At 61.9% G+C, this 55,849-nt stretch carries 58 protein-coding genes and 1 tRNA gene (2 of these 59 cut by a window edge); 28 read left to right on the forward strand and 31 right to left on the reverse strand.

From position 1 onward, the window contains the following. Nucleotides 1–1,626, forward strand: partial view of a DNA translocase FtsK gene (locus tag PO860_RS21100; protein ID WP_273885396.1) — the 3' portion only. 714 nt of this gene lie to the left of the window's left edge; only the last 1,626 of its 2,340 coding nucleotides appear in the window; its start codon lies beyond the left edge, outside the window; its stop codon occupies nt 1,624–1,626. A gap of 31 nt (nt 1,627–1,657) precedes the next feature. On the opposite strand, the gene PO860_RS21105 is transcribed toward PO860_RS21100, so the two are convergent. The 15 genes from PO860_RS21105 to phnG all read right to left on the reverse strand — a co-directional run bounded on the left by PO860_RS21105 (nt 1,658) and on the right by phnG (nt 14,386). Continuing rightward, the gene (locus tag PO860_RS21105; protein ID WP_273885397.1) at nt 1,658–2,161 is read right to left on the reverse strand and encodes a GrpB family protein; all 504 of its coding nucleotides are present in this window, start codon (nt 2,159–2,161) and stop codon (nt 1,658–1,660) included. 20 nt (nt 2,162–2,181) lie between these two features. Beyond that, entirely contained in the window at nt 2,182–2,778 is a 597-nt protein-coding gene (gene phnN, locus PO860_RS21110) for a phosphonate metabolism protein/1,5-bisphosphokinase (PRPP-forming) PhnN (RefSeq protein ID WP_273885398.1), read from the reverse strand. Further along, nucleotides 2,775–3,914, reverse strand: a complete 1,140-nt coding sequence (locus tag PO860_RS21115; RefSeq protein ID WP_273885399.1) for an alpha-D-ribose 1-methylphosphonate 5-triphosphate diphosphatase — start codon at nt 3,912–3,914, stop codon at nt 2,775–2,777. Before PO860_RS21115 ends, phnN begins: the two co-directional genes overlap by 4 nt. A gap of 13 nt (nt 3,915–3,927) precedes the next feature. Then, complete coding sequence (locus PO860_RS21120) at nt 3,928–4,623, reverse strand: DUF1045 domain-containing protein (RefSeq protein ID WP_273885400.1); 696 nt, start codon at nt 4,621–4,623, stop codon at nt 3,928–3,930. A gap of 138 nt (nt 4,624–4,761) precedes the next feature. Next, entirely contained in the window at nt 4,762–6,105 is a 1,344-nt protein-coding gene (gene phnE / locus PO860_RS21125; RefSeq protein WP_275033316.1) for a phosphonate ABC transporter, permease protein PhnE, read from the reverse strand. Nucleotides 6,106–6,112: 7 nt separating this feature from the next. Continuing rightward, a complete protein-coding gene (phnE, locus tag PO860_RS21130; RefSeq protein ID WP_273885402.1) occupies nt 6,113–7,072 on the reverse strand; it encodes a phosphonate ABC transporter, permease protein PhnE in 960 nt (319 codons plus the stop codon). A 174-nt stretch (nt 7,073–7,246) separates the two neighbouring features. Next, nucleotides 7,247–8,152 (reverse strand): phosphonate ABC transporter substrate-binding protein, encoded by a 906-nt coding sequence (phnD, locus tag PO860_RS21135; protein ID WP_273885403.1) that lies wholly within the window; start codon nt 8,150–8,152, stop codon nt 7,247–7,249. A gap of 83 nt (nt 8,153–8,235) precedes the next feature. Then, nucleotides 8,236–9,081 (reverse strand): phosphonate ABC transporter ATP-binding protein, encoded by an 846-nt coding sequence (gene phnC / locus PO860_RS21140; protein WP_183609996.1) that lies wholly within the window; start codon nt 9,079–9,081, stop codon nt 8,236–8,238. 117 nt (nt 9,082–9,198) lie between these two features. After that, nucleotides 9,199–9,816: a DapH/DapD/GlmU-related protein gene (locus PO860_RS21145; protein ID WP_183609997.1), complete on the reverse strand. Its 618-nt coding sequence runs from the start codon at nt 9,814–9,816 to the stop codon at nt 9,199–9,201. Continuing rightward, nucleotides 9,813–10,520, reverse strand: coding sequence for a phosphonate C-P lyase system protein PhnL (phnL, locus tag PO860_RS21150; protein ID WP_273885405.1), 708 nt, complete (start codon nt 10,518–10,520; stop codon nt 9,813–9,815). Before phnL ends, PO860_RS21145 begins: the two co-directional genes overlap by 4 nt. 25 nt (nt 10,521–10,545) lie before the next feature. Next, nucleotides 10,546–11,322, reverse strand: a complete 777-nt coding sequence (phnK, locus tag PO860_RS21155) for a phosphonate C-P lyase system protein PhnK (RefSeq protein WP_272784663.1) — start codon at nt 11,320–11,322, stop codon at nt 10,546–10,548. Continuing rightward, nucleotides 11,319–12,194: an alpha-D-ribose 1-methylphosphonate 5-phosphate C-P-lyase PhnJ gene (locus PO860_RS21160; protein WP_183610000.1), complete on the reverse strand. Its 876-nt coding sequence runs from the start codon at nt 12,192–12,194 to the stop codon at nt 11,319–11,321. The genes phnK and PO860_RS21160 overlap by 4 nt, the downstream gene beginning before the upstream one ends. Beyond that, entirely contained in the window at nt 12,191–13,297 is a 1,107-nt protein-coding gene (locus PO860_RS21165; protein WP_273885406.1) for a carbon-phosphorus lyase complex subunit, read from the reverse strand. The genes PO860_RS21160 and PO860_RS21165 overlap by 4 nt, the downstream gene beginning before the upstream one ends. Before the next feature lie 4 nt (nt 13,298–13,301). After that, the gene (gene phnH, locus PO860_RS21170; protein ID WP_183610002.1) at nt 13,302–13,910 is read right to left on the reverse strand and encodes a phosphonate C-P lyase system protein PhnH; all 609 of its coding nucleotides are present in this window, start codon (nt 13,908–13,910) and stop codon (nt 13,302–13,304) included. Next, on the reverse strand, nt 13,910–14,386 hold the full coding sequence (gene phnG / locus PO860_RS21175) for a phosphonate C-P lyase system protein PhnG (RefSeq protein WP_272784665.1): 477 nt from the start codon (nt 14,384–14,386) through the stop codon (nt 13,910–13,912). The genes phnH and phnG overlap by 1 nt, the downstream gene beginning before the upstream one ends. A 117-nt stretch (nt 14,387–14,503) precedes the next feature. Between phnG and phnF the strand changes: the two genes are divergently transcribed. Further along, nucleotides 14,504–15,241 carry a phosphonate metabolism transcriptional regulator PhnF gene (gene phnF / locus PO860_RS21180; RefSeq protein ID WP_272784666.1) on the forward strand — a complete coding sequence of 246 codons (738 nt, stop codon included), beginning with the start codon at nt 14,504–14,506 and terminating at the stop codon, nt 15,239–15,241. A gap of 53 nt (nt 15,242–15,294) precedes the next feature. Here the strand turns inward: phnF and PO860_RS21185 are convergent, their stop codons facing one another. From PO860_RS21185 to mepA, 6 genes are all read right to left on the reverse strand, one after another. Beyond that, nucleotides 15,295–15,930, reverse strand: coding sequence for a 2,3-bisphosphoglycerate-dependent phosphoglycerate mutase (locus PO860_RS21185; RefSeq protein WP_097617197.1), 636 nt, complete (start codon nt 15,928–15,930; stop codon nt 15,295–15,297). Between the two features lie 21 nt (nt 15,931–15,951). Continuing rightward, nucleotides 15,952–16,776, reverse strand: a complete 825-nt coding sequence (dapB, locus tag PO860_RS21190; RefSeq protein WP_272784667.1) for a 4-hydroxy-tetrahydrodipicolinate reductase — start codon at nt 16,774–16,776, stop codon at nt 15,952–15,954. Nucleotides 16,777–16,791: 15 nt separating this feature from the next. Beyond that, the gene (locus PO860_RS21195) at nt 16,792–18,579 is read right to left on the reverse strand and encodes an ABC transporter ATP-binding protein (protein ID WP_097617195.1); all 1,788 of its coding nucleotides are present in this window, start codon (nt 18,577–18,579) and stop codon (nt 16,792–16,794) included. A 152-nt stretch (nt 18,580–18,731) separates the two neighbouring features. Continuing rightward, a complete protein-coding gene (locus PO860_RS21200) occupies nt 18,732–19,757 on the reverse strand; it encodes a glucokinase (RefSeq protein ID WP_183610006.1) in 1,026 nt (341 codons plus the stop codon). 17 nt (nt 19,758–19,774) lie between these two features. Next, a complete protein-coding gene (locus tag PO860_RS21205) occupies nt 19,775–20,155 on the reverse strand; it encodes a methylglyoxal synthase (RefSeq protein WP_097617193.1) in 381 nt (126 codons plus the stop codon). Nucleotides 20,156–20,240: 85 nt separating this feature from the next. After that, entirely contained in the window at nt 20,241–21,317 is a 1,077-nt protein-coding gene (mepA, locus tag PO860_RS21210; protein ID WP_183610007.1) for a penicillin-insensitive murein endopeptidase, read from the reverse strand. Between the two features lie 279 nt (nt 21,318–21,596). On the opposite strand from mepA, the gene PO860_RS21215 reads away from it, so the two are divergent. From PO860_RS21215 to pncB, 7 genes are all read left to right on the forward strand, one after another. After that, the gene (locus PO860_RS21215) at nt 21,597–23,429 is read left to right on the forward strand and encodes an extracellular solute-binding protein (RefSeq protein WP_273885407.1); all 1,833 of its coding nucleotides are present in this window, start codon (nt 21,597–21,599) and stop codon (nt 23,427–23,429) included. Between the two features lie 150 nt (nt 23,430–23,579). Further along, nucleotides 23,580–24,668, forward strand: a complete 1,089-nt coding sequence (locus PO860_RS21220; protein WP_097617190.1) for a microcin C ABC transporter permease YejB — start codon at nt 23,580–23,582, stop codon at nt 24,666–24,668. After that, complete coding sequence (locus PO860_RS21225; protein ID WP_273885408.1) at nt 24,668–25,816, forward strand: ABC transporter permease; 1,149 nt, start codon at nt 24,668–24,670, stop codon at nt 25,814–25,816. The genes PO860_RS21220 and PO860_RS21225 overlap by 1 nt, the downstream gene beginning before the upstream one ends. Continuing rightward, nucleotides 25,813–27,450, forward strand: coding sequence for an ABC transporter ATP-binding protein (locus PO860_RS21230; protein ID WP_273885410.1), 1,638 nt, complete (start codon nt 25,813–25,815; stop codon nt 27,448–27,450). Before PO860_RS21225 ends, PO860_RS21230 begins: the two co-directional genes overlap by 4 nt. Before the next feature lie 8 nt (nt 27,451–27,458). Beyond that, a complete protein-coding gene (locus tag PO860_RS21235) occupies nt 27,459–28,418 on the forward strand; it encodes a 2-hydroxyacid dehydrogenase (RefSeq protein WP_097617313.1) in 960 nt (319 codons plus the stop codon). 442 nt (nt 28,419–28,860) lie between these two features. Then, nucleotides 28,861–29,226, forward strand: coding sequence for a hypothetical protein (locus PO860_RS21240; protein WP_275037972.1), 366 nt, complete (start codon nt 28,861–28,863; stop codon nt 29,224–29,226). Between the two features lie 199 nt (nt 29,227–29,425). After that, complete coding sequence (pncB, locus tag PO860_RS21245) at nt 29,426–30,730, forward strand: nicotinate phosphoribosyltransferase (RefSeq protein ID WP_097617187.1); 1,305 nt, start codon at nt 29,426–29,428, stop codon at nt 30,728–30,730. Here pncB and PO860_RS21250 read toward each other — a convergent pair. Together PO860_RS21250 and PO860_RS21255 are read right to left on the reverse strand one after the other, a co-directional pair. Then, on the reverse strand, nt 30,712–30,951 hold the full coding sequence (locus PO860_RS21250) for a CrpP-related protein (RefSeq protein ID WP_097617186.1): 240 nt from the start codon (nt 30,949–30,951) through the stop codon (nt 30,712–30,714). The two genes, pncB and PO860_RS21250, sit on opposite strands and share 19 nt — an antisense overlap. Before the next feature lie 431 nt (nt 30,952–31,382). Further along, nucleotides 31,383–31,592, reverse strand: a complete 210-nt coding sequence (locus PO860_RS21255; RefSeq protein WP_097617185.1) for a KTSC domain-containing protein — start codon at nt 31,590–31,592, stop codon at nt 31,383–31,385. A gap of 217 nt (nt 31,593–31,809) precedes the next feature. On the opposite strand from PO860_RS21255, the gene PO860_RS21260 reads away from it, so the two are divergent. Continuing rightward, nucleotides 31,810–32,556 carry a hypothetical protein gene (locus tag PO860_RS21260; protein ID WP_183610015.1) on the forward strand — a complete coding sequence of 249 codons (747 nt, stop codon included), beginning with the start codon at nt 31,810–31,812 and terminating at the stop codon, nt 32,554–32,556. A 279-nt stretch (nt 32,557–32,835) separates the two neighbouring features. Here PO860_RS21260 and PO860_RS21265 read toward each other — a convergent pair. Continuing rightward, nucleotides 32,836–32,925: transfer RNA gene (locus PO860_RS21265), tRNA-Ser, on the reverse strand. 228 nt (nt 32,926–33,153) lie between these two features. Between PO860_RS21265 and PO860_RS21270 the strand changes: the two genes are divergently transcribed. From PO860_RS21270 to deoA, 9 genes are all read left to right on the forward strand, one after another. After that, nucleotides 33,154–33,471, forward strand: a complete 318-nt coding sequence (locus tag PO860_RS21270) for a hypothetical protein (protein WP_273882484.1) — start codon at nt 33,154–33,156, stop codon at nt 33,469–33,471. 336 nt (nt 33,472–33,807) lie between these two features. Continuing rightward, nucleotides 33,808–34,800 (forward strand): BMP family lipoprotein, encoded by a 993-nt coding sequence (locus tag PO860_RS21275; RefSeq protein ID WP_183610017.1) that lies wholly within the window; start codon nt 33,808–33,810, stop codon nt 34,798–34,800. Between the two features lie 88 nt (nt 34,801–34,888). Beyond that, nucleotides 34,889–36,400, forward strand: a complete 1,512-nt coding sequence (locus PO860_RS21280) for an ABC transporter ATP-binding protein (protein ID WP_273882486.1) — start codon at nt 34,889–34,891, stop codon at nt 36,398–36,400. Nucleotides 36,401–36,407: 7 nt separating this feature from the next. After that, nucleotides 36,408–37,511 (forward strand): ABC transporter permease, encoded by a 1,104-nt coding sequence (locus tag PO860_RS21285; protein WP_183610019.1) that lies wholly within the window; start codon nt 36,408–36,410, stop codon nt 37,509–37,511. A 10-nt stretch (nt 37,512–37,521) separates the two neighbouring features. Then, nucleotides 37,522–38,493, forward strand: coding sequence for an ABC transporter permease (locus tag PO860_RS21290; RefSeq protein WP_183610020.1), 972 nt, complete (start codon nt 37,522–37,524; stop codon nt 38,491–38,493). 3 nt (nt 38,494–38,496) lie between these two features. Beyond that, on the forward strand, nt 38,497–38,886 hold the full coding sequence (locus PO860_RS21295) for a cytidine deaminase (RefSeq protein ID WP_004673557.1): 390 nt from the start codon (nt 38,497–38,499) through the stop codon (nt 38,884–38,886). Continuing rightward, complete coding sequence (locus PO860_RS21300; protein ID WP_183610021.1) at nt 38,883–39,683, forward strand: purine-nucleoside phosphorylase; 801 nt, start codon at nt 38,883–38,885, stop codon at nt 39,681–39,683. The genes PO860_RS21295 and PO860_RS21300 overlap by 4 nt, the downstream gene beginning before the upstream one ends. Nucleotides 39,684–39,797: 114 nt before the next feature. After that, nucleotides 39,798–40,574: a deoxyribose-phosphate aldolase gene (gene deoC, locus PO860_RS21305; protein WP_272784673.1), complete on the forward strand. Its 777-nt coding sequence runs from the start codon at nt 39,798–39,800 to the stop codon at nt 40,572–40,574. A gap of 1 nt (nt 40,575) precedes the next feature. Further along, entirely contained in the window at nt 40,576–41,883 is a 1,308-nt protein-coding gene (gene deoA, locus PO860_RS21310) for a thymidine phosphorylase (RefSeq protein WP_273885414.1), read from the forward strand. Nucleotides 41,884–41,886: 3 nt separating this feature from the next. Here the strand turns inward: deoA and PO860_RS21315 are convergent, their stop codons facing one another. The 7 genes from PO860_RS21315 to PO860_RS21345 form a co-directional block, all read right to left on the reverse strand. Then, nucleotides 41,887–42,456, reverse strand: a complete 570-nt coding sequence (locus tag PO860_RS21315) for a TIGR02281 family clan AA aspartic protease (RefSeq protein ID WP_273885415.1) — start codon at nt 42,454–42,456, stop codon at nt 41,887–41,889. Nucleotides 42,457–42,583: 127 nt separating this feature from the next. After that, nucleotides 42,584–43,213, reverse strand: a complete 630-nt coding sequence (gene upp, locus PO860_RS21320) for a uracil phosphoribosyltransferase (RefSeq protein WP_012759721.1) — start codon at nt 43,211–43,213, stop codon at nt 42,584–42,586. Nucleotides 43,214–43,306: 93 nt separating this feature from the next. Next, nucleotides 43,307–44,275 (reverse strand): adenosine deaminase, encoded by a 969-nt coding sequence (locus PO860_RS21325; RefSeq protein ID WP_273885416.1) that lies wholly within the window; start codon nt 44,273–44,275, stop codon nt 43,307–43,309. Then, nucleotides 44,272–45,492 (reverse strand): phosphopentomutase, encoded by a 1,221-nt coding sequence (locus tag PO860_RS21330; RefSeq protein WP_183610026.1) that lies wholly within the window; start codon nt 45,490–45,492, stop codon nt 44,272–44,274. The genes PO860_RS21325 and PO860_RS21330 overlap by 4 nt, the downstream gene beginning before the upstream one ends. Before the next feature lie 103 nt (nt 45,493–45,595). Beyond that, nucleotides 45,596–46,177, reverse strand: a complete 582-nt coding sequence (locus PO860_RS21335) for a TadE/TadG family type IV pilus assembly protein (protein ID WP_273885422.1) — start codon at nt 46,175–46,177, stop codon at nt 45,596–45,598. Further along, nucleotides 46,177–46,812: a TadE/TadG family type IV pilus assembly protein gene (locus PO860_RS21340; protein WP_183610027.1), complete on the reverse strand. Its 636-nt coding sequence runs from the start codon at nt 46,810–46,812 to the stop codon at nt 46,177–46,179. The genes PO860_RS21335 and PO860_RS21340 overlap by 1 nt, the downstream gene beginning before the upstream one ends. Nucleotides 46,813–46,926: 114 nt before the next feature. Beyond that, a complete protein-coding gene (locus PO860_RS21345; protein ID WP_183610028.1) occupies nt 46,927–47,337 on the reverse strand; it encodes a pilus assembly protein N-terminal domain-containing protein in 411 nt (136 codons plus the stop codon). Between the two features lie 377 nt (nt 47,338–47,714). Between PO860_RS21345 and PO860_RS21350 the strand changes: the two genes are divergently transcribed. From PO860_RS21350 to PO860_RS21390, 9 genes are all read left to right on the forward strand, one after another. Beyond that, nucleotides 47,715–47,912, forward strand: a complete 198-nt coding sequence (locus tag PO860_RS21350) for a Flp family type IVb pilin (RefSeq protein ID WP_272784676.1) — start codon at nt 47,715–47,717, stop codon at nt 47,910–47,912. Between the two features lie 124 nt (nt 47,913–48,036). Further along, on the forward strand, nt 48,037–48,549 hold the full coding sequence (locus tag PO860_RS21355; RefSeq protein ID WP_272784677.1) for an A24 family peptidase: 513 nt from the start codon (nt 48,037–48,039) through the stop codon (nt 48,547–48,549). A gap of 110 nt (nt 48,550–48,659) precedes the next feature. Further along, nucleotides 48,660–49,475: a Flp pilus assembly protein CpaB gene (gene cpaB / locus PO860_RS21360; protein WP_272784678.1), complete on the forward strand. Its 816-nt coding sequence runs from the start codon at nt 48,660–48,662 to the stop codon at nt 49,473–49,475. A 12-nt stretch (nt 49,476–49,487) separates the two neighbouring features. After that, nucleotides 49,488–50,987 (forward strand): type II and III secretion system protein family protein, encoded by a 1,500-nt coding sequence (locus tag PO860_RS21365; RefSeq protein WP_272784679.1) that lies wholly within the window; start codon nt 49,488–49,490, stop codon nt 50,985–50,987. After that, nucleotides 50,984–51,742 carry a CpaD family pilus assembly protein gene (locus PO860_RS21370; RefSeq protein WP_183610033.1) on the forward strand — a complete coding sequence of 253 codons (759 nt, stop codon included), beginning with the start codon at nt 50,984–50,986 and terminating at the stop codon, nt 51,740–51,742. Before PO860_RS21365 ends, PO860_RS21370 begins: the two co-directional genes overlap by 4 nt. Nucleotides 51,743–51,756: 14 nt before the next feature. After that, nucleotides 51,757–53,034, forward strand: a complete 1,278-nt coding sequence (locus tag PO860_RS21375) for a CpaE/TadZ family protein (protein ID WP_272784680.1) — start codon at nt 51,757–51,759, stop codon at nt 53,032–53,034. Nucleotides 53,035–53,146: 112 nt separating this feature from the next. After that, on the forward strand, nt 53,147–54,622 hold the full coding sequence (locus tag PO860_RS21380) for a TadA family conjugal transfer-associated ATPase (protein ID WP_183610035.1): 1,476 nt from the start codon (nt 53,147–53,149) through the stop codon (nt 54,620–54,622). A gap of 5 nt (nt 54,623–54,627) precedes the next feature. Then, on the forward strand, nt 54,628–55,635 hold the full coding sequence (locus tag PO860_RS21385; RefSeq protein WP_272784681.1) for a type II secretion system F family protein: 1,008 nt from the start codon (nt 54,628–54,630) through the stop codon (nt 55,633–55,635). A 15-nt stretch (nt 55,636–55,650) separates the two neighbouring features. Then, on the forward strand, nt 55,651–55,849 hold the start of the coding sequence (locus PO860_RS21390; protein ID WP_272784682.1) for a type II secretion system F family protein. Its footprint extends 788 nt past the window's final position; the window shows 199 of its 987 coding nt (coding positions 1–199); the start codon lies at nt 55,651–55,653; the stop codon falls past the right edge of the window.

The raw sequence follows: 55,849 nt of genomic DNA on the forward strand, positions 1-55,849 counted from the left end.
TCGGCTCCCCAGGTCTCGCCGCCGCCGCAGCGCACGCCGCCTGTCGCTGCGGTTCTGCCATCGCCGCGCCTGGCTGCGCGGCCCGAAAGGGTTGACGCCTCAGGCTATGAATTCCCGCCGCGCGCCCTGTTGCAGGAGCCGCCGGAACGCCTCGGCGAGATCATGTCGCAGGAGACGCTGGAGCAGAATGCCGGGCTTCTGGAAAGCGTGCTTGAAGATTTCGGCATCAAGGGCGAGATCATCCATGTCCGCCCCGGCCCTGTCGTCACCCTCTATGAATTCGAGCCGGCGCCAGGCGTGAAGTCGTCGCGTGTCATCGGCCTTGCCGATGATATCGCCCGCTCCATGTCGGCGCTCTCGGCCCGTGTCGCCGTGGTCCCCGGCCGCAACGTCATCGGCATCGAATTGCCGAATGTCACCCGTGAAACCGTTTATTTCCGCGAGATGATCGAAAGCCAGGATTTTGAGAAGAGCGGCTACAAGCTGGCGCTCGGCCTCGGCAAGACCATCGGCGGCGAGCCCGTGATTGCCGAGCTCGCCAAGATGCCGCATCTACTCGTCGCCGGCACCACCGGCTCGGGCAAGTCGGTCGCCATCAACACGATGATCCTGTCGCTGCTCTACCGCATGACGCCGGAACAGTGCCGGCTGATCATGGTCGACCCGAAGATGCTCGAACTCTCCGTCTATGACGGCATCCCGCATCTCTTGACGCCCGTCGTCACCGATCCGAAGAAGGCGGTGATGGCGCTGAAATGGGCCGTGCGCGAGATGGAGGAGCGTTACCGCAAGATGTCGCGCCTCGGCGTGCGCAATATCGACGGTTACAACGACCGCGTGGCGCAGGCCCGCGACAAGGGCGAGACCATCCATGTCATGGTCCAGGTCGGCTTCGATAGGAGCACCGGCGCTCCGATCGAGGAAAACCAGGCGCTGGACCTGACGCCGATGCCCTATATCGTCGTCATCGTCGACGAGATGGCCGACCTGATGATGGTCGCCGGCAAGGAGATCGAAGGCGCGATCCAGCGTCTGGCGCAGATGGCCCGCGCCGCCGGCATTCATCTGATCATGGCGACACAGCGCCCGTCGGTCGATGTCATCACCGGCACGATCAAAGCGAACTTCCCGACCCGCATCTCCTTCCAGGTGACCTCGAAGATCGATAGCCGCACGATCCTCGGTGAACAGGGCGCCGAGCAGCTGCTCGGCCAAGGCGACATGCTGCACATGCAGGGCGGCGGGCGGATTTCCCGCGTCCACGGTCCCTTCGTTTCGGATCTCGAGGTTGAAAAGGTCGTTGCCCATCTGAAAACCCAGGGCCGCCCCGAATATCTCGACACCGTCACCGCCGATGAAGAGGAAGAGACGGAAGAGGAAGAAGCCGGCGCCGTCTTCGACAAGAGTGCCATGGCTTCCGAGGATGGCAACGAGCTCTACGAGCAGGCGGTCAAGGTCGTCATGCGCGACAAGAAATGCTCCACCTCCTACATCCAGCGCCGCCTCGGCATCGGTTATAATCGGGCCGCCTCATTAGTCGAACGCATGGAGAAGGAAGGCCTCGTCGGCCCAGCCAACCACGTCGGCAAGCGCGAGATCGTCTCGGGACGGGGTGACGGCGATTAATCGCGCGCGGAGTGCGGCTGCGCACTCCGATTCATGTTCTTAAAACCGCCAATCGCAGCGTCTCGCTGACGAACCCGGTCTTTCCGCCGGTGTAGAAATCCCAATCGCCGCCTGCTTCCACCGCCAGGCGGCGTTTCAGGTCGGCATAGGCCCGGGCTCTTTCCGGATGCTCGCGGAGATAGTCGCGAAACAGGATGCGCTCACGGTGCGCGCGGTTACCAGGGCCGCAAAGATAGAGCCTGAATCCATAACCTTGGTGATCCCGGGTGAAGGCCCAGCGTTTCTCGCCAATATCGCCGTGGAAGACGAAATCCGTAGCGCGCACCGCATCGATCGCCGTCGGCAGAACCTCGTCGGAGATCGTGACGACGTCGAGGTCGACCTTTGGCTTGGCCGCCAGGCCGGGCACCGATGTGCTGCCGATATGATCGATGGACAGCAGGAGGTCGCCGAGCAGGGTGGAGATCTCGGCGCGGATTTCGGCAAAGAGCACCGGCCAGGACGGGTCGTAGTCAACCACTTTGACGGCGCGCATGCCCTTCCCCATGATCTCGGTCAGTGCGTCTCGGCCAGCAACCCGTCGAGGATCTTGACCATCTTCTGCTCGGCCTCTTCGAGCGAACCGCTATTGTCGAGATCCGTCACGTCGTATTCGCCGCGCACCGTCAGCGGCCCGCGGGCGAGCCGGGCCATGATATCCTCATGCGTCTCGCGGCCGCGTGCCTCCAGCCGGCCGGCGAGCACTTCGGGACGGGCGGTGACGTTGATGACTTTCAGGCGGGGGAAAGCGGCCTGGAAGCGGTGCAGCGCCGAACGCGAGCCGTTGGCGACGACGACATGGCCGCGCGACAGCGCCACCGAGACCTCGGCCGGAATGCCGTATTTCAAACCGTGCGCTTCCCACCAGACGGCGAAGGAGCCTGACTGCTCCATGGCGGCAAACCCTTCGAGGGAGACGGAAAGATGGTCTTCGCCGCCGGCGTCACGGTGACGGGTGATCACGCGGCGGACGAAGTGCACGGTGTCGCGCCCGGCAAAACGCTTTGCCGCGAGGTTCATCAGCGTATCCTTGCCGGCGCCGCTCGGCCCGACGACGACGACCATGATGCCGCGTTCGGCTCCGGCTCCGGCATGGGGTTCGTGCGGCGTCATGCGACACGGCGTCCCTGGCGCCAGACGGAGCGTGTCACCGGCACGCCATGCGAGCGGTGAACGCGGACGAGATCGGCACGCAGCCCGGTGGCGATCCGGCCGCGATCATCGAGGCTGACGGTGCGGGCAGGCGTCGACGTCACCATGGCGATCGCCTTCGGCAGCGTAATGCTCTCGACTTCATCGGCGAGGATGAACGGGGCGTGCAGCAGGCTCAGCGGCACGTAATCGGAGGAAAGCACGTCGAGCACGCCCATTTCGGCAAGGTCCCGGGCGGCGATGTTGCCGGAATGGGATTTGCCGCGCACGATGTTCGGCGCGCCCATCAGCACGCTCATGCCGTGCTCGTGCGACGCCCGGGCGGCATCGAAGCTGGTCGGGAATTCGGCAAGCCGCACGCCGTTGTCGATCGCCTCGTCGACATGGGAAAGCGTCGCGTCGTCATGGCTTGCCACGGTGATGCCGCGCTCGGCGCAGACCTTGGCGATGGCGTTGCGGTGCGGCGTCGAATTGCGCGCCGATTCCGCCTGGCGCTTGGCGACGAAACGGGCAAAAACCTCGTCGCTCAGGCCGCGCTTCTTCTGGTAGTAGAAGATATATTGATCCATGGTCTGGAACTGCCGCTGGCCGGGCGCGTGATCCATCAGTGAGACCAGCCGCACATGCCGGTCGTCTTCGAAATCGCCGAAATGTTCAAGCACATTGTCGGCCGAGACCTCGCAGCGCAGGTGCAGCAGGTGCTCGGCGCGCAGCCGGCCTTCCTTCTCCGCCGACTGGATGGCATCGGCCATCTCGCGCATTTCGCCGTGTTCGAAGCCGCCGTCCTCGTCCGCACCCATGCGCAGGCAGTCGAACACCGTGGTAATGCCCGATGTGACGATCTGGGCGTCGTGCGCCTGGACCGCGGCGGTCTTGTTCCAGCGAATGCCGGGACGCGGCTGGTAATGGCCTTCGAGATGGTCGGTATGCAGCTCGACGAGGCCGGGAATGACGTAGTCGCCTTCGAAATCTTCGCCGGCTACCGAACTCCCCTCGGAAATATCGGCGATCTTGCCGTCGCGGATGAGAATCGAGCCTGCGAGGATGTTATCCTCGAGAACGATGCGGGCGTTGGAAAACACGGTCTCTTTGCTCATGTCGTCGGGTCTTTCAGCTTTTGGCGCCGGCAAGCGGCAGCCAGGAATGAACTTTGAACGGGGCGCCGCGCGTCTCCTCGACGAAGACGGCAAGGCCGGAAATCGAAAGCGGCCGGCCGGTGAAATCGGCAAAACGCTCGGTCAGAATCGCTTTCATCACCTCGGCGCGTGTCTCGGGCACTTGCCCGCTCAGCGTCATGTGGAAGCCGAAATCCTCCATGACGTAAGGATAACCCCAGCGCTGCAGATTGGCGCGCTGGCTGTCGCTGAGCTTCTCCGGGTTGCGCCGCGCGACATCGGCCGGAGAAAGCGCTGCGCGGAACGGCTCGAAGGACTTTACCACCTTCGCGGCGAAATCCTGAAGAGGTTGATGAAGAGAAGAGGGAACGAGGGCAAAAAAACGGCCGAGCTGGCCGAGCACCAGCTCGGGAAGCTCGAAGGCGGGGGTGCGCGCGGCAAACTCCTCGGCAACCGTCAGGAGATCCTTCTCGGTGACGGAGGCCGCGAGCGAAAATGGCGCCTTGATCGTCGCATGAAAGCCGTAGCGGCGCGGATCGGCGGTCAGCTCGAACTGCTCCGCCTGGCCGAGCCGCTCATGGTCCGGTGCGGCGTAGGTCTCACCGCTGAAGGCATCGCGGCCGAGCCAGAGCGAGGCCGCGCCGACGAGGGGATCATCCTTCGGCGGCGAGAAATAGAGAGCGTAGCGCAAGGCTTTTATCCTGGGGATCGTCGAAACGGGGAGCGCAATGTGCAGTGATTTGGCGGCGAACCGCAAGCAGGTTCCGGCTAAAAGATTTCCGTGACAGAATGATGATGACGACGCCGCCATCGCCTTTTGTCCGGCGGATCAGTGCGCTTTCGTGCCCATCAGCCGATGACGCAGCGCGTTCGAGGCGGCGTCGAAAAGGAAGACGACGATGAGGATCAGAATGACCATGTAAGCGACGTTTTCCCAGTTGGCATTGGTGCGCATGGCCTCCCAGAGTTTGAGGCCGATGCCGCCCGCGCCGACGGCGCCGATGATGGTCGCGCCGCGCACGTTGGATTCCCATTGGTAGAGCGTCTGGCTGACGATGACGGGAACAATCTGCGGCATAATGCCGTAACGATGGACGAGCACGGTCTCAGCGCCGGTCGATTTGACGCCCTCCCGCGGCTTGTTGTCGATGTTTTCGAGCCCTTCGGCATAGAGCTTGCCGAGTGTGCCCGTTTCGGTGAGGAAGATCGCGCCGCTGCCGGCAAGCGGGCCGGGACCGAAGGCGCGCGTCAGGAACAGCGCCCAGATCAGCATGTCGACCGAGCGCAGGAAATCGAAGAAGCGCTTCAGCACCTGGTTCAGGAAGCGGTTCGGCGTGATGTTGCGCGCTGCCATGAAGGCGAGCGGGAAGGCGGCGAGCGAGCCGAGCAAAGTTCCGAGGAACGCCATGACGATCGTCTGGAAAAGCTTGGTCCAGACGTCGCCGTGCTGCCATTCGCTGTTGTTCCAGATGTCGTCGAAGGCGAGCGACAGGTTGGATTGGTCGGGCTTGATGCGCGGGCCGGAGACGATGAGGCTGATAACCTCGCCGACCGGCTTGTCGAAGAAGGACGATTGCGTATCGAAGATGAAATTCGCCCAGCCGATAAAACGCTTGCGGATTTTCACCCTGTCGACGGAAATGCTGACATTGCCGGCAAAGCCGAGATCGGCGAGCACGTTGTCGTCATAAACCGTCATCCAGCCGGGCACCGGCCCGACGACTTTCGGCGCGCCGCTCGAAACGTCGACGGGGACGCTGACGCCGTGCGCGGTGACGATCGTCTCGCTCTTCGAGACGGTGACGGTGCGGCTGGTGCCGCTGATAGAAACGGTGATGCTGCCGTCGGGGTTGTTGACCAGCCAGTCTGGATGCGGATTGTCGCCGAGCGGCGAGAAACGCGGATAGCGCACCTCGATCGAGCCGTCATCCCCAATGCGGAATTCCGGCTGAACGTCGTAACTCACCCATTGGCTGAGATAGATGCCGACACGCTCCCAATGGGCTTCGGCAAAGAGCTTGGGCAGATCGAAGAACCAGACGGCGTAGAAGCCGTAGAGCAGTGTGGCGATGACGACCATCAGCCCGCCGAAACGCTGGCGGAACGACCGGTGGAAATATTCCGGATAGCGGGCTTCGATCTCGTGCATGCGGTTTGCGTCGATCACAGTCATGGCGGCCTCAATGTTGCAGAAGGAAAGCCTGCTCGCCGACCAGGCGGCGGCGCAGCCATGCGGAGAACTGGTCGACGGCGACGATGGTCACGAACAGCAGCAGAACGAGCGCCATCGTCTTGGCGCCGAAGCCGCGCGAGATCGAAAGCTTCAGTTCCTCGCCGATACCGCCGCCGCCCACAGCGCCGATGATGGTCGAGGCGCGCACGTTGATCTCGAGGCGCAGCAGCGCGTAGGAGGTGAAATTCGGCAGCACCTGCGGCAGGGCGCCGAAGCGCACGCGTTCCCACCAGTTGGCGCCGACGGCTTTCATGCCCTCATCGGGCTTCATGTCGATATTCTCGGCCACTTCATAGAAGAGTTTACCGAGCGCCCCGATCGTGTGCAGGGTGATGGCAATGATGGCGGCGACCGGCCCGATCGAAAGGATCGCCGAAAACAGGCCGGCAATGACGATCTCGGGGAAGGCGCGCAGGAATTCCATCAGCCGCTTGGTGAAGATGCGCAGCGGCCATGAATTCGTCAGGTTGCGGGCGGCAAAGAAGCTCAAGGGAACGGCTAAGACGAAGGCGACGATCGTCGAGATCAGCGCCACGTTGATCGTGACGATCATCAGCTCGAAATATTCGGGAATGTAGAAGGCGCCCCAGACGTAGACGCGGCCCCTGTCGAAATTGAATTCCTCGCCGCCTCTGTCGTTCACGCTCGCTATGTCGAACAGCGCGCGCCAGACGTCGTTCCAATCCTTGGGGATGAGCCAGCTCAGGAAGTCGAAGAGATGCGGCAGGCGATCGAAGAAATGGCCGGCATTGCTCTCGTCGGCGAAGCGGACGGAGCTGACGAAAGCTGCAACGAGAATAACCAGGCCGAGAACCGTGTAGAAGCGGCGCTTGGCGACCATCCGGCCCCAGGCCGTAGCGATCTCCTGCGTACTCTGCATGTGCGGCTGTGTATCGGCAATAGTCATCAACGCCTCGCCTACTTCGTAATTCTATCCTCAAATCGAGATCGATTTGAGGATAGAATTATGCAGCAATTCAAAGTGCTACAGCGTCCTTTGCGCGTCTTACGAGACGCGCGGCGCTGTAGTCACTAAGAAAAGGGCGGCCGTTTCCGACCGCCCCGCATTCCGGAAAGCCGATCAGCCGCCGATAGCAGCTTTGCGAACTTCAACGACGGCGTTGTAGAAGTCGTGCTTGACCGGCGAATAGCCCTTGTAGTCGCCGCCTTCGACAGCTGCGAAGCACTTGTGATCCTTCTCCGGCAGAGCCGTGAAGAAGGCTGCAAGCTTCGTCTGCCATTCTTCGCCAAGAGCGTTGCGAACGACGAGCGGGCCGTTCGGGATCAGCGGCGAACGCCAAACTTCAACGAGCTTGTTCGGGTCGACGGCGCCCTTGTCCACTTCCTTGCGGAAGGTGCCGGAGGTGTAGCCATCCTTGAAATCGCCGAGGCCCGAGCTGTCGTCGACGGCGACGTCGACCTTGCCGTCATAAGCGGCAAGCAGGTTGTTCTCGTGACCGCCGTTGAACTGCGTCGAAGCGAAGAACTTGTCGTTCGGCATGCCCGTGTCCTTCGGGATCTGCGTCAGCGGAACGAGATAGCCGGAGGTGGAGTCCGGATCGGCGTAGCCGAGCTTCTTGCCCTTGGCGTCCTTGATGGACTTGATGCCGGATGATTTCAGCGCGAGGCCGATCGAGTAGTAGCCCGTCGAGCCGTCCTTCTGCTGCGTCGTCAGGATCGGCGTGACAGCCTTTGGATCCTTGATGTAGACGGCTGCGTAGCCGGAAGCGCCGAGTTCGGCGAAGTCGAGCGTGCCGCCGAGCAGGCCCTGGATGACGCCGTCATAATCGGCGGCCGGGAAGAGCGAAACCTTCTCGAAGCCGAATTCCTGCTTCAGGTGGTCGGCAAGGCAGGCGTAGTTGCGCAGGCGGTCGGTTTCATTTTCGCCGCCGAGGATGCCGATGCGGAATTCCTTGAGATCTGCAGCATGGCCGGCGCCGGCGAGCGCGAAGAGCGCCGTTGCCGCAAAGAGTGCTTTCTTCAACATGTTCTCTCCTATTGACCGGTGTCCCCGGCCTTCCCGTTACGAAGAAGTGTGCCCTTGACGCGGGCGCTCGATCGCGGCCGTCTCTAAAGACCGGCCAGCGCCAGCGGTTGGGTGCCGGCGGATTGATTGTCTGCCCGCTCGGGGGCGATATTGATCGATGTCGAGGTCACCGTTTCGTCGATGCCGGCGCCGTCCTTATCCGTCCCGTAGATTTCCTTCACCGCTTCGGCCGTCAATTCCGTGGGCTTGCCGTCGAAGACGACGCGGCCGCCGGCCATGCCGACGATGCGCTCACAATAATTGCGGGCGGTATCGAGCGTGTGGAGGTTGGTGATGACGGTGATGCCCTCGCGCTCGTTGATATCGCGCAGCGCATCCATGACGATCTTGGCGTTCAACGGGTCGAGTGAGGCGATCGGTTCGTCGGCGAGCACCATCTTCGGGTTCTGCATCAGCGCGCGGGCGATTGCTACGCGCTGCTGCTGGCCACCGGACAGCGTGCCGGCCGGCTGCAGCGCCGTCTGCTCGATGCCGAGGCGTTCCAGCGCCGCGATGGCATGCACGCGCTCCTCGCGGGTGAAGATGTTGAGCAGGCTCATCAGCGTCGAGCGGTGATTGAGGCGGCCGAGCATGACATTTGTGAGAACATCTAGGCGCGGCACCAGGTTGAACTGCTGGAAGATCATCGCGCAGTCGCGCTGCCAGTTGCGCAGCGCCCGGCCGCGAAGCCCAGAGACCTCGACGCCGGCGAAGTGAATGGAGCCGGAGCTCGGCTCCTGCAAGCGGTTGATCATGCGCAGCAGCGTCGACTTGCCGGCGCCGGAGCGGCCGATGATGCCGACCATCTGGCCCTGGGGAATGTCGAGCGTGACGGCATCGACGGCGAGCTTTTTTCCGAACCGACGTGTGACATTCTTCAGCTCGAACATCATGCTCTTCCCTTGCGATCCAGGCCTTGATCAGCATCGCATTAGTCCCGCTTGATGAACCTCGCATGTCATATTTGTGTAAGTCTTGTCACAATTCTCCGCCCCTATATCGAGGGTTTAGCCACTATAGCGGGACAGGAAATCTTCCGCGCTCAGGTTGCGGAAATCCTGCAGCGCCTGACGCAACCGCTCGTGCTCCCAGTCCCACCAGGCAAGCCTGTCCATCCGCTCGCCGATCTCTTTCGGAAAGCGCTCGCGGATGAGTTTGCCCGGCACGCCGCCGACGATCGTGTAGGATGCAACGTCCTTGGACACGACGGCGCCGGCCCCGATCACCGCGCCGTTGCCGACGCTGACGCCGGGCAAGATGGTCGCCCCATGGCCGATCCAGACGTCGTTGCCGATCGTCACGCGGTTTGCGCGCCGCCAGGCGAAGAAGTCCGTCTCCATGTCGCCGTCCGGCCAGTAGTCGGCGGCGCGATAGGTGAAATGATGCAGCGTCGCGCGCCAGGTCGGATGGTTGGTGGCATTGATGCGCACGGCGGCGGCGATATTGACGAATTTGCCGATCGTCGCACACCAGACGGAGCCGTCCTGCATGATGTAGGAATAATCGCCGAAGGCGGCCTCGCTGATGCGGCAGCGTTCCGAGACCTCCGTATAGCGTCCGAAGGTGGAGTCGCTGACGGAGGCCGTCTCATGAAAATAGGGCTCGATACCAAGCTTGCGGCTCATGCGGCAATCTTTCTCGGTGAGAATTGCTGGACGTCGAGGATGCGGTCGGCGACGGCTTCGCGCACCTCTTCGTCGTGGAAGATGCCGAGAAGGGCCACCCCTGCCGTTTTCTTTTCCGCGATCATGCCGACGACGACGGCACGGTTCCTGGCATCGAGCGAGGCTGTGGGTTCGTCGAGAAGCAGGATCGTGTGTTCGGTGATGAAGCCGCGGGCGATGTTGACGCGCTGCTGCTCGCCGCCGGAGAAGGTCGCGGGCGGAAGCTGCCAGAGCGCTTCCGGCAGATTGAGCCGGGCCAGCAGGGCGCCCGCTTTTTCTCGTGCCGTGGCGGCTTCTTCGCCGCGCGCCACCAGCGGTTCGGCGACCACGTCGATCGCCGCCACGCGCGGCACGGTGCGCAGGAACTGGCTGACATAGCCGAGCGTATGGCGCCGCACGTTGAGCACGGTGCGCGGATCGGCGGAGGCCAGATCGACGATGCGCTCGTCGTGGCGGATCAGGATCTGACCGGTGTCGACGGCATAATTGCCGTAGATCATCTTCAGCAGCGAGCTCTTGCCGATGCCCGAGGGGCCGCCGAGCACGACGCATTCGCCTGCTGCGACCGAAAAGGCGACATCGGAGACGACGGGCAGTTTGATGCCGTCGCGCAGATGCATGGTGAAGCTCTTCGAGACTTCGGAAACGACGAGGGGCGTTGGCATGATGTCTTCTTCCTTGTTTCGGGCCTCAAACCTGCAGGATCGAGGAGACGAGCAACTGCGTGTAAGGTTCTCTGGGATCGTCGAGCACCCGGTCGGTGAGGCCGTGCTCGATGACGTAGCCGTCCTTCATCACCATCATCCGGTGCGAGAGCAGGCGAGCGACGGCGAGATCGTGGGTGACGATGATGGCCGAGAGGCCGAGATCGTTGACGAGGCCGCGCACGAGATCGAGCAGGCGCGCCTGCACCGAGACGTCGAGGCCGCCTGTGGGTTCGTCCATGAAGACGAGGCGCGGGCCGGTGACGAGGTTGCGGGCGATCTGCAGGCGCTGGCGCATGCCGCCGGAAAAGGCGCGCGGCTGGTCGTCGATGCGGTCGGCGTCGATCTCGACGCGTTCCAGCCAGTCGATCGCCGAGGCGCGGATCTTGCCGTAGTGCCGGTCGCCGATCGCCATCAGCCGTTCACCGACATTGGCGCCGGCCGAGACCGCCATGCGCAGGCCGTCGGCCGGGTTCTGGTGCACGAAACCCCAGTCGGTGCGCATCAGGAAGCGCCGTTCGGCCTCGTTCATGCGGTAGAGATCACGGTAGCTGCCGTCGCGCATGTGGTATTCGACGCTGCCGGTCGTCGGCATCAGCCGGGTGGAGATGCAGTTGAGCAGCGTCGTCTTGCCCGAACCGGATTCGCCGACGATGGCCAGCACTTCACCGGGCCAGAGCTCGAAGGAGATGTTCCGGCAGCCAATGCGGTTGCCGTAGAATTTCGAAACGTCATGGACTTTGAGAAGCGGTGTGTCGGTCATTCTGCAGCCTCCCGGGCCAGCATTTCGCCGGCATGCCCCTGTGCGCGGCGGTCTTCGCAATGGTCGGTATCGGAGCAGACGAACATGCGCCCGCCCTTGTCGTCGAGAATGACCTCGTCGAGGTAGACCTCCTCTGCGCCACAAAGGGCGCAGGGTTTGCCGAAGCGCTGGATTTCGAAGGGATGGTCTTCAAAGTCCAGGCTGACGACATCGGTATAGGGCGGCACCGCGTAGATGCGCTTTTCGCGGCCGGCGCCGAAAAGCTGCAGCGCTTCCGACCTGTGCATCTTCGGATTGTCGAACTTCGGTGTCGGCGAGGGATCCATGACGTAGCGGCCATGCACCTTGACGGGATAGGCATAGGTCGTGGCGATGCGGCCGTTATGGGCGATGTCCTCGTAGAGCTTCACATGCATCAGGCCGTATTCCTCGAGCGCATGCATCTTGCGGGTCTCGGTCTCGCGCGGTTCGAGGAAGCGCAGCGGTTCCGGGATTGGCACCTGATAGACGAGCACCTGGCCGGCTCCGAGCTTTTCCTCGGGGATGCGGTGGCGCGTCTGGATGATCGTCGCCTCGCTGGTATGGGTGGTCACCGCGACATTGGCGACCTTCTGGAAGAAAGCGCGGATCGAAACGGCGTTGGTCGTATCGTCGGCACCCTGATCGATGACCTTCAGCACGTCGTCAGGCCCGATGATCGAGGCCGTCACCTGCACGCCGCCGGTGCCCCAGCCATAGGGCATCGGCATTTCGCGCGAGGCGAAGGGCACCTGGTAGCCCGGAATGGCGATCGCCTTCAGGATGGCGCGGCGGATCATCCGCTTGGTCTGTTCGTCGAGATAGGCGAAGTTGTAGCTGGCCAGATCGCTCATTCGGCGGCTTCCTTCATGTCTTCGCCGCCGTTGCGGGCGGCTTCGAATTCACGGCGCATGCGGCGGACGAGATCGAGTTCGGCCTGGAAGTCCACATAATGCGGCAGCTTCAGGTGCTCGACGAAGCCTGTCGCCTGGACGTTGTCGGAATGCGAGATGACGAATTCCTCGTCCTGGGCCGGCGCGGTGATATCCTCGCCGAGCTCTTCGGCGCGTAGCGCCCGATCGACGAGCGACATCGCCATCGCCTTGCGCTCGCTCTGGCCGAACACCAGGCCGTAGCCGCGGGTAAATTGCGGCGGTGCCTTGGCCGAACCCTTGAACTGGTTGACCATCTGGCACTCGGTGATCTGGATTGTGCCGAGCGAGACGGTGAAACCGAGTTCCGGCACGTCGAATTCCACCTCGACGTCACCGATGCGGATTTCGCCGGTGAAGGGGTGGTTGCGGCCATAGCCGCGCTGGGTGGAATAACCGAGCGCCAGCAGGAAACCTTCGTCGCCGCGGGCAAGCGCCTGCAGGCGCAGATCCCGGGTCATCGGAAATTCCATCGGCTCGCGGGTCAGATCGCCGATCTGGTGATCCTCCGGCATGTCGCCGTCGGCTTCGATCAGGCCTTCCTCGCCGAGGATCTCGGAGACGCGCATGACGCGGCCGGTCTCGGCCGGACGCTGGGCCGGCGTCTCGACCGCCTCGTCCTGAAGCAGCGAGGGATCGAGCAGGCGGTGGGTATAGTCGAAGGTAGGCCCGAGCAGCTGTCCGCCCGGCAGATCTTTGTAGGTCGCCGAGATGCGGCGTTCGATCGTCATATCAGCCGTGTCGAGCGGCTTGGAATAGCCGAAGCACGGCAGCGTCGTGCGGTAGGCGCGCAGCAGGAAGATGGCTTCGATCATATCGCCGCGCGATTGGCGCACGGCAAGCGCCGCGAGCGTGCGGTCGAAAAGCGAAGCCTCGGCCATCACGCGGTCGACGGCGAGCGCCAACTGCGCCACGATCTGGTCGATGCCGATCGCCGGCAGCGAACGGTCGCCGCGACGGCGGTCGGCGAGCAGCCGATGGGCATTGGCGATGGCGGCCTCGCCACCTTTGACGGCAACATACATGAGCTCAGATCTCCGTTGCTGTGATCTTGGTGGTGCGCGGCAGGCAGAGGAAATGTTTGCCCGCCGTCAGCACGATGTCGATGCCGCGCGGAAAGAGCGCGCGGTTCTCGGTCCAGAGCCTGAGGAAAGTTTCCGGCAGACCGACGGGGGCGATCTCCGTCACGCTCTGGATGCCCGGACCCATCAGCGCCAGCCTGCGGCCGCCCTCAAGATCGGCGAGTTCGATGACGACGGTCGTCGAGCGGTCGGGATATTCCTGCGTGCCGGACGCAAACAGACCGAAAGAGGAAAGGGCGGTGCCGGCCTCGGTGAAGGCAAAGCGCGCCTCGGCCTTTTCGGTGGTCAGCGGCGCACCGGTGTGGAAGCCGAGCCACTCCGGCACGGCCGATTTCGCCAGTCCCTGGGAAAGCCAGACTGATGTGTCGTGGTCGCAAAGCGTCAACGCGATCGCGCCGGCGGCGATGCCGAGCGGCGCCGGTGGCGCGGCATCGGGCTGAACGGTCTGGATCGTGCCGGGGCGGGCCATGCCGTCCATCAGCATCTTGAAGACGCTCTGGGCATGAAAGACCGGCTCGGCAAAGCCGCCGGTCAGCGCTTCTGTCTTCAGGCCCATCAGTTGTCTCCCCGCACCATGGTGAAGAAATCGACGCGGGTCGCCGCCGTCTCGTCGGCCTTGCGGCGTTCGGCATCGGCGATCCGCTCGGCGATCGGCAAAAGCAGCGCCTGTTCGACGAAATCCTTCGTCGCCTCCTCCTGCCAGAGCGCGTCGAAGACCGCCGCAAGCCGGGCCTTCTCGCGGTCGGTGCCGAGCGCCTGGGCATGGCCGACCGCGCCGGAATCAAGCCGGACGGTCGCCCGTGTCACCGTCACTTCGCCAAGATTGAAGGGCGCGCCGCCGCCGCCGATGCGCCCACGCACCATCACCAGCCCGGTCTCCGGCCCGCGCACCGGATGCGCCGCAGGCTTTTGCGGCAACGCATCCCAGACCGCCTGGAGTTCGCTGCGTTCCGCGCGCGCCAGCAGATCGGCGGCGCGTTTGCGCCCGGATGCCGTCTGTGACGCAGCGTCTTTCCTGTCCGCTGAGATCATCGCCGCTTCCTCTAAAATGTCTATTGATATAGACAACCATACAAGATACAACTACGCTTAAATCGATGTCGTGACAAGCGTGTGACGTCGCCGGTTTGAAATGGCAGGACAGGGCGAATGGCGGGATTGAAACAGGTGCAAAGGCAGACCGGCGTGGCGCTCTGGCGCCAGATCGCCGACCGGATTCGCGAGGCGATCAGCAGCGGCATCTATGACGAAACCGGCATGGTGCCGCCGGAAACGATCCTGGCGCAGCAATTCGGCGTCAACCGGCATACGGTGCGCAGCGCTTTGGCGGCGCTGGCGCAGGAGGGAATCGTGCGTGCGGTACAAGGTCGCGGCACGCTGATCGAGCGCAGGGAGCGGCTGAATTTCCCGATCACAAAGCGTACGCGCTTCAGCGCCGGCATCGGCGATCAGGCGCGTGAGATGCGCGGCCTTCTGCTCGATGAAGCGAAGGAGGAAGCGAGTGCTGAGATCGCCCGCTGGCTGGGCCTGAAGTCGGGAGAAGAGGTGATCCGTCTGGAAACCCTGCGCCATGCCGACAGGCGGCCGGTTTCAAAGGCGACGAGCTGGTTTCCCGCCATCCGCTTCGCCGGGATCGGTCAAGCCTACCGGAAGCATGAATCGATCACCAAGGCTTTCGCCGAACTCGGCCTGTCGGACTATATCAGAGCGACCACCGAGGTGACGGCCGCTCATGCGAGTGCCGCCGACATGGCCGACCTCGAACTCACCCCCGGCGCGATCCTGCTGATTACCAAGGCGATGAATACCGATCTTGACGGCGTGCCGGTACAATATTCGATCAGCCGCTTTGCGGCCGACCGGGTGCAGTTCACGATCGAGAACTGAGGCCCAGAATTGGAAGGCGTGCCAGCCGATTCCAGTGGCACGCCGTACCGAATTCAGTGCGCGCCCGACATGTCGCCGAGCACTTCCTTGGAGGCGACGGTGGAATCCGCCTTCAGCTTGTAGACCATCGGCACACCGGTCGCGAGGTTGAGGGCGAGCACGCCTTCTTTGCTCAGCTTGTCGAGCACCATGACAAGCGAGCGCAGCGAATTGCCGTGTGCGGCAACCAGCACCTTTTCGCCCCTGAGCACGCGCGGCAGGATTTCGGTGAGGTAATAGGGCCAGACGCGGGCGCCGGTGTCGCGCAGGCTTTCGCCGCCCGGAGGCGGCACGTCATAGGAGCGGCGCCAGACATGCACCTGTTCCTCGCCCCATTTGGCGCGCGCATCGTCCTTGTTGAGGCCGGAGAGATCGCCATAGTCGCGCTCGTTCAGCGCTTGGTCGCGGATCGTCTGGAGATCGGGCTGGCCGACCTTGTCGAGGACGAGCTTCAAGGTGTGCTGCGCGCGCACAAGCGCCGAGGTGTAAGCGACGTCGAATTTGATCCCGTATTCGGCCAGCGCCTCACCCCCGGCCTTGGCTTCCTGAATTCCGAGTTCGGTCAGATCGGGATCCTTCCAGCCGGTGAAGAGATTCTTCAGGTTCCAGTCACTCTGGCCGTGGCGGACGAGGACGAGGGTACCGCTCATGAATATGCCTCCGTAGTATCGTTATTGGGAAGAAAGCCCGAGCACGTCGAGCATGGAATAGAGACCCGGCTTCTTGTCGCGCGCCCAAAGGGCCGCCTTGATGGCGCCGCGCGCAAAGATCGAGCGGTCGGCCGCACTGTGCGACAGCGTGACGATTTCGCCTTCTCCCGCAAGAAGCACCGAATGCTCGCCGATGACGGAACCGCCGCGCAGCGTGGCAAAGCCGATCGTGCCCGCCTCGCGGGCGCCGGTATGGCCGTCGCGCACCCGCACCGATTTCGAGGCGAGTTCGATGCCGCGGCCCTTGGCCGCGGCCTCGCCGAAGAGAAGGGCGGTGCCGGAAGGCGCATCCACCTTGTGCTTGTGGTGCATTTCCAGGATCTCGATATCCCAGTCGGCAGGCTCGAGCGCACGTGCCGCCTGCTCGGCGAGCACGCTGAGCAGATTGACCCCGAGGCTCATATTGCCCGACTTGACGACGCGGGCGTGGCGGGCGGCGGCGGCGATCTTCGCGTTGTCCTCTGCCGAACAGCCGGTCGTGCCGATCACATGTACGATGCGCGCCTGCGCGGCGAGGCCTGAGAATTCCACGGTTGCGGCAGGCGAGGTGAAGTCGAGCACGCCTTCGGCATCGAGAAAGGCGTTGAGCGGATCGTCGCCGATAATGACGCCGGTCGGGCCGAGACCGGCAATCTCGCCGGCATCCTTGCCGATAAAGGGCGAGCCGGTGCGTTCGACCGCGGCATGTAGCCTCACGCCCTCGATCGAATGGATGAGCCGGATCAGCGTCTGGCCCATGCGCCCGGCTGCGCCAACCACCACCAGTTTCATCGCAGCATCGCTCATCTCAGTCTCACCAGGTCAATGTGAATCGGAGGCCGAAGGCCTCTGCAGATTGTTGAGGCGAGCGTAAAGACCGTCGCTGACCTTCGCAAGCGTCTCGTGATTGCCTTGCTCGACGACACGGCCCTGCTGCATGACGACGATCTTGTCGGCGCGCACCACGGTCGAAAGCCGGTGGGCGATGACGACGACGGTGCGCCCGGTCATCGCCTCGTCGAGCGCCTTTTGAACCGCCGCCTCGGATTCGGTGTCGAGGGCCGACGTCGCCTCGTCGAGAAGCAGGATCGGCGCATTGCGCACCAGCGCACGCGCAATCGACAGCCGCTGGCGCTGGCCGCCCGAAAGCGTCACGCCGTTTTCGCCGACGGCCGTCTCGTAACCCTGCGGCTGTGCCGAGATGAAGTCATGCGCATAGGCAAGCCGGGCCGCTTCTTCCACCTCGGCATCCGTCGCCTCCGGCCGGCCGTAGCGGATATTGTCGCGGATCGTGCCCTCGAACAGATAGGGCTGCTGCGAGACATAGGCGAGCTGCTGGCGCAGCGACTTCTTGGTGATGTGGGCGATATCCTGCCCGTCGATCAGGATTTCGCCTTCGCGCGGATCGTAGAAGCGCGGAATGAGGCTGATGACGGTGGATTTGCCGGCGCCCGAGGGACCGACCAGCGCCGTGGTGGCGCCGCCCTCGGCGATGAAGCTCACGCCGCTGAGCACGCTCTCATTGCCGTAGGCGAAGGACACATTGCGGAATTCGATCCTCGCCTGCGTCACCGCCAGCGGCTTTGCATCCGGCAGGTCGCGCTGGCGCGGTTCCATGTCGAGCAGTTCGTAGATCATCCGCGCATTGACGACGGCACGCTCCATCTGCACCTGCAGGCGGGCGAGCCGGCGGGCCGGGTCATAGGCCAGCAGCAGCGCGGTCACGAAGGAGAAGAAGGCGCCCGGCGGCACATTGTAGTAGATCGAGCGGTAGGCGGCATAGGCAAGCACGCTGGCAACGGCAAAGCCTGCGAAACTCTCCGTCAGCGGAGAGGTGCGTTCGGACAGCCGGGCTATCCGGTTCGCCCGGTTTTCGGCGCCCGTGATGAGTTTGTTGACCTTGCGCTCCAGCTCCTCTTCCATCGTAAAGGCTTTGACGATGGCGATGCCCTGGATGGTCTCCTGCATGGCGCCGAGCACATGGCTGTTCAAATGCACCGCCTCGCGGGTCGCCGAGCGTAGCCGCTTGGAAACATAGCGCAGCGCATAAAGCAGCGGCGGCGCCATGATGAACACGGCAAGGCTGAGCAGCGGATCCTGGAGGATCATCACGCCGAGCAGCGAGATGAAGGTCAAGAGGTCGCGCACGGTCGAAGTGATCGTCAGGTTGAGCACGTCGCGGATGCCGCTGACGTTCTGGCTCACCTGCGCGGCGATATGGGCAGAGCGCGCCTCGCTGAAGAAGCCGACCGAAAGGGTCATCAGATGCGAATACAGCCGGCGCTGGTAACGCGCGACGATATTGTTGCCGACCTTGGAAAGCGCCACCGCCTGGCCGTAGCTCGCAAAACCACGCAGCACGAAGGCGATGAAGATCGAAAGACAGATGATCCAGACGACGTCGGCGCGGCGGTTGGCGAAGGCCTCGTCGATGATCGCCCGCATGATCCAGGCGGTAAACGCCGTCGAGAGCGCCACCACGATGAGACAGACAATCGCAAAGACATAGCCCCAGAGATGGTCGCGGCCGTTTTCAGCGATGATGCGCTTCAGGATGCCGGTTACGGTATCGCTGCTGACGCTCTGCGTTCTGCTTTCCGCCGCTTCCAAAAATGAGGTTTCCTGTCTCGGACCAAGCGCTCCGCGAAGGCGAGGCGCACTTTTGCCGGGGTCTATAAAGAGTTGGGACCGGTTTGGCTAGAGCGCCCAGGCGTCCGGATAGGACGCACCGGGGACGCTCTCTTTGCCGTGCGCGCCCGAGCCTAACGCCGCCAGCGGCGGCCCTCCGTCGAGACGCCGAAATTGGCCGGCATCCGGGCATAGGAGGAAAGCCCGGCAAGCGCTGCCAAGGGATGCGTCACCACATAGGTCGGGATGGTGCGAAGCAGGGCGGTATGCGGCGCCTTATCCTCGAAGGCCAAACGGAATTCCGGTTTCTTCAGCGCCGGGAGGATCTTCTGCGAGATGCCGCCCGAGAGATAGACGCCGCCGCGCGCCATGAACACCATCGCCATGTCGCCCGCCACGCGGCCGAGATAGGTGGCAAACAGCGAGACGGTCTCGACGGCCGCCTTGTCGCTGCCGGCAAGCGCGTGCGAGGTGATGTCGGCGGGATCCTTCATCGTCGGCTTGAGGCCGTCGACCACGCAGATGGCGTTATAGAGGTTGACGAGACCGCGCCCGCAGAGAATCTGCTCGGCCGAAACACGCCCCTCGATCGTCTCGATATGCGGGAAGAGCTGATAGTCGCGCTTGCTGCGCGGCCCGAGATCGATATGACCACCTTCGCCGGGAACCGGGATCCAGCTGTGCTGGGCATGCACCAGCCCGCCGACGCCGAGGCCGGTGCCCGGTCCGAGCACGACGCGCGACGCGATCATGTCGCCGGTGGCGTCGCCGATGCGTTCGCGGTTCTCGTCCGAAAGGGCGGCGACGGCCAGCGCTTGCGCCTCGAAATCGTTGACGACGAGCACGTCCTCGATGCCGAGGCCTTCGATCATCGTCTTTGGCCGCACCACCCAGTCGCAATTGGTCAGCGGGATCTCGTCGTCGTTGATCGGGCCGGCGACGGCAAGGATCGCCGAGCGCGGCTGCACGGCTGTTTTGTCGAGCACGCCTTTCTGGATCGCTTCGTCGATGGTGGTGAAATCAGCCGTGCGCACGTTCGGAAACTGCTTCGGCTCGGCATAGGCATCGGTCAGGATGGAGAAGCGGGCATTGGTGCCGCCGATATCGCCGATCAGGATCGGGAAAGGCAGCGGAGCGGTGCTGTTGTTCGGTTTTGGCATGGCCGGTTCCGTGCTGATCAGGCTTCGAGTGTGGGAAGAAGTTTTATAGCGGTCGCGTGGTTGAGCGCCATCGGAATATCGTAAACGATGGCGAGCCGCATCAGCGCCTTAACGTCGACATCGTGTGGCATCGGCGTCAAGGGGTCGACGAAGAAGATCAGGGCGCCGACCTCGCCGGTCGAAATCAGCGCGCCGATCTGCTGGTCGCCGCCGAGCGGTCCGCTTTTTAGCCTCGTGACGTCGAGATCGGGGGCGGCGTCGAGCACCCGCCCGCCAGTCGTGCCGGTGGCGACGATCTTCCAGCGGGAGAGAATGTCCCGGTTGGCGCGGGCGAAGTCCGCCATGTCGTCCTTCTTCTGGTCATGCGCAATCAATGCAAGGCATTTACCGCCGGCCATCAACCCCTCCACCCAAGCAATTCAATCGATTTGACCGCTTCTATACCAAGAATTTGCGATTTGAAAGACAAGGCGCCGGTGCTCCTTATTGGATCGCCGGCTTGTCGTTCGGAACCGGGCCGACATCGGGCAGTTCTCCGTCGGCATCGGCAGCGGGCTCCGCGGCCGGAGCGGCGGTGAGGGCGCTTGCGGCCGAAGGCCCGCCATAGGTGGCGGCCTGCATCGAGGCGACGGAAGCGGCATCGAGCACGGCGGCGCAGGCCTTCGGCAGGTCGGAGACCATCATCTCGCGCGGCGGCTTCGGCGGCTTGGCGCCGGGCTTCGGCGGTTTCGGCGGCGCCCAGGGCGCCGGCGTGAACCACCAGGCGAGCGACTTGTCGCAGCCGTCGCCGGCGGCAACAGGGGGCTGCGGTGTGCATCCGGCCGCGCCGGCCGGGCATTTGATGCGGATGTGGAAATGCGAGTCATGGCCGTATTCCGGCCGGAGCTTGCCGAGATTGGTGCGGTCGCCCGTCCAAGTATCGCACATCTTCTTCTTGATCGCCGGATTGACGAAGATACGCTCCACCTCGGGATAGCTTGCCGCCAGCATCAACAGCCGCGCCCGCGATGGCGTCCACACCTTGGGGTCGACGGTCAGGAACTTGTCCTTCTGCAGCATCGAGGTGAAGGGCAGATCCTCGCGCTCCTGCGCCGTCATGCGGCGCGCCGGCATCGGCGTAAACCAGACATCGGCATCGAGGCCGATCTGATGCGAGGCGTGACCGTTCAACATCGGCCCGCCACGCGGCTGCGCGATGTCGCCGACGAGCAGGCCCGGCCAGCCGGCATATTTGGCGCCATCCTCAGAAAGACGCTCGAGCAATGCGATCATTGCCGGATTGCCCCAGCGGCGGTTGCGCGAAAGCCGCATTGCCTCCCAGGTCGGCCCGTCGGTCGGCAGCGCCACCGCACCCGTCATACAGCCTTTCGCGTAAAAGCCGATCGGCTGCGCCGGCCCCTGCGTCGGCAGGCCGACGGCGCCGAACTGCCCCTTGGCGCTGCCCGGGCTCGGGGTCTTCTGCTCCGCGCCGACGTCGCCGGCGGCAAGGCTTGCGCCGATTGCGCCGGCAAGCGTCAGTTTGCCGAATGTCCTGAAAGCCTGAGCGAAGCCGAAAGCCATACTATTCCCTTGAACCGCTGCCGAAGTGATTTGCGATCGAATCTATCGTGAAAAGCGATTTTGGTGAATCGATGATTTGGCTGGCGGGGATAGGAGGCGGCGGTGACGGATCGCCGCAGCGCGTGCGGCCGCATGTTGCGAAGGCGGCTCGAAGAGGCGACGCCTTCAAGCGAGCCGATGGTTCAAAATTTCGCGAGCCCGGCAAAAACCAAACTCTCTCCTGTTTTTCGCCCGTATTTTTCGTATTGTCGAACCGTCAATTATAAGGGGAAAGCGTGAATGGCGGGATTGTGGTCGAAGTTCGGTTTGGTTCTATCGCTTGCTGCTGCTCTGGCGCCATTGACGGCAATGGCGCAGGATCAGCCGTTTCAGATCGGAAGCTCGGTCGTCAGCGAGATGAAGTACAAGCCGGGCTTTGCGCATTTCGACTACGTCAATCCCGATGCCCCGAAAAGTGGAGATCTCCGTCTTTCCGCTAGCGGCGCCTTCGACACTTTCAATCCTCTGCTTGCGAAAGGCCAGACAGCGGTCGGTCTGTCGCTTGTTTACGACACGTTGCTGAAGCCGGCAGATGACGAACTTCTCGTCTCCTACGGCCTGCTTGCCGAAGGGCTCTCCGTTCCCGATGACGTATCGAGCGCGACCTTTCGGCTGCGGAAGGAAGCGAAATGGGCCGATGGTCAGCCGATAACCCCTGAAGATGTCATCTTCAGTCTGGACAAGACCAAGGAATTGAACCCGCTTGCCGGCAACTATTACACGCATGTCGTCAAAGCGGAAAAGACCGGCGAGCGCGACGTCACTTTCACCTTCGATGAGAAGAACAATCGCGAACTGCCGAACATTCTCGGCCAGTTGATGGTCGTCCCGAAACATTGGTGGGAAGCGCCGGGACCGGACGGCAAGCCGCGCGACATTACCAGGACGACGCTGGAGCCCGTGATGGGGTCCGGACCTTACAAGATCGCTTCCTTCTCGCCCGGCGCCACAATCCGTTATGAACTGCGTGACGACTATTGGGGCAAGGACCTCAATGTGAATGTCGGCCAGAACAATTTCCGCAACGTCATCTACACCTATTTCGGCGATCGGGACGTCGAGTTCGAAGCCTTTCGCGCCGGCAGTAGCGACTACTGGCAGGAAACTACCGCTGCCCGCTGGGCGACGGGATATGATTTTCCCGCGGTGAAGGAAGGACGGGTCAAGAAGGAGGAGGTGGCCAACCCGCTGCGTTCCACCGGCATCCTGCAAGCGCTCGTGCCCAACATGCGGCGTGACCTGTTCAAGGATATCAGGGTCCGCGAGGCCCTAAACTACGGGTTCGACTTCGAGGAACTGAACCGCACCGTTGCTTTCAACAGCTACAAACGCATCGACAGCTATTTCTGGAATACGGAACTTGCCTCTTCCGGCTTGCCGCAGGGGAGAGAACTGGAAATTCTGCAGGGCATGAAGGACAAGGTGCCGGCAGAAATTTTCACCACACCCTATACCAATCCGGTCGGCGGCGATCCGCAGAAGAGCCGTGACAACCTCCGCAAGGCGATCGCGCTGCTGAAAGACGCTGGCTGGGAGCTGAAGGGCAATCGCATGGTCAACAGCAAGACCGGCCAGCCGATGAGTTTCGAGATCCTGTTGTCGAGCCCGATGTTGGAGCGCTGGGCGGTGCCCTATGCCAGCAATCTCAAGAAAATCGGCATAGATGCGCGGGTTCGGACGGTCGATGCCTCGCAAGCTGTCAACCGCGAACGCAGCTTCGACTATGATATGATCTGGAATGTCTGGGCGGAGACCATGAATCCGGGCAACGAGCAAGCCGACTATTGGGGATCCGGCTCTGTCAATCAACAGGGCTCTCGCAATTACGCTGGCATTGCCAACCCGGCGGTCGATGAGCTCATTCGCATGATTATCTTCGCGCCGAACCGTGATGAACAGGTTGCAGCAATCAAAGCCATGGACCGCGTATTGCTAGCAAATCACTACGTCATCCCGCTGTTCTACCGTAATACCTATAACATCGCCTACTGGAACACGGTCACGCATCCGGCCGAGTTTCCGGCCTACAGCCTTGGCTTCCCCGATGCATGGTGGTCCACCTCGGCAAAATGAGCGGGCTTGCAATAGAGGGGCCCTCGGCTCCAAATGGCACAAGCGAATCACCACAAGCCGGCAGCGCCGGCAAGGAAAGGCTGGCGGATTGAGCGGCATTGGACTGGACGGCGGGCACACGAGAAAAACATTCCCGGAGGCTGAAGGCTGATGGGCGCTTATATCCTTCGCCGCCTGCTTTTGATGATCCCGACCATCGTCGGCATCATGGCGATTTCCTTCACTGTCATTCAGTTCGCCCCCGGCGGACCCGTCGAGCAGGTGATCGCCCAATTGACCGGCCAGGCCGACAGTGCCGACCAGCGCCTGTCCGGCGGTGGTGATCTTCTCGGCGGCGGCAGCAGCGACGAAGGCTCCAGATATCGCGGTGCCCAGGGGCTCGATCCGGAACTGATCGCCAAGCTCGAAAAGCAATTCGGCTTCGACAAGCCGCCACTGACCCGTTTTGGCGAGATGATGTGGAATTACATCCGCTTCGATTTCGGCGAGAGCTTCTTCCGCAACACCTCCGTGCTCGAACTCGTCAAAGAGAAGCTGCCGGTGTCGATCTCGCTCGGCATCTGGATCCTGATCTTCTCCTATGCCATCTCCATCCCGCTCGGCATCCGCAAGGCGGTCAAGGATGGATCGACCTTCGATGTCTGGACCTCGGGCGTCATCGTCGTCGGCTATGCCGTGCCGAGCTTCCTCTTCGGCATTCTGCTGATCGTGCTTTTTGCCGGCGGCTCCTTCTATGACTGGTTTCCGCTGCGCGGTCTCGTCTCCGACAATTTCGACCAGCTGGCCTGGTGGCAGAAGCCGCTCGACTATTTCTGGCACCTGACCTTGCCGCTGATCTCGCTTTCGCTCTCCGCCTTCGCGACGACGACGCTGCTCACCAAGAACTCCTTCATCGAGGAGATCAAGAAGCAATATGTCGTCACCGCCCGCGCCAAGGGCTTGAACCAGCGACAGGTGCTCTACGGTCATGTCTTCCGCAACGCCATGCTGATCATCATCGCCGGTTTTCCCGGCGCCTTCATTTCCGCTTTCTTCACCGGCTCGCTGCTGATCGAAAACATCTTCTCGCTGGATGGCCTCGGTCGTCTCGGCTATCTCTCGGTCATCAATCGGGATTATCCGATCGTCTTCGCAACGCTCTACATCTTCTCGCTGCTCGGCCTCGTCGTCAGCCTGGTTTCCGACCTGATCTACACCTGGATCGATCCGCGCATCGATTTCGAGCGGAGGGATGTCTGATGGACGCCGCCGCAAATCCTGCTGTCGCAACACCCGTCAAGCCGCCGCGCAAGGGCCTGCTCTCGCCGACCAACATCCGCCGCTGGCAGAATTTCCGGGCAAACGGCCGCGGTTACTGGGCGCTGTGGCTGTTCCTGCTGCTGTTCGTCCTCAGCCTGTTTGCCGAATTCCTCGCCAACGACCGGCCGATCGTCGCCTCCTACAAGGGCGAGATCCTGTTTCCTGTCCTCGTCGACTATCCTGAGGATAAGTTCGGCGGCTTCCTGGCCGAGACCGACTACCGTTCCTCGGTGATCTCAGACGAGATCAATGCCAATGGCTGGATGATCTGGCCGCCGATCCGCTATTCCTACCGCTCGGTCAATTCCAACATTCCGCATTCGGCCCCCACCGCCCCCTTCTGGCTGATGACCAAGGAGGAGCGCTGCGCCGGTTATCCGCAAGGCGTGAATGATCCGGATTGCACCCTCGGCAATCTCAACTGGCTCGGCACTGACGATCAGGCGCGCGACGTGCTGGCCCGCGTCATCTACGGTTTCCGCATATCCGTGCTCTTCGGCCTGGTGCTGACCATCTGCTCGGCAATCATCGGTGTGACGGCAGGCGCGGTGCAGGGCTATTTCGGCGGCTGGACCGATCTGCTGTTGCAGCGCTTCATCGAGATCTGGTCGTCGATGCCGGTGCTTTACATCCTGCTGATCATCGCCGCACTGCTGCCGCCCGGCTTCTTCGTGCTGCTCGGCATCATGCTGCTCTTCTCCTGGGTCGGCTTCGTCGGCGTCGTGCGCGCCGAATTTCTGCGCGCCCGCAATTTCGAATATGTCCGCGCCGCCCGCGCGCTCGGCGTCAATAATCGCACCATCATGTGGCGCCACCTGTTGCCCAATGCCATGGTCGCGACGCTCACCTTCCTGCCCTTCATCCTCTCCGGCTCGATCACCACGCTGACTTCGCTCGATTTCTTGGGCTTCGGCATGCCGCCGGGCTCTCCTTCGCTCGGCGAGATGATCGCCCAGGGCAAGAGCAACCTGCAGGCGCCCTGGCTCGGGCTGACGGCCTTTTTCGCCATGTCGATCATGCTGTCCCTGCTGATCTTCATCGGCGAAGCCGTGCGCGATGCCTTCGATCCGAGAAAGACGTTTCAATGAGTGACATGACAGAAACGCTGCTCTCCGTCCGCGATCTCTCGGTTGCCTTTCACCAGGGCGGTGAGACTTCGCTGGCCGTCGATCACATCTCCTTCGACATCGCCAAGGGCGAGGTCGTGGCGCTCGTCGGCGAATCCGGTTCCGGCAAGTCGGTTTCGGCCAATTCGATCCTGCGGCTTCTGCCTTATCCCTCGGCAAGCCATCCCTCCGGTGAAATCCTGTTCAAGGGCAAGGACCTGTTGAAGGCGTCGGAGCGGGCGTTGCGCGAGGTGCGCGGCAACGACATCACCATGATCTTCCAGGAGCCGATGACTTCGCTCAATCCGCTTCATTCGATCGAAAAGCAGATCGCCGAAATCCTGGCGCTGCACCAGGGCCTCACCGGCCAGCCGGCGCGTGAGCGCGTGCTGGAATTGCTGAACCAGGTCGGAATCCGCGAGCCGGAAAAGCGCTTGAAGGCCTATCCGCATGAACTGTCAGGCGGCCAGCGCCAGCGCGTCATGATTGCCATGGCACTTGCCAACCGGCCGGAATTGCTGATCGCCGACGAGCCGACCACGGCACTCGACGTTACCGTGCAGGCGCAGATCCTTGAGCTGCTGCGGCAGTTGAAGGCCATGCACGGCATGTCGATGCTGTTCATCACCCATGATCTCGGCATCGTCCGCAAATTCGCCGATCGCGTCTGCGTCATGACCAAGGGCAGGATCGTCGAAACCGGAACCGTCGAGGACGTCTTCACCAACCCGAAGCACGAATACACCCGCCACCTTCTCGCCTCCGAACCGCGCGGCGAGCCGCCGCTGGCCGATCCGTCGAAGCCGGTGGTGATGGAAGGGTCTGACATTCGCGTCTGGTTCCCGATCAAGGCTGGGTTGATGCGCCGTGTCGTCGATCACGTCAGGGCGGTCGACGGCATCGACCTTTCGCTGCGCGCCGGCCAGACGCTCGGCGTCGTCGGCGAATCCGGTTCCGGCAAGACCACGCTCGGCCTGGCGCTCACCCGGCTGATCTCCTCGCAAGGGCGGATCGCCTTTGTCGGCAAGGATATAGCCGGCTATTCGTTCAGCGAGATGCGGCCGTTGCGCAACCAGCTGCAGGTGGTCTTCCAGGATCCCTATGGTTCGCTCAGTCCGCGCATGTCGGTCGGCGATATCGTCGCCGAAGGGTTGAAGGTGCATGAGCGCTTACTGACATCGGAAGAGCGCGACCAGCGCGTCTGCTGGGCGCTGGAGGAGGTGGGTCTCGATCCCATGACCCGCTGGCGTTATCCGCACGAGTTCTCCGGCGGCCAGCGCCAGCGCATCGCCATTGCCCGGGCCATGGTGCTGAAGCCGCGCTTCGTCATGCTCGACGAGCCGACCTCCGCGCTTGATATGAGCGTGCAGGCCCAGGTGGTCGATCTGCTGCGCGATCTGCAGCAGAAGCACGATCTCGCTTATCTCTTTATCAGCCACGACCTGAAGGTGGTGAAGGCGCTCGCCAACGACGTCATCGTCATGCGTTTCGGCAAGGTGGTGGAACAAGGACCGTCCGCGGAAATCTTCCGTGCGCCGAAGGACGATTACACCAGGGCGCTGATGGCCGCCGCCTTCAACATCGAGGCGGTGCCGACGCCCGCCGTGCAGCAGTAAAGTTGATCATGCCCACACCTCCTCCCGTTCTCGTCGATATCAAGTTCAATCCCGAAGGCGTCGCCCGCGTTTTGAAGACGGCCTTTGCCGATCGCGGCAGCGTCAATCTCGCCGATCCCGCCAACGGGAAGCGTGATCTCAGCCGTCTCGAATACGCGCTTGTCTGGAAGCCGGACGCCGACCTTTTCGCGCGGGCGCCGAACCTCAAGGCGATTTTCTCGGGCGGCGCCGGCGTCGACCATATTATCGGCATGGACGGCCTGCCCGAGATCCCGATCGTGCGTTTCGTCGACCGCAGCCTGACGACCCGCATGAGCGAATGGGTGGTCATGCAATGCCTGCTGCATCTGCGCGGGCAATATGCCCATGACAGCCATCAGCGGCGGCGTGAGTGGGCCAAGCTGACCGCGCCGGAAGCGGCGGAGGTCACGGTCGGCGTCATGGGTCTCGGTGTTCTCGGGCTGGATGCGGTCGCCAAGCTGAAGGTAATGGGTTTCAACGTCATCGGCTGGTCGCGCACCCGCAAAGACATCGACGGCGTCGAAACCTTCGATGCCGGCGGGTTGGACAGCTTCCTCGGCAAGACCGACATCCTCGTCGGCCTGCTGCCGCTGACGCCGGAGACGACGGGATTCTATGATAGCGGGCTATTCAAAAAGCTCCGCAGCAACGGCGCGCTCGGAATGCCGGTCTTCATCAATGCCGGCCGCGGCAAGAGCCAGGTCGAGGCCGATATCGTTTCCGCCATCCGCAGCGGTACGCTGGGCGGTGCTTCCCTCGATGTCTTCGAGGTGGAGCCGCTTGGCCCCGACAACCCGTTGTGGGAATTGGAGAACGTCTTCATCACGCCGCACGACGCGGCAGTCTCTGAAGAAAACGCGCTATTCCGTCATGTCGAGGCGCAGATCGCCCGTTTCGAGCGCGGCGAGCCGCTGCAATTCGTGGTCGACCGCGCCGTCGGCTACTAGAGCCTTTCCGGGTTAGATTGAAGCATTCTGCCGGAGCAGGTTTTCGTCAGGGCAAAGGCGATTGGCGAAGGGCATACCCCAAGGTACGTCCGAGCCGATCGCCTTTGCCCTGGCGGAAAGATGCCCGGCCCACCGGCCGCACCGCTTCGCCATGGCGAAGCGACAAGTGCGTCCGGCGATTTTAAGTCTTGCAGATTTGCCAGGCAAATCTGCGGGAGGGTTGGCTGAAACGGGCCGGCTGATCGACCGGCCGGCTTGGCCGTAGAGCTGGGCTACGACGCGCGCCGGCCGGTCGACCATCCGACTCCGTTTGAGCCAACAGAATGCTGCAATCTAATCCGGAAAGGCTCCAAAACCCGGGGGAACCTTCCCGACACCCACCCGTTTCTTCTGCGGAATTCTTTGGGGCCGGATCGGCCCGTCAAGGCAGCGGAAGGAGACGATGATGGCGCATCAGACGGAAACACGCTGGGAAAAGTCCGACGGCAAGCTTCATCGCGAAGAGCAGATCCCGCCGGTGAAGGCAAGGCAGGGGCGGACGGGTTATCGCGTCCTGCTGGTGCTGCTTGCCGCACTGGTGCTCGCTTTCGTGGTCTGGATACCGGTTGAGATCTGGGGCAAGCGCGAAGCAAATGAGGTGGCGCCACAGCAGCCCGGCCAGCAGCTACAGTCGCAGCGGCCTGATGCGGCGCCTCCGCCAACGCTCCAGAACGGCACTGCGGTTCCCACAGAGACTGAGAATACCGCCCCGGCCGCCTCCGGCGTCACGCCTGCAACCCCGGCTCAACCTGCCGCGCCGGCGCAATGAGCGTCGGAATGAGCGTCGGCAGATGATTTCCCGCATCCCGCCGCCGTACCGCGGCGGGATGTTTATTGATTTGTCTGGACTTTCTCTGCCGATTTTTCGATAAGAAGGCGCACGAGCCGGTTTCGTGTGCCGGCCCCGCACTTGGCAGCACTCGGGAACTTGGCAGCACCTGACCGGAGTGGACAGGGGCAGGAATCTCATGGCCAGGACCGATATCGCAAGACGCGTCTACAATCACGCTTGGAAGCTCGATCCGATCGTCCGCAGCCTGATCGATACCGACTTCTACAAGCTGCTGATGCTGCAGATGATCTGGAAGCTCTATCCCGACGTGAACGCGTCCTTTACCCTCATCAACCGCACCAAGCGCGTGCGCCTCGCCGATGAGATCGACGAAGGCGAATTGCGCGAACAGCTCGATCACGCCCGCACGCTGAAACTCTCCAAGAAGGAGATGATCTGGCTGGCGGGTAACAGCTTCTACGGCCGCGCCCAGATCTTCGAGCCGGAATTCCTCGCCTGGCTTTCCAACTTCCAGCTTCCCGAATACGAGCTGTCGAAGAAGGACGGGCAATATGTACTGGATTTCCACGGGCCGTGGAAGGAAACCACCATGTGGGAGATCCCGGCGCTTGCCATCGTCAACGAGCTCAGGTCGCGCTCGGCGATGAAGGCGCTCGGTCCCTTCACCCTCGATGTGCTCTATGCCCGCGCCAAGGCGAAGATGTGGTCGAAGGTCGAACGGCTGAAGGAACTGCCGGGCTTGCGCATCTCCGATTTCGGCACCCGCCGCCGTCACAGTTTCCTCTGGCAGCGCTGGTGCGTCGAGGCGCTGAAGGAAGGCATCGGCCCGGCCTTTACCGGCACCAGCAACGTATTGCTGGCGATGGATTCCGATCTCGAAGCCGTCGGCACCAATGCCCACGAGCTGCCGATGGTGGCTGCCGCCCTTGCGCAAACCGACGAGCAGCTGCGCAATGCGCCCTACAAGATCCTGCGCGACTGGAACAAGCTCTATGGCGGCAACCTGCTGATCGTCCTGCCGGATGCTTTCGGTACTGCTGCTTTCCTGCGCGACGCGCCGGAATGGGTCGCCGACTGGACCGGCTTCCGTCCGGACAGTGCCCCGCCGATCGAAGGCGGTGAAAAGATTATCGATTGGTGGAAGAAGATGGGTCGCGATCCGCGCCAGAAGCTGCTGATTTTCTCCGACGGCCTCGATGTCGACGCCATCATCGATACCTACCGGCATTTCGAAGGCCGCGTGCGCATGAGCTTCGGCTGGGGCACCAACCTGACCAACGATTTTTCCGGCTGCGCGCCGACCGAAATTTCCGGCCTCAACCCGATCTCCATCGTCTGCAAGGTCAGCGACGCCAACGGCCGCCCGGCGGTGAAGCTCTCCGACAATCCGCAGAAGGCGACCGGCGAACCGGCAGAGGTCGAGCGCTATCTGAAATTCTTCGGCGCCGAAGACAGGATCGATCAGACCGTTCTGGTGTAGGTCCGCGACGAGGCGCCGCCCTCCCGTGGCGCATTGCCATGTCCCGCCATCGCATCCTCGATCGACCAGCCGAATCGCCAGGCGTCGAACATCGAGTACCATTCCTGGAAATCGGCAATCGGCAGGACATCCGGTTTCGACATCGGATTGTCGTCCAGGCTGCGGCCGCGCGCGCGGTCCCGCACGCCACGCTCCTGCATCTCCAGCAGATTCTCGAACATTATCACCCCCCGGGTCCTATCCGATAGCTTTATGCAAGCATGCTAATAAAGCATTGTCGAGTCCAGATTCGATAATTCGGGTTTTTCACAGGATTAGCCCCAATGCGCTAATTCAGGGGTGACCGGCCCCGGTACCATCCCATGTCGGTCAGACAAGGGAGCTTGCTGGCGCCTGAAAGCCGCTCGGGCGTTTCGGCATCATGCTCCACAAACACCTTGTGACGGGGAGGCTCGGCTTCCTGGCTGGGGTCCGCCGCCAAGCCTCCCGGCTGGCCGACCTTGAACAAGCCGGCAGCGCCGACACGTTGCCGCGTTCCGGCCGGTGCGATCCAACCAAGATGTCATCGATGGCTAACGGCCGGTTAATATCCACCGGACCTGTTCCGATCCAGTGCATCCTGCATCGTCGGCCGGCAGCGCCCCTCGGCTTTTCAGGCCGCCAGTCTGCGAAACCGGGTTCTGATCCGGTCGAGGTAATAGTGGCCGGGAGACGGCGCTGCCGTCATCGCATGGACTTCCGAGGAGGGAACGCCCGCAAACAGACGCTCCTCGCCATTCTTGAAACAAATCCTGAGCCGCCCGTCGTCCTGGCTGAAATAGACGGATTTGATGATCTTCGACTTTACCGAAAGTTCTTCCACCTGTTTTACCTCTGTTTTTTGGTTTGGCAGAACCTAAACCCAAACGTGCAAAGACACGGTGAAGCCGCATGGTAAAAAATCAGGAATCTTGCGAGAGTCGTCACCTTACGGGTTCGCCTTCCCTGCACAAACTTGGTGGAACAGACTCGGGCGTTTGACAGCGTGATCTTTTAATGACGATATCTTCGATCCAGAGGCGAGGGATGGCAGGGGTGCAATGCTAGGTGAAACGATTTCCTTTATAAGACGTAATCTGTCTTTTGCGTGTGTTTTTGTTGCAATCGGTTGCGCGGTCGTCGCTTTTGAGGATTACAGCGGTCGAGGCGGCAGTAGTTCGACGCGGTATTTTATTGTTCTCTATTTTGGATATTGCGTTCAGAGTGCAATATTAAATGGAGACGGCAAAGTATTAGGCCTCAACAGCGGAGGCATGGGCGGCATCGGTGGCTACATCTGGAAAAACCTGCTCATCATGCTCGCCGTGATGGGAGTCGGGGTCGGCCTCCCCATCGCATTGGGTGCCGCGTCCTTTTCGAGGGACGTATTCCTGCTCCTATGCCTTGCGGTGATTGCAATCGTCTATCCGCTGCTCCTTGCCCTTGTCGGAACTTGGCCCACTGCCGGAATTGCGGGTTCGAAGAGCGGGCTTGCCGATGCTTTGAGCAGGGGACGATATGGTTTAGTTCCGACCTTTCTGCGCCTGTTTGCCGGTCTTGTTCTTCCCTTCGTTGCTGCCTTCATATTGATAACGGCAGCGGCATCGATGTCATACGAAGCCGATAGCGTCTTTCAGGGCGGAAAACTAAACCTGATCGCTTTGGCGTTGCTGGTGATCTCTCAATCCGCGTCGACATTTGGAATATGCTATGTTTCAATTGTTCTGGCTCGCAAATTCCAGATTTCCGAAAGAGGGCCTCTAGGGGGGGCCGTCTCAGCGGCAAATGTCTCGGAGGTATTCGAATAGAGTCTGGCTGTCCTCGCGCTGATCCCTCCGGTCGCATCGGCGACCGTCCGGTTAATTGGCTTTCGGCCGCTCAAGTCGCCTTCCCACTTTCAGCCTGGTGTCGATCACTACTGCCCGTGGTTGGAAGGGAACAGGTTCCTTCTGACGCACAGCTACGGGTCGTTGATCGCCGTGGATCTCGGCCGGGTGCAGAGTTTCGGCTGCCGCATGCAATTGGATTCTTGCGAGAGATTTGAGGGCCTCGCTAAAGAGAGAAAGCAGCAATGGTTTTAACGAAAATGGCGGACAGGGTGGGATTCGAACCCACGGTACGCTTTCACGTACACACGCGTTCCAGGCGTGCGCCTTAAACCACTCGGCCACCTGTCCTTTTTTGGCGTTCGCGCCCGGAGAGGAGCAAATCGTCGGAACGGCGCGATATATACCGATGAATTTTTGTCGATCAACCGAAATCTAACAGTTTTTTGACTTCTTCCGATAAAACTCGCCTCCGCCCGTCCATTGTGCTTCACCTCAGCGACGACTATGTAATTCTCAAGGTGGAGAATGGCGCGGCCGGCCGGGATTGTCCGGCAAATCGAAGCGTCGGAGGAATTGATGCGTTTCCTGTTGCGTCTGGCGAGTCTTGTCGCGCTTGCGGCGGCCGTTATTGCCGGGACCATCGATTCGATCCAATCGGTTGCGGCCTCCGCCGTGGTGATGACGCCGATCTCCGATGCCTGGCAGGATGTCAGCCCGGCAACCCTGACCTCGCTGCAATCCTCCCTTTCCTATTATATCCACCCGCGTTTCTACACCTTCATCTTCCAATGGCTGATGCTCCAGCCGGCCTTTGCGGTTTTCCTGGTGATCGCGCTGCTTCTCTGGATGATCGGCTACAAGAAGCCGCCGGTGGCCGGTCGTTTCACGGCATAGGGGTCGCTTTATCGCATAGGGAAGCGGATTTTGCCGCCGCGGCCCGGCCGGGATCCGATCGGCCGCCAATGTTTCCATAAGCCCCCACATGGCTGTCGGATTGGCTGGAATTTTGGCATCCAGGCGGCAGAAACGTCTAAAAATCAGCCCCGACGAATGGATTTTCGGCAATCCCTGCAAATCTTTACCGCCTGAAAAATTTCTGGTGAATTTTTCCGTGAGCCATGCAAGGATGCGCGCAGCCAGGCCTCCGGGGGGAGGTCGGTGGTTCCGCAGACATGTCCGAAAAGGGCTTGCGGGAGGACCCCTAACGAATAGCAACAACAGGGCTGCACAATGAAAAAATCCCTTCTCACTCTCCTTGCCGTGGCTGCCATGTCGACGACGGCGCTTGCCGCCGATGTCAAGCCGGCGCTGGTTTACGGCACCGGCGGGAAGTTCGATAAGTCTTTCAACGAAGCGGCCTATAACGGCGCCGAAAAATTCAAGGCCGAGACCGGCATCGCCTACCGCGACTTCGAGCCGACGGGCGACACCCAGGGCGAACAGGCCATCCGCAACTTCGCAAGCCGCGGTTTCAATCCGGTGGTTGCCGTTTCCTTCGCCTGGACTTCGGCGATCGAGAAGGTCGCGGCTGAGTTCCCGGATACCAAGTTTATCATCGTCGACTCCGTCGTCGACAAGCCGAACGTCCGCTCGGTGGTCTACAAGGAAGAAGAAGGCTCCTACCTCGTCGGCATTCTCGCCGGCATGGCATCGAAATCAGGCAAGGTCGGCTTCGTCGGCGGCATGGATATTCCGCTGATCCGCAAGTTCGAATGCGGTTACGAGCAGGGTGCGCGCGCTGCCAAGGCCGATGTCGAAGTGTTCCAGAACATGACCGGCACCACGGGCGCGGCCTGGAATGACCCGGTTCGCGGCGGCGAACTCACCAAGAACCAGATCGACCAGGGCGCCGATGTCATTTACGCGGCAGCCGGCGCCACCGGCCTTGGCGTTCTGCAGACTGCCGCCGACAACAAGAAGCTGTCGATCGGCGTCGATTCCAACCAGAACCATCTTCATCCGGGTTCGGTCCTGACCTCGATGGTCAAGCGCGTCGACCTCGCCGTCTATAACGCTTATAACGACACCAAGAACGACAAGTTCACCGCTGGTGTCCAGGCGCTCGGCGTCAAGGAAGACGGTGTCGGTGCTGCGATCGACGACAACAACAAGTCGCTGATCACGCCGGAAATGCAGGCTGCCGTCGACAAGGCCAAGGCCGATATCATCGCGGGGACCGTCAAGGTTCACGACTATACCTCGGACAATGCTTGCCCGAAGTGAACCGCGCCCTGATGTAATCGACGATTGAGATCGGGCGTATGGCGGAGGGGATTTTCGCCATACGCCCTTTTCTTATTTGGAGCCTGCTGTGACAGATAAGCCCGCTATCGAGCTTGTCGGCATCGATAAGAAATTCGGTGCCGTCCATGCCAACAAGGACATCAACCTTACCGTTGCCAAGGGGACGATCCACGGCATCATCGGCGAAAACGGCGCCGGCAAATCGACGCTGATGTCGATCATCTATGGTTTCTACCATGCCGACAGCGGCGAGATTCGCGTCAACGGCAATCCGGTCACCATCCGTGACAGCCAGGCGGCGATCGCCACCGGCATCGGCATGGTGCATCAGCATTTCATGCTGGTCGATAATTTCACCGTGCTTGAGAACATCATGCTCGGCGCTGAAGGCGGCATGCTGCTGGCGAGAGGCGTGGCCTCGGCCCGTGCCGAACTCAAGCGGCTGGAAACGGAATACGGCCTCGAGGTCGATCCGGACGCACTGATCGAAGAGCTTCCGGTCGGCCTGCAGCAGCGCGTCGAAATTCTGAAGGCCATGTATCGCGGCGCCGAGATCCTGATCCTCGATGAGCCCACGGGCGTGTTGACGCCGGCTGAAGCCGATCACCTTTTCCGCATCCTCAAGGTGCTGCGCGACCAGGGCAAGACGATCATCCTCATCACCCACAAGCTGCGCGAGATCATGGCGATCACCGATACGGTTTCCGTCATGCGCCGCGGCGAGATGGTCGCCACCCGCAAGACGGCGGAAACGACGGTGGAGGAGCTTGCCGAGCTGATGGTCGGCCGCCGTGTGCTGCTGCGCGTGCAGAAGGGTGAAGCCAACCCGGGCGCCGCCGTGCTCTCCGTCCGCAACCTCTCGGTCAAGGACAATCGCGGCGTCACCATGGTCGACAATGTCTCCTTCGACGTGCGCGCCGGCGAGATCGTCGGCATTGCCGGTGTCGCCGGCAACGGCCAGTCCGAATTGCTGGAAGCGATTGCCGGCATCCGCAAGCCGGCCTCCGGCGAAATCCTTCTCGACGGCCAGACGATCGACAAGGCAGATCCCGCCCGCCTGCGCGAACTCGGCCTCGCCCATATTCCCGAGGACCGTCATCATATGGGCCTGGTTCTGAAGTTCGAGGAATATGAAAATTCCGTGCTCGGCTACCATCGCCGCCCGGGCTACGGCAAAGGCCCGTTGCTCGATCTCGAAGCGATCCGCAAGGATGCGATGGAGAAGATCGAAAAATACGACATCCGCCCGCCGAACCCGCGGCTGAAGACGGCGAATTTCTCCGGCGGCAACCAGCAGAAGATCGTCGTCGCCCGCGAGATCGAACGCGACCCGAAGATGCTGATCATCGGCCAGCCGACCCGCGGAGTCGATATCGGCGCCATCGAATTCATCCACCGCCGGATCATCGAAATGCGCGACGCCGGCAAGGCGATCCTGCTCGTCTCCGTCGAACTCGATGAAATCCGCTCCCTTTCAGACCGTATCCTTGTCATGTTCGCCGGCCATGTGGTCGGCGAGAAGACGCCCGATGCCGGTGAACAGACCCTCGGCCTGATGATGGCCGGCATTGCCGCGTGAGGCCTTTATGAGCACTGCTTCCGTTCCGCTACCAAACTGGATCAACTACGGTCTGATCCCGCTTTTGAACCTTGTCGTCGCCTTCCTGATCTCAGGTTTCGTCGTCTGGCTAATCGGCGAAAGCCCGCTTGCCGCCCTCTCGTTGCTGATCGAGGGCGCCTTCGGCAGCGGCGAAGGCATAGGCTTCACGCTCTACTATGCGACGAGTTTCATCTTCACCGGCCTGTCCGTCGCCGTTGCCATCCATGCCGGCCTCTTCAACATCGGCTCGGAAGGTCAGGCCTATATTGGCGGGCTTGGGTGTGCGCTGGTGGCGCTGGCGCTTGACAATTATGTGCCCTGGTATGTGACGATGCCGATCGCCGTTATCGGCGCAGGTATCTTTGGCGCAGCCTGGGCCTTCATTCCAGCTTTCCTGCAGGCAAAGCGCGGCAGCCACATCGTCATTACGACGATCATGTTCAATTACATCGCAGCTGCCCTCATGGTCTATCTGCTGGTGCATGTGCTGATCGTGCCGGGCAAGATGGCGCCGGAAACCCGCACCTTCCTCGAAGGCGGACAGCTTCCGAAGCTCGGCTGGGTCATGACGATGTTCGGAGCCAAACTGGGCGCCGCCCCGTTCAACGTCTCCTTCATCATCGCGCTGTTCGCCGCCTGGTTCGTCTGGGTGCTGGTCTGGCGCAGCAAGCTCGGCTTTGATATGCGTACACTGGGCATGAGCCCGACAGCCGCCGACTATGCCGGCACGCCCCATGCGCGCACCATCATCATCGCCATGCTGCTCTCTGGCGCGCTCGCCGGCATGATGGCGCTCAATCCGGTCATGGGCTCGTCGGCCCGTCTGCAGGTGGAGTTCGTCGGTGGCGCGGGCTTCGTCGGCATCGCCGTGTCGCTGATGGGACGAAACCATCCGCTCGGCATTATCTTCGCTGCGATTCTTTTCGGCGTCCTCTATCAGGGCGGTGACTGGATCTCCTTCGAAATGCCCAACATCACCCGCGAGATGATCCTCGTCATTCAGGGTCTGGTGATTCTGTTTGCCGGCGCGCTTGAATATATGTTCCGCCCGGCAATGGTGCACATCTACCAGCAGTTCAAGCGAGCCTGAGGAGCGGATGATGGAATATTATGACATTTTCATCAGCGTTCTGAGCTCGACGATCCGGCTCTCCATTCCGCTGATCTTCACCGCACTTGCCGGCCTGTTTTCCGAACGCGCCGGCATCTTCGATATCGGTCTCGAAGGCAAGATGCTTGGCTCGGCCTTCGCCGCCGCCTGTGTGGCCTATCTCACGGGCTCGGCCTGGGCAGGCCTTGGCGCCGGCGTAGTCTGCTCGGTGGCGCTCAGCCTCGTGCATGGCTTTGCCTCGATCACCAATCGCGGCAACCAGATCATCTCGGGTGTGGCGATCAACTTCTTCATCGCCGGCATCACCATCGTGCTCGGTCAGGCCTGGTTCGGTCAGGGCGGGCGCTCGCCGCAGTTGCCGGCGGATGCGCGCTTCGCGCCGATCATCCTGCCGGGCGCCGATGTCGCCCGCGACATACCGATCGTCGGCCCGGTTTACGCCAACGTCATATCGGGCAACAATATCCTCACCTATCTCGCCTTCCTCGCCGTGCCCTTCTCCTGGTGGGTGCTGTACCGCACGCGCTTCGGCCTCAGGCTGCGTGCCGTCGGCGAAAATCCGGGCGCGGTCGATACGGCCGGCATTTCGGTCGCCTGGCTGCGTTACCGCGCCGTCATGTGCGCCGGCATCCTTTGCGGCTTTGCCGGTACCTATCTGGCGATCGCCCAGTCCGCCGCCTTCATCAAGGACATGTCCGCCGGCAAGGGGTATATCGCGCTCGCCGCCCTGGTCTTCGCCAAATGGAAACCGGTGCCCGTGATGTTTGCCTGCCTGCTGTTCGGCTTCCTCGATGCGCTGGCGAATTTCATGCAGGGCAAGCAGGTGCCGCTGATCGGCGAGGTGCCAGTTCAGGTCTTCCAGGCGCTGCCCTATATCCTCACCTGCATCCTGCTTGCCGGCTTCATCGGCGTCGCGATCCCGCCGAAGGCCGGCGGCGTGCCCTATACGAAGGAGCGTTGATATATGTCTCACGATCTGTTCGAGGCCGCCCGCGGCGCCATGGCCTTTGCCCATGCGCCCTATTCGAAATTCCCGGTCGGCGCGGCGATCCGCGCCGAGGACGGCAAGGTCTATACCGGCGCCAACATCGAAAACCTTTCCTTTCCGCAAGGATGGTGCGCCGAGCCGACGGCGATCAGCGCCATGATCATGGGCGGCGCCAGGAAGATCGTCGAAATGGCCGTCATTGCGGAGAAACTGCCGCTCTGCCCGCCCTGCGGCGGCTGCCGCCAGAAGATCTCCGAATTCGCTTCCAAGGACACGAAGATCTACCTCTGTGATGAGGCGGGCGTGCAGAAGACCATGACGATGGAAGAGCTTCTTCCCTTCAGCTTCGAGACGGAACTCGGATGAAGGCGACGGTCAACCTGCTCGCCGCATTGCTCGGCGGCATCAAGCCGCGCCACGGCATTGTGCTCGGCTCTGGCCTCGGCTCGCTCGTCGGAGAGCTGGTAGGCGCCGTCCGTGTTCCCTACAAGGATCTGCCGGGCTTTCCCGTCAGCGCCGTGTCCGGCCATGCGGGCGAAGTCGTCGCCGGCCGTCTGGGCGGCGTACCCGTGGTCATGCTCTCCGGCCGGGTTCATTATTACGAAAAGGGCGATGCCAACGCCATGCGCCTGCCGATCGAGGTGCTGAAGGCGCTCGGCGTCGAAGTGCTGATCCTGACCAACTCGGCCGGATCGCTGCGCGACGACATGCCGCCCGGTTCGGTGATGCGGATTGCCGATCACATCAACTATTCCGGCATGAACCCGCTGATCGGCGAGGAAAGCGACCACCGTTTCGTCGGCATGACCAATGCCTATGATGCCGGCCTGGCCGCGGCGATGCAGAAGGCGGCGGCGAAACTCGAGATCGAGCTGGCGCAGGGCGTCTATATGTGGTTCTCCGGTCCGAGCTTTGAAACGCCGGCCGAAATCCGCATGGCGCGCATCCTGGGCGCCGATGCCGTCGGCATGTCGACGGTGCCTGAGGTCATCATCGCAAGAATGCTAGGCCTGAGGGTTGCCGCCGCCTCCGTTATCACCAACTATGGCGCAGGCATGACAGGCAATGAGCTCAGCCATGATGAAACCAAGGACATGGCGCCTATCGGCGGCGCCCGTCTCGCCGCCATATTGAAAGAGATGATTGCGGCTAGAACAGGATGATTTTAGGCCGGGTCGGCCTAAAATCTGAATCCTGTTCTCAATTATATAGTTAGAGCATGATGTCATGAGAAAACCGCTCACACGTTTCGGCATCATGCTCCAGAGGAAGTGAAAATGAATAGCCATTCCATCCGGGAGACGGCGGCTGTCGCCCTTTCCCTTCTCGACCTCACCAATTTGAAGGACGATTGCACCGAGGCGCAGATCGAGGCGCTCTGCGCCCGCGCGCAGACGCCTTACGGCAATAGCGCTGCGATCTGCATCTGGCCGCGCTTCGTCGCTCAGGCCCGCAATATCCTCGGTACCGGCCATGCCGTGCGCATCGCTACGGTCGTCAACTTCCCCTCCGGCGATATGGAAGTGGCCGATGTTGCCGCCGAAACGCGCGAGGCGATTGCCGACGGCGCCGACGACATCGATCTGGTCATCCCTTACCGCAAGCTGCTCGCCGGCAATGAGAAGGCGGTGACCGACATGGTCAGGACGGTGCGCGCCGAATGCACCGGGCCGGTCCTGCTGAAGGTCATCATCGAGACCGGCGAATTGAAGGATGCGGCATTGATCCGCCGCGCCTCCGAACTCGCCATCGACGCCGGCGCCGATTTCATCAAGACCTCCACCGGCAAGGTCGCCGTCAACGCCACGCTCGAAGCCGCCGACATCATGATCCGCGCCATTCGCGAAAGCGGACGCAAGGTGGGCTTCAAGCCGGCCGGCGGCATCGGCTCGGTGGCTGATGCAGCGCTTTATCTGAGCCTTGCCGAAACCATCATGGCGCCGGACTGGGCGATGCCCTCGACCTTCCGCTTCGGCGCCTCCGGCCTGCTCGACGATATCCTGGCGGTTCTCGGCGGAGCGCAGCCGTCATCTGCTGCGGCGTCGAGCTATTGAGATGATTCCGCAGGAGATCATCCGGCGTAAACGCGACGGCGAGGAACTAGGCCCCGCCGATATCAACTCTTTCATCGCGGCACTCGCTGCCGGCCAATTGTCGGAGGGCCAGATCGGCGCATTCGCCATGGCCGTCTGGTTCAAGGGCATGTCGCGCCAGGAAACCGTCGCCTTGACGCTGGCGATGGCCGACTCCGGCGATCGGCTGCTATGGGCTGACATCGACCGCCCGATGGCCGACAAACATTCGACCGGCGGCGTCGGCGACAATGTTTCGCTGATGCTGGCGCCGATCGCTGCGGCCTGCGGCCTCGCCGTTCCGATGATCTCCGGGCGCGGCCTCGGCCATACCGGTGGCACGCTGGATAAGCTCGAATCCATTCCAGGCTATATGATCACCCCGGATGCGGATCTGTTCCACAAGGTCGTAAAAGAGGCGGGATGCGCCATCATCGGCCAGACCGGCACCTTGGCGCCTGCCGACGGCAGGCTCTATGCCGTGCGCGATGTGACCGCCACCGTCGATTCCATTCCCCTCATCACCGCCTCCATCCTCTCGAAGAAACTGGCGGCCGGACTTGAGACGCTGGTGCTCGACGTCAAGGTCGGCAACGGCGCCTTTATGGCCGACCGCGCCCAGGCAGAGATCCTGGCGCGGTCGCTGGTCGAAGTGGCCAATGGCGCAGGCGTAAAGACCTCGGCGCTGATCACCGACATGAACCAACCGCTCGCCGATAGTGCCGGCAATGCTGTCGAAATGCGCAATTGTCTGGATTTCCTGGCGGGTGGGAAGGCGGATACACGGCTTGCGACCGTCGTCCTTGCCTTCGCCGCCGAAATGCTGGTGAAATCAGGGGTTGCCGCCTCGTCTGATGACGCTGACGGGATGGCACGTCAGGCCTTGTCATCGGGGAGGGCGGCTGAAGTCTTTGCGCGCATGGTCTTCATGCTCGGCGGGCCGGCCGACCTCATCGAAAATCCCGACCGATATCTGGCCAGGGCGCCGGTGGAAAAATCTGTCCCGGCCGCTCGGTCCGGCTGGCTTGCCGCCTGCGATGCCCGCGGCATCGGCGTCAGCGTCATCGATCTCGGCGGCGGCAGACGCCATCCCAAAGACCGGATTGACCACCGCGTCGGCTTCTCCGAACTCCTGCCGCTTGGCACCCGTGTCAGTGCCGGCGACCCGATCGCGCTGGTTCATGCCGCCGACGAAGCCGCGGCGGAGAAGGCGGCGGCCGCCCTTGCCGCGCATTACCGCATCACCGAGGACCGGCCGGAGCCGACGCCGGTGATCACAGGCCTAATCTGACACCTACTGCTTGAGGCTGAGCGAACCACCGGCGACGGAATAGGAGGCGAGTTTCCGCAGGAAGCTCATACCGACAAGCGTCGTCGTCAGTGCATCGTCCTTGAGGACGAAGGCCTCGACCTCCCGCACGCGGATACCGCCGATTTCCACCCGGTCGAGCATCACATGCGCCGCCTTCGTCTGACCGTTAGCGGTGTTGACGCCATAGCGGAAATCGAGCTGGTTGGCCGTGTAGCCGAGCCGGCGGGCCAACGTCTCGTTGAGCGCCACATAGGTGGCGCCGGTATCGATCAAGCCTTGCACCGGCTTGCCGTTGATCTTGAAGCTGCCGGTATAGTGGCCCTGCGCATCCGCCTGCAGACGGATCGCGTTGCTGCCGGAAACCGGCGCGGGTGCGGCAGGCTTGTCGCTTTCAGGCGATACGTAATTGGCGGAAAGAGCGTCGGCGGGCTGCTGGCCGGTGCTTCCGAAGAAGGAAGGCGCCTGTGTGGCCAGCACCGCGGCGATGCTGGCGAATATGACGGTACGCACGAGCATGAAACAGAAATCCTTCCTGTATAAACCCGGCTTCATGCAGGGCCCCATGCTTCAAGCTTGCTAAACTCCAAATCCTGATAAGTTGCTAATATCCATACCAAAAGGCCCGGAACGAACCATCCGGGCCTTTAAACTCTTTCGATTTGGTAAAGGAAGGCTGAAACTATTTGGTGCCGTACATGCGGTCGCCGGCATCACCGAGGCCGGGCACGATATAGCCCTTCTCATTGAGATGGCTGTCGATCGATGCGGTGAAAACCGGAACATCCGGATGGGCGGCGCGGAAGTTGCGGATGCCTTCCGGGGCGGCGAGCAGGCAGAGGAAGCGGATATTGTGAGCGCCGCGTTCCTTGAGCTTGTCGATCGCCGCGATCGACGAATTGCCGGTCGCCAGCATCGGGTCAACGACGATGATCAGGCGCTCGGCCACATCCTCCGGCGCCTTGAAGTAATATTCGACCGGCTGCAGCGTCTCGTGGTCGCGATAAACGCCGATATGGGAGACGCGGGCTGATGGTACGAGATCGAGCATGCCTTCGAGCAGCCCGTTGCCGGCGCGCAGGATCGAGGCGAAGACCAGCTTCTTGCCCTCGAGGATCGGCGATTCCATCGTCTGTAGCGGCGTCTCGATCGTTTCCATCGTCAGTTCGAGATCGCGGGTCACCTCGTAACAGAGCAAGGTGGAGATTTCGCGCAGCAGCCGCCGGAAACTTCCCGTCGATGTCTCCTTGCGCCGCATGATGGTGAGTTTGTGCTGCACCAGCGGGTGATCGATGACCGTGACGCCGTCCATGGGGAAGCCTTTCATTCTTTCTATCGAATGTTTCTTTCACGGAAATCGGCCCGACTGCAAGAGTGGAGGCCAATCTTCCCCAGCCTCTCGCCCTTAAATCCGGGCAAGCAGGGTCTTGCGTGTCTCTTCGTCGACGAAGGCCGCCTCGATCGCCGTGCGCGTCATGCCATCGATCTCGGCGTCGCTGAAGCCGAAAGCCCCGGCGGCAAGTTCGTATTCCCGCTCCAGCGAGGTATGAAAGAAAGGCGGATCGTCCGAGCTGATCGTCACCCGCACGCCGGCTTCCTTCAACCGGCGCAGCGGATGGGAGGCGAAATCGGGAAAGACCCCGAGCGCGATATTCGAGCCCGGGCAGACCTCGAGCACAGTGCCGAGGTCGGCAAGCCGCTTTACCAGATCGAGATCCTCGACGGCGCGCACGCCATGGCCGATGCGCGAGGGACGCACGGCATCGAGCGCATCGGTAACACTGAAGGCGCCGCAGACCTCGCCGGCATGGATCGTCAGACCCAGGCCGGCATCGCGGGCGATATCGAAGGCGCGGGCATAGTCGGCGACGCGTCCCATGCGCTCCTCGCCGGCAAGGTTGAAGCCGGTAATCAAGGGATTGCCGGCCCTGGCCGCGTATTCGGCGGCGCCGATCACACTCTCCGGACCGAAATGCCGCTCGCCGGTGACGATCAGGCGGGCCTCGATGCCGCTTTTTTCCCTGGCCCGCCGGATGCCCTCGCAGACGCCTGATATATAGGCGTCGGCGCCGAGCCCGATGCGTTTGCCGTGGTCGGGCGAAACGATCAGTTCGCTGTAGATCGTATTGATGCCGGCGAGTTCGTCGAGATAGGTTTCGGTCAGAAGTGCATAGTCCTCCTCGGTCCGGTAGACCTCGGATACCTTGTCGTAACATTCGAGGAAGCTTGCGAAATCATGCCAGACATAGGCGCCGCCGCGAAGCTCACTGCTGATGTCGACGCCGTATTTGCGCGCCTGCGCTTGGGTCAGAGCGGGAGGTGCCGCACCCTCCAGATGGCAGTGCAGTTCGACCTTCTTCAGATGCGATGTCACAGAAAACTCCTTCCATGCGACCCGGCCGGAATGCCGAGATGGCGCGCGACGCTTTCGCCGATATCGGCATAGCTGCGGCGCAGACCGATGGAACGCGACCGGATGCCGGGGCCATAGGCGATGACCGGCACGCGCTCGCGCGTATGGTCCGTGCCGCGCCAGGTCGGGTCGCAGCCGTGGTCGGCGGTGAGCACGACGAGGTCGCCCGGCTTCAGTTTCTTGTGGACTTCGCCCAGGCGTGCGTCGAAGGCTTCGAGTGCGGCGGCATATCCCGGCACGTCGCGGCGATGGCCGTAAATCATGTCGAAATCGACGAAATTGGTGAAGACGAGATCGCCGTCCGCAGCCTCGTCGATGGTGGAAAGCGTCGCATCCATCAGCGCCTCGTTGCCGTTCGCCTTGATGACCCTTGATATGCCCTGATGCGCGAAGATGTCGCCGATCTTTCCGACAGCGTGCACCTGCCGGCCGTTTTCGATAAGCCGGTCGAGCAGCGTCGGCTCTGGCGGCAGCACGGAGAAGTCGCGCCGGTTTCCGGTGCGCTGGAAGGTAGAGGCGGATTGACCGACGAAGGGCCGGGCGATGACGCGGCCGATATTGTAGCGATCGAGCATCCCTCGGGCCAAACGGCAGAAAGTGAGCAGGCGATCGAGGCCGAAATGCACTTCGTGCGCCGCGACCTGGAAGACCGAGTCCGATGAGGTGTAGCAGATCGGCTTCCCGGTGCGGATATGCTCCTCGCCGAGCCGGGCGATGATGTCCGTTCCCGAGGCATGGCAATTGCCGAGAATGCCGGGCACGCCCGCCTCTTTACACAGCGCTTCCAGCAGCTCCGGCGGAAAGGCGTCGCCCTCTGTCGGGAAATAACCCCAATCGAAACTGACAGGTGTTCCCGCGATCTCCCAATGGCCTGACGGCGTATCCTTGCCGCGGGAGATTTCGGTGGCGGCGCCATAAATACCGTAGACCTTCTCGGGAACCGGCATGCCGGCCGGAAACCGGCCCGAGGCCGAGCGCGCGATCTGCATCAGCCCGAGTTCCGACAGGTTGGGCAGGGAAAGCGGCCCGCTGCGCAATCCGGCGCGGTCTGCGGCTCCGGCTGCGCAGAACTCGGCGATATGGCCGAGCGTATCGGCGCCCTCGTCGCCATAGGCCGCCGCATCCGGCGCACCGCCGACGCCGAAAGAATCCAGAACGAAAAGAAAAGCACGCGCCATTTAACACCCGAAAGAGCAGATCGCCGGCCTCCGGGACATCGGAAGCAGCTCGCGCTCAGGCATATAATGCTGCGGCCGGCTTGGCAAATTCGAGAGAGAGTCGTCAGCAATCGCCGCAGGGGATCGAGTCGCCTTGCCGCTGGCGGTAGAAGTAACTGCGGCTGATGGTGATCGTGCGCATGCCATCCGGCATGAAGTTCGGCGCAAACAGGAACATCGTATAGGGGATGCTAAGCTCGGTGCGAACCAGGAAGCTGTTCGCCGTCTTCATATCGGACGGCACGTTCGACACTGCGGTGTTCTTGGCATAGGGCGCCGTGCCGTCCTGCGCCCAGGACCACAGCACCTTCGCATTGGCGCCGGCGTCGATGGTAATGCCGGTGATCTTCAACGTCAGCGACGTCGAGTTGTAAGGCACGAAGATCGCGGTTGCGACCGAGGGCATCTGCGCAAGCGCGCTCTTGGTGACGGATTGCTGCTGGGTGACGAGGTCGGCGATCGAACCTGCCGCGCGTGTTACGCGCTTGCTGACGCTGAGGCCGATCGTGATCTCGAAAGCGCCGATATAGAGCATGACGAGCACGGGAAAGAGGATCGCGAATTCGATCGCGCCGGCGCCCTTGCGGTCTCGGATCAGCCGCCGCGCCGACAACGCCAGTCTGGGGAACGGGTTGTGCAACGCCATCATGGATACTGCTCGTTCTGGAAGGCCGCGGTCGCGACAATCAGATATTGGCTGGGCATCGAACCGTCAGAGGGACGTATCGTCGTGATATAAGGGCGGACCAGATCGGTGATGATTTCCCAGCGATAATAGGCGCGGACCATGTTGATGGTGCCGGCGCCGCCGGGCGCATATTTGAACGCCGCCGTGTTGATGTCGGCATATCTGTTGGTGGAAAGCTTGGGGATTGTCGTCGGAATGGCTGAAAAGCTGCCGAACGTCTGCACATCCAGGTAGAGCTTGCTCGGCGTGGCGACTTCGCTCGCAGAGCAGCGGATCAGGATCGAGATCTCGTCACAGAAAGCCTGGCGGAACTGCGCCTGGTTCATATCGGTCGTGCGGCCGAGATTATAGGTAATTTGCCCGGTTCGCATCTTGCGGCTCATCGTATCGACGGCGTTGGAGACGAGTTCCTCGGCAGCAAAGGCGACGAAGGTTTCGAGAATTGCGAAAATCACCAGGAAATAGGGAATGGCGAGCAAGGCGAATTCGATCGCCGCAGCACCCTCGCGCGAGCGGGCGAGAGCGCGAAACCGTAAGAAACGGAACGGCGCGAGGGAGTGCGCCTTATCCGTCTTCTGATCAATTACCGTCATAGCCTGGACCCGAGCGACATTCTCCGTCCGTCACACTAGGGTCTGTTCGTTGATTTTCCGTTTCAGTCTGACACGACGATTTTAACGAATGGCCGAAGACGTGAGTTTAGCCGATCAGGGCGACGTGGTGCCGGTGGTCGCCTGCTGTGCATGCTGCTCGCAGTTCGGCGTACAGGACAGCACCGAGCGTTCGGTCTGCCGATAGACGCGCACCGTGTTGCCCTCGTCGATCGACACCAGGATGCGCTCGTCGAGGATCGCATTGCCGTCGGCATCGAGCAGCACCAGATTGGTGGTGCCGAAGCTGCGTCCGGTCAGCACGATGGTTTTGGCGTCGGCGACGGTCGCATCGGCAACCTTGGCATTGCCGACGATGACCTTGCTGACCGGGCGGTCGAGCTTCAATACGCGCGCGTGATCCATATAGACGCGCAGCATGTCATCGTCTGCGGCCGCGGAAACTCCCGAAATACCGAAAACGGCGATCATGCCGGCAAAGAAAATGGTTTTGCCGCTCGATGACATTGGGTCCTCTTTCACGATCACAGCGCAATATCCGCATAGAATGGAAAAAAATGGTGAATGAAGCCTTAAGCCCGCCACCCTGTTCCGGAATGAAGCGTAATGATCCGATTTGGCACGGCCTCGGGCAGCGCACGCATCGGTTGGAGGCGATGCTTGTGCTATTCCCGGATGAATGCGATGTTATATCAGGAATATCATTAAATATTGAAGGGTCCGCGTAAGAAAATACTTACTCTACAAGGGCCTATTGTCCGGTTCAGATCTTGTTAACTCTTTTCCTTAAGCCGATGGAAACGGCCATTCGCTAGGTTGCAGTCATCCGATCAACGGCAACAGTTGGCGGACGTGCTGAACATCAACTGGAGTTAGGAGTTACCATGACCAAGCTTTTTAGCCGTTTTCTGAAGGACGAATCCGGCGCGACCGCAATCGAATACGGCCTGATCGCCGCTCTCATTTCCGTAGCGCTCATCACCGGCGCAACGACCCTCGGCGGCAAGATCAACGACACGTTCACCAACTTGGGCGGCCGGATGGATGATGCTGCCACCAAGGCTCAAGCTCCGGCCAACTAAATTAGTTGCCGCCCAGCAGCATCCGCATAGTGCCGGTCGGATTGGATCTGGCCGATCTATCGAGCGGGCTCACAGGCTGAACGGCCGTGAGCCTTTTCGCGTCACGTTATGATCGGGTATACGCATGATCGCAGCTGCAGTCTTCGTGATACTGCCACTCTGCCTCACCATGGCGGCCTTCTCGGATCTGTTCACCATGACGATTCCGAACCGCGTTTCGCTGATCCTGATCGGTTCCTTCCTCGTCCTCGCGCCGCTTTCCGGCCTGGGTCTGGAGACGATCGGCATGCATCTTGCTGGCGCTGCCATCGTCTTCTGCGCCTGCTTTGCTCTTTTTGCCTTCAACGTAATGGGCGGTGGCGACGCCAAGCTCTTGACGGCGACTGCGCTCTGGTTCGGCCTGGACCAGTCCCTTGCTTTCCTGATGGTCGACGTCGCCATGATCGGCGGCCTGATCACCTTGCTGATCCTGCTGGTCAGAGCGCAATCGAACACTATCCTCGCCATCGGCCTGCCGGTGCCGAATTCGGTGCTGCTGGCCAAGAAGATCCCCTACGGCATCGCGATCGCGATCGGCGGCTTCATGGCCTTCCCTTCCTCGCCGCTGTTCCTCGCCGCGCTGGAAAGCCTGAAATAACGGCATTTTAAATGCTCGTTAACTTAAAATCTAAGCGTTCCATTAACCATAATTATACCAATTGCTGAGCATTCTGCGGGGCGAACATATCGTGCCCTGAGGAATGATCGATGAAACCGGCCCGCCTTATAATCCTAGCTGTCGCCGTGACGGCAGCCGGCCTCGCCGGCCTGCTGGCGATGCAAATGGCGGGCAGTGGCGGTGTCGTCACCCAGGTCCAGTCGGTGATCGAGAAGGAACCGACCGTCAACGTCCTCGTCTCCACCGGCAATCTGGCGGTCGGCGAAAGACTGGGCGACCAGTCGGTTCATTGGATGCCCTGGCCGCAGGGCGGTGTCGTCGCCGGCCTCATCACCGAAACCGACAAGCCGGATGCGATCAAGGATCTGCAGGGCGCCGTCGTGCGTCTGCCGATCTTCGAAGGCGAACCGATCCGGCCGGAGAAGATCGCCGATTCCAACAGCCGCATCCTGTCCTCGCTGTTGCCGGCCGGCAAGCGCGCCGTCGCGACCGAGATATCGGTGGCAACAGGTGCCGGCGGTTTCATCCTGCCGAACGACCGCGTCGACGTCATCATGGTTCGCAAGGGCACTGAGGCAAACAAGCTTATCACCGAAACCGTGCTGAGCAATGTCCGCGTCCTCGCCATCGACCAGCAGATCCAGGAAAAGGACGACGGCTCGAAATCGGTGGTCGGCACGACCGCGACGCTCGAGCTCACGCCCGATCAAACGAAGGTTCTCGCCGTCGCCCAGCAGATGGCCGACCGGCTGTCCCTGGCGCTGCGCTCGGTCGCCGATGCGCAGGAGCAGGATACCAGTGCCGCCGACTATCTGCTGAGCGGTGACAACGGCAGTGCGATCATCCAGGTCATCAAATCGGGCGCCATCGTCACGGATGCCGGCGCAGCGCCGAAGGCGGAGTAAGAGGACGTGCAAATGGGCAATTCAACGCGGCGCGCCGGGCTTCTCCTGACAGCTTGCCTTTCGCTGGCAGTCGGAGTTTCCGGTATGGCGCCGGCCTCTTTCGCGCCGCTATTCGGGACAGGCGAGGCGCGCGCCGATTCCGAAAACCTGGTTCGCATCTCGCAGACCGGCCGCGATGCCCACCGTCGGCTGAAGCTCGGGTTGAACAAGGCTGTCGTCGTCGACCTGCCCGAGGATGCGCATGATATCCTCGTATCCGATCCGACCATGGCCGATGCCGTGACCCGCACCTCGCGGCGCATCTACCTGTTCGGCAAGAAGGTCGGGCAGACGAATATCTTTGTCTTTGGCGCCGGTGGACAGGAGATCGTCAATCTCGACATCGAGATCGAGCGTGACGTTTCCGGCCTTGAAGTCAATCTCCGCCGCTTCATTCCCGACTCCAACATCAACGTCGAAATCGTCTCCGACAACATCGTTCTGACCGGCACTGTACGCACCCCGCAGGATGCCACGCAGGCGGCCGATCTGGCGCAGGTCTTCCTGAAGGGCGGCGAGGCGACGACCAGAACCGAGACCGCATCCGGAACCGGCGGCGATAGCTCGGTGGCGCTCTTTGCCGAAGGCCGCCAAGCCTCGCAGGTCGTCAACCTTCTGCAGATCGAGGGCGAGGACCAGGTCACCCTCAAGGTGACGATCGCCGAGGTTCGCCGCGAGGTGCTGAAGCAACTCGGCTTCGACAATCTGGTTTCCAGTTCCTCCGGCATGACGGTCGCCCAGCTCGGCACTCCCAGCACTGATAGCGCTGCATCGACGATCGGCGGCGGCCTGGCGGCGCTCTTCAAGAGTTCGATCGGCAAATACGACATTTCGACCTACCTCAACGCGTTGGAACAGGCCAAGGTCGTCAAGACGCTGGCCGAGCCGACGCTGACGGCGATATCGGGCCAGGCCGCGACCTTCAATTCGGGCGGCCAGCAGCTTTTTTCGACGACCGACAGCAACGGCAACGTCACCGTCGTGCCGTTCAACTTCGGTATCAATCTCGCCTTCAAGCCGGTGGTGCTGTCATCCGGACGCATCAGCCTGGAGATCAAGACCAATGTCTCCGAACCGGTGGCCGGCAGCAACGGCGCCACTTTTCAGCGCCGGTCGGCAGAGACCTCGGTGGAACTGCCTTCGGGTGGCTCGATCGCACTGGCCGGCCTGATCCGCGACACCGTTTCCCAGACCATGGGCGGCACGCCGGGCGTTTCGAAGATCCCGCTGCTCGGGACCCTCTTCCGCCAGAAAAGTTTCGATCGTCAGGAAACTGAGCTCGTCATCATCGCGACCCCCTATCTGGTGCGTCCGGTGGCGCGCAATCAGCTCAATCGGCCGGACGATAATTTCAGCCCCGAGAATGACGGCGCAACCTTCTTCCTCAATCGTGTCAACAAGGTCTATGGCCGGCGCGAGGCGCCCGTCGCCGATGCGCAGTTCCACGGCTCGATCGGGTTCATCTACAAATGAGCGGGGCAGGATCGGCAGCAATGGACGAGAACAGAGATCAGGCGATGGCCCAGATGAAATCGACGACACCCCGCCTCGGAATCTCGAAGGCGCTCATGGTCGCAGCCGGCGTTTCGGTGATGATCCTTTCCGGATGTGCCGGCCCGCACGACCAGCTGACAACAGGCGGTATTCCGGATGACTACCGCGCCCGCCACCCGATCATCGTGACGGAAGCGGAGCAGACGGTGGATATACCCGTCGCCTCCACCGATCGCCGCCTGACCATCGCTCAGCGTGACCTCATCCGCGGATTTGCCGCAAATTACATCGCGCGCGCCTCGGGTCCGGTCTACGTGCTGTCGCCGCAAGGCTCACCCAATTCGGCGGCAGCCTATCAGCTGCGCAATCAGGTCCGCGCCGAACTGGCGTCGAGAGGGATCGCCAGCTCGAAAATCGTCAACACCTCCTATGCCGCGGTCGGTCCCGGCGATGCGGCGCCGATCCGGCTGAGCTTTACCGGCACCACCGCGATCACCACGCAATGCGGTCAGTGGCCGAAGGACATCTCCAACGATTTCACCAACCAGAATTACTATAATTTCGGCTGCGCCTCGCAGAACAACCTTGCCGCCCAGATCGCCAATCCGGAGGATCTGGTGGCGCCCCGCGGCATGACCCCGATCGACGCACAGCGGCGCAACAATGCGATCCAGGAATACCGGACGACGACGTCGACGATCGAAGAGGTCGCCGGCAGCGACAGCAGCTTCTGAGGCGGAACGGGACGATGAGCGCGATCGAATACGAAATCAAGAATCCCAGCGAGCTTCGCCACGCCGAAGAGGCGGTGCGCATGGCGGATCTGGAAAATATGCGGCCGCTGCCGCGCATCTCCGTCCACGCCTTCTGCGAGAGCGAGGCCCTGCAGCAGGTCATGGAACGCTGCGCCAACGATCGGCGCCTGGCGAAGGTCAGCATGCGCATCACCAGCGGTGGTATCGCCGCTGCCGCCAACATGTTTTCCGGCGCCCCGACGCCGAACCTCATCATCCTCGAGACCAAGTCGAATGCCGCAAACCTCCTCGGCGAACTCGCGCCGCTCGCCGCGGTCTGCGATCCGACGACCAAGGTCGTGATCATCGGTCACTACAACGATATCGGGCTGTATCGCGAGCTCATCCGCAACGGCATTTCCGAATATATGGTCCAGCCCGTCGCCATGCCCGATATCCTGGCGTCGATGGCATCGATCTTCGTCGATCCGGAAGCCGAGCCGCTCGGCCGCAGCATCGCCTTCATCGGCTCGAAGGGCGGCACCGGCGCTTCGACCATCGCCCATAATTGCGCCTTCGGTATTTCCAATCTCTTCTCCACCGAGACGATCCTGGCCGATCTCGACCTGCCCTATGGCACGGCGAATATCGACTTCGACCAGGATCCGGCCATGGGCATCGCCGAGGCGGTCTTCGCGCCCGATCGTCTCGACGAGGTCTTCCTCGACCGCCTGCTGACGAAATGCTCCGAGCATCTTTCCCTGCTTGCGGCCCCCTCGCTGCTAGACCGTGCCTATGATTTCGACGGCCAGGCTTTCCAGCCGGTGCTCGATGTCCTGCAGCGCAGCGCGCCCGTTACCGTGCTCGATGTTCCGCATGCATGGTCGGAATGGACGCGCTCGGTGCTGTCGAGCGTCGACGAAGTGGTCATCACCGCGGTTCCCGATCTCGCCAACCTGCGCAACGCCAAGAACATGCTGGACGCGTTGCGCAAGATGCGGCCGAACGACAAGCCGCCGCATCTCATCCTCAATCAGGTCGGCATGCCGAAACGTCCGGAGATTCCACCGTCGGATTTCTGCGAGCCGCTGGAGATCGATCCGATCGCGATCATTCCCTTCGACATCAATCTTTTCGGCAATGCCACCAATAGCGGCCGGATGATCTCGGAAGTCGACCCGAAGTCGCCGACGGCGGAAACCTTTTCGCAGATATCGCACATCGTCACCGGCCGTGTCGCGATCAAGAAGGCGAAGAAGGGCGGCCTGCTGGGCCTCCTGAAGCGCAAGTAGACGATGAGCAATTCCGGCAAAACTGTGCAGCGGTTTTGCCAGGCAAAGCGTGAAACACTTTTGCTGGGAATTGCGTGAAAACAAAAAGATAGAGCAGATTGGATTAAGCGGCATGTTTGGAAAACGCGGAAATGAAGGTTCCGGAAAGGTCGGAGGGGCGATTGCTCCCCCGCCGCCGGCCCCGGCCGCTGCCCCTGCGGCCTCGTCCCCCTCCATTCTGGTCGAACCTTCGCGCGAGTCCGCACGCCAGCAGGTGACGCCGCCGCCGATGCAGACGCCGCAGCGCAAGCGCCCGGCCCGCACCGATGAATATTACGACACCAAGGCGCAGGTCTTTTCCGCCCTGATCGATACGATCGATCTCTCGCAGCTTTCCAAGCTCGACGGCGAAAGTGCCCGCGAGGAAATCCGCGACATCGTCAACGACATCATCACCATCAAGAACTTTGCGATGTCGATCTCCGAGCAGGAAGAGCTGCTCGAGGATATCTGCAACGACGTTCTCGGCTACGGCCCGCTGGAGCCGTTGCTGGCGCGCGACGATATCGCCGACATCATGGTCAACGGCGCCGGCCAGACTTTCATCGAAGTCGGCGGCAAGACGATCGAATCGGAGATCCGCTTCCGCGACAATGCGCAGCTTTTGTCGATCTGCCAGCGTATCGTCAGCCAGGTCGGCCGCCGTGTCGACGAATCGAGCCCGATCTGCGACGCCCGCCTGCCGGACGGTTCGCGCGTCAACGTCATCGCGCCGCCGCTGTCGATCGATGGGCCGGCACTCACCATCCGCAAGTTCAAGAAGGACAAGCTGACGCTCGATCAGCTCGTCCGTTTCGGCGCGATCACCCCGGAGGGCGCGACCGTGTTGCAGGTCATCGGGCGCGTGCGCTGCAACGTCGTCATCTCGGGCGGTACCGGCTCGGGCAAGACGACGCTGCTGAACTGCCTTACCAACTATATCGACAGGGATGAACGCGTCATCACCTGCGAAGATACGGCCGAACTGCAGCTGCAGCAGCCGCATGTCGTGCGTTTGGAAACACGCCCGCCGAATATCGAAGGCGAGGGCGAGATCACCATGCGCGATCTCGTCAAGAACTGCCTGCGTATGCGTCCCGAGCGCATCATCGTCGGCGAAGTGCGCGGACCTGAGGTTTTCGACTTGCTGCAGGCGATGAACACCGGTCACGACGGCTCCATGGGCACCATCCACGCCAACACGCCGCGCGAATGCCTGAGCCGTATCGAATCGATGATCGCCATGGGTGGTTTTACCCTGCCGGCAAAGACGGTGCGTGAGATCATCTCCAGCTCGGTGGACGTGATCATCCAGGCGGCGCGCCTTCGCGACGGTTCGCGCCGCATCACGCAGATCACCGAGGTGATCGGCATGGAAGGCGACGTCATCATCACCCAGGACCTGATGCGTTACGAGATCGAAGGCGAGGATGCGGGCGGCCGCCTGATCGGCCGGCACATGTCGACCGGCGTCGGCAAGCCGCACTTCTGGGATCGCGCCCGTTACTTCAACGAGGAAAAGCGTCTTGCCGCTGCCCTCGACGCGATGGAAGCGAAATCGAAGGAATAGACGAGATGTTCGGGTTCGATCCGATAGTGCTGGCAATCGTCGTCCTCGCCGCCGTCTCGGCGGCGGCGGTGGCCTATGCCCTGATGTTTTCCCGGATCGAGGCCGACAAGAAATCGGCAAGCCGCATCAACCGCGTCAAATCGGCCGAAAGTGACCGGGTCAAAGTCAAGGCTGCCCGTGACCGGGTGCAGGAACTGTCGAAGCGCCGCAAATCGGTGCAGGACAATCTCAAGGATCTGGAAAAGCGCCAGCACGAAAAGGCCAAGAAGGCCCTGTCGCTGAAATCCCGGCTGGTGCAGGCCGGCCTGACGATGACGGTGGGGAAATTCTATCTCTTCAGCGCCATATTTGCCTGCGTGCTGCTGCTCATGGCGTTCGTCGTCGGTGTATCGTTGATGGTGATGATCGGTGTCGCCGTCGTCGCCGGTCTCGGCCTGCCCCGCTGGGTCGTCGGCTTCCTGATCAAGCGCCGGCAGAACAAGTTCCTCAACGAACTCCCCAACGCCCTCGATGTCATCACCCGCTCGATCAAATCAGGTCTGCCGCTCAACGATGCGATCCGTCTGATCGCCACCGAAGGCACTGAGCCTGTTAAGAGCGAGTTCCGGCGCGTGATCGAGGCGCAGCAGGTGGGGCTCAGCATTCCCGACGCCTGCGCCCGCATGACGCTCCATATGCCGCTTCAGGAAGTCAATTTCTTCGCTATCGTCATCGCCATCCAATCGCAGGCCGGCGGCAATCTGTCGGAAGCGATCGGCAACCTTTCCAAGGTGCTTCGCGAGCGCAGGAAGATGAAAGCGAAGGTTTCGGCGCTTTCGATGGAAGCCAAGGCGTCGGCCGTCATCATCGGTGCTCTACCCTTCATAGTCGCGACCCTCGTCTACCTCACTTCGCCGAACTACATGATGATCCTTTTCACTGATCCGCGCGGCCATTTCATCATGGGTGTGTCGGCGATCTGGATGTCGATCGGCATCTTCGTCATGCGCAACATGGTCAATTTTGACATCTAGCGGGAAGGAAGCATCATGTCGCAGGATCTTGCCGCATCCCTGACCAATCCGAGCATGCTGATCGCGCTCTTCGTCGCGATCGCCGTCTTCGCCACGTTTTACACGATCGCCATTCCCTTCTTCGAGCGTGGCGATCTCAACAAGCGTATGAAGGCTGTTTCCACAGAGCGCGAGCAGATCCGCGCTCGCGAACGCGCCCGCATGAACACCGAAC

It is taken from the genome of Rhizobium binxianense (genome assembly GCF_028994275.1).
Lineage (GTDB): Bacteria > Pseudomonadota > Alphaproteobacteria > Rhizobiales > Rhizobiaceae > Rhizobium > Rhizobium binxianense.

Coding starts and splice junctions, on each gene's coding strand:
- PO860_RS21105 (WP_273885397.1), bottom strand. CDS start 2,161: ATGCGCGCCGTCAAAGTGGTTGACTACGACCCGTCCTGGCCGGTGCTC.
- phnN (WP_273885398.1), bottom strand. CDS start 2,778: ATGACGCCGCACGAACCCCATGCCGGAGCCGGAGCCGAACGCGGCATC.
- PO860_RS21115 (WP_273885399.1), bottom strand. CDS start 3,914: ATGAGCAAAGAGACCGTGTTTTCCAACGCCCGCATCGTTCTCGAGGAT.
- phnE (WP_275033316.1), bottom strand. CDS start 6,105: ATGACTGTGATCGACGCAAACCGCATGCACGAGATCGAAGCCCGCTAT.
- phnE (WP_273885402.1), bottom strand. CDS start 7,072: ATGACTATTGCCGATACACAGCCGCACATGCAGAGTACGCAGGAGATC.
- phnD (WP_273885403.1), bottom strand. CDS start 8,152: ATGTTGAAGAAAGCACTCTTTGCGGCAACGGCGCTCTTCGCGCTCGCC.
- phnC (WP_183609996.1), bottom strand. CDS start 9,081: ATGTTCGAGCTGAAGAATGTCACACGTCGGTTCGGAAAAAAGCTCGCC.
- PO860_RS21145 (WP_183609997.1), bottom strand. CDS start 9,816: ATGAGCCGCAAGCTTGGTATCGAGCCCTATTTTCATGAGACGGCCTCC.
- phnL (WP_273885405.1), bottom strand. CDS start 10,520: ATGCCAACGCCCCTCGTCGTTTCCGAAGTCTCGAAGAGCTTCACCATG.
- phnK (WP_272784663.1), bottom strand. CDS start 11,322: ATGACCGACACACCGCTTCTCAAAGTCCATGACGTTTCGAAATTCTAC.
- PO860_RS21160 (WP_183610000.1), bottom strand. CDS start 12,194: ATGAGCGATCTGGCCAGCTACAACTTCGCCTATCTCGACGAACAGACC.
- PO860_RS21165 (WP_273885406.1), bottom strand. CDS start 13,297: ATGTATGTTGCCGTCAAAGGTGGCGAGGCCGCCATCGCCAATGCCCAT.
- phnH (WP_183610002.1), bottom strand. CDS start 13,910: ATGGGCCTGAAGACAGAAGCGCTGACCGGCGGCTTTGCCGAGCCGGTC.
- phnG (WP_272784665.1), bottom strand. CDS start 14,386: ATGATCTCAGCGGACAGGAAAGACGCTGCGTCACAGACGGCATCCGGG.
- phnF (WP_272784666.1), top strand. CDS start 14,504: ATGGCGGGATTGAAACAGGTGCAAAGGCAGACCGGCGTGGCGCTCTGG.
- PO860_RS21185 (WP_097617197.1), bottom strand. CDS start 15,930: ATGAGCGGTACCCTCGTCCTCGTCCGCCACGGCCAGAGTGACTGGAAC.
- dapB (WP_272784667.1), bottom strand. CDS start 16,776: ATGAGCGATGCTGCGATGAAACTGGTGGTGGTTGGCGCAGCCGGGCGC.
- PO860_RS21200 (WP_183610006.1), bottom strand. CDS start 19,757: ATGCCAAAACCGAACAACAGCACCGCTCCGCTGCCTTTCCCGATCCTG.
- PO860_RS21205 (WP_097617193.1), bottom strand. CDS start 20,155: ATGGCCGGCGGTAAATGCCTTGCATTGATTGCGCATGACCAGAAGAAG.
- mepA (WP_183610007.1), bottom strand. CDS start 21,317: ATGGCTTTCGGCTTCGCTCAGGCTTTCAGGACATTCGGCAAACTGACG.
- PO860_RS21215 (WP_273885407.1), top strand. CDS start 21,597: ATGGCGGGATTGTGGTCGAAGTTCGGTTTGGTTCTATCGCTTGCTGCT.
- PO860_RS21220 (WP_097617190.1), top strand. CDS start 23,580: ATGGGCGCTTATATCCTTCGCCGCCTGCTTTTGATGATCCCGACCATC.
- PO860_RS21225 (WP_273885408.1), top strand. CDS start 24,668: ATGGACGCCGCCGCAAATCCTGCTGTCGCAACACCCGTCAAGCCGCCG.
- PO860_RS21230 (WP_273885410.1), top strand. CDS start 25,813: ATGAGTGACATGACAGAAACGCTGCTCTCCGTCCGCGATCTCTCGGTT.
- PO860_RS21235 (WP_097617313.1), top strand. CDS start 27,459: ATGCCCACACCTCCTCCCGTTCTCGTCGATATCAAGTTCAATCCCGAA.
- PO860_RS21240 (WP_275037972.1), top strand. CDS start 28,861: ATGATGGCGCATCAGACGGAAACACGCTGGGAAAAGTCCGACGGCAAG.
- pncB (WP_097617187.1), top strand. CDS start 29,426: ATGGCCAGGACCGATATCGCAAGACGCGTCTACAATCACGCTTGGAAG.
- PO860_RS21250 (WP_097617186.1), bottom strand. CDS start 30,951: ATGTTCGAGAATCTGCTGGAGATGCAGGAGCGTGGCGTGCGGGACCGC.
- PO860_RS21260 (WP_183610015.1), top strand. CDS start 31,810: ATGCTAGGTGAAACGATTTCCTTTATAAGACGTAATCTGTCTTTTGCG.
- PO860_RS21270 (WP_273882484.1), top strand. CDS start 33,154: ATGCGTTTCCTGTTGCGTCTGGCGAGTCTTGTCGCGCTTGCGGCGGCC.
- PO860_RS21275 (WP_183610017.1), top strand. CDS start 33,808: ATGAAAAAATCCCTTCTCACTCTCCTTGCCGTGGCTGCCATGTCGACG.
- PO860_RS21285 (WP_183610019.1), top strand. CDS start 36,408: ATGAGCACTGCTTCCGTTCCGCTACCAAACTGGATCAACTACGGTCTG.
- PO860_RS21290 (WP_183610020.1), top strand. CDS start 37,522: ATGGAATATTATGACATTTTCATCAGCGTTCTGAGCTCGACGATCCGG.
- PO860_RS21295 (WP_004673557.1), top strand. CDS start 38,497: ATGTCTCACGATCTGTTCGAGGCCGCCCGCGGCGCCATGGCCTTTGCC.
- PO860_RS21300 (WP_183610021.1), top strand. CDS start 38,883: ATGAAGGCGACGGTCAACCTGCTCGCCGCATTGCTCGGCGGCATCAAG.
- deoC (WP_272784673.1), top strand. CDS start 39,798: ATGAATAGCCATTCCATCCGGGAGACGGCGGCTGTCGCCCTTTCCCTT.
- deoA (WP_273885414.1), top strand. CDS start 40,576: ATGATTCCGCAGGAGATCATCCGGCGTAAACGCGACGGCGAGGAACTA.
- PO860_RS21315 (WP_273885415.1), bottom strand. CDS start 42,456: ATGAAGCCGGGTTTATACAGGAAGGATTTCTGTTTCATGCTCGTGCGT.
- upp (WP_012759721.1), bottom strand. CDS start 43,213: ATGGACGGCGTCACGGTCATCGATCACCCGCTGGTGCAGCACAAACTC.
- PO860_RS21330 (WP_183610026.1), bottom strand. CDS start 45,492: ATGGCGCGTGCTTTTCTTTTCGTTCTGGATTCTTTCGGCGTCGGCGGT.
- PO860_RS21335 (WP_273885422.1), bottom strand. CDS start 46,177: ATGGCGTTGCACAACCCGTTCCCCAGACTGGCGTTGTCGGCGCGGCGG.
- PO860_RS21340 (WP_183610027.1), bottom strand. CDS start 46,812: ATGACGGTAATTGATCAGAAGACGGATAAGGCGCACTCCCTCGCGCCG.
- PO860_RS21345 (WP_183610028.1), bottom strand. CDS start 47,337: ATGTCATCGAGCGGCAAAACCATTTTCTTTGCCGGCATGATCGCCGTT.
- PO860_RS21350 (WP_272784676.1), top strand. CDS start 47,715: ATGACCAAGCTTTTTAGCCGTTTTCTGAAGGACGAATCCGGCGCGACC.
- PO860_RS21355 (WP_272784677.1), top strand. CDS start 48,037: ATGATCGCAGCTGCAGTCTTCGTGATACTGCCACTCTGCCTCACCATG.
- cpaB (WP_272784678.1), top strand. CDS start 48,660: ATGAAACCGGCCCGCCTTATAATCCTAGCTGTCGCCGTGACGGCAGCC.
- PO860_RS21365 (WP_272784679.1), top strand. CDS start 49,488: ATGGGCAATTCAACGCGGCGCGCCGGGCTTCTCCTGACAGCTTGCCTT.
- PO860_RS21370 (WP_183610033.1), top strand. CDS start 50,984: ATGAGCGGGGCAGGATCGGCAGCAATGGACGAGAACAGAGATCAGGCG.
- PO860_RS21375 (WP_272784680.1), top strand. CDS start 51,757: ATGAGCGCGATCGAATACGAAATCAAGAATCCCAGCGAGCTTCGCCAC.
- PO860_RS21380 (WP_183610035.1), top strand. CDS start 53,147: ATGTTTGGAAAACGCGGAAATGAAGGTTCCGGAAAGGTCGGAGGGGCG.
- PO860_RS21385 (WP_272784681.1), top strand. CDS start 54,628: ATGTTCGGGTTCGATCCGATAGTGCTGGCAATCGTCGTCCTCGCCGCC.